The 57,671-nt window shown below is 39.2% G+C and carries 48 protein-coding genes, 1 other RNA gene and 1 pseudogene (2 of these 50 cut by a window edge); 48 read left to right on the top strand and 2 right to left on the bottom strand.

The window, feature by feature from the left end:
- The 3 genes from C4S54_RS00395 to C4S54_RS00405 all read left to right on the top strand — a co-directional run.
- Positions 1–526 carry the 3' end of a glycoside hydrolase family 3 C-terminal domain-containing protein gene (locus C4S54_RS00395; RefSeq protein ID WP_103867780.1) on the top strand. Its footprint begins 2,432 nt before the window's first position, so the window shows 526 of its 2,958 coding nt (coding positions 2,433–2,958); the start codon falls outside the window, past its left edge; it ends in the stop codon at positions 524–526.
- A gap of 69 nt (positions 527–595) precedes the next feature.
- Complete coding sequence (locus C4S54_RS00400; protein ID WP_103867781.1) at positions 596–1,483, top strand: alpha/beta hydrolase family protein; 888 nt, start codon at positions 596–598, stop codon at positions 1,481–1,483.
- A gap of 2 nt (positions 1,484–1,485) precedes the next feature.
- The gene (locus C4S54_RS00405) at positions 1,486–2,580 is read left to right on the top strand and encodes an alpha/beta hydrolase (protein ID WP_160110642.1); all 1,095 of its coding nucleotides are present in this window, start codon (positions 1,486–1,488) and stop codon (positions 2,578–2,580) included.
- Positions 2,581–3,319: 739 nt separating this feature from the next.
- Here C4S54_RS00405 and C4S54_RS16065 read toward each other — a convergent pair.
- Entirely contained in the window at positions 3,320–4,540 is a 1,221-nt protein-coding gene (locus C4S54_RS16065) for a hypothetical protein (RefSeq protein WP_200821025.1), read from the bottom strand.
- Positions 4,541–4,677: 137 nt separating this feature from the next.
- Between C4S54_RS16065 and C4S54_RS00420 the strand changes: the two genes are divergently transcribed.
- The 41 genes and pseudogenes from C4S54_RS00420 to glmS all read left to right on the top strand — a co-directional run bounded on the left by C4S54_RS00420 (position 4,678) and on the right by glmS (position 51,293).
- The gene (locus C4S54_RS00420; RefSeq protein WP_103867784.1) at positions 4,678–6,126 is read left to right on the top strand and encodes a hypothetical protein; all 1,449 of its coding nucleotides are present in this window, start codon (positions 4,678–4,680) and stop codon (positions 6,124–6,126) included.
- A 57-nt stretch (positions 6,127–6,183) separates the two neighbouring features.
- Complete coding sequence (locus C4S54_RS00425; RefSeq protein WP_103867785.1) at positions 6,184–7,254, top strand: hemolysin family protein; 1,071 nt, start codon at positions 6,184–6,186, stop codon at positions 7,252–7,254.
- Positions 7,255–7,279: 25 nt separating this feature from the next.
- Positions 7,280–8,017, top strand: a complete 738-nt coding sequence (locus C4S54_RS00430; RefSeq protein ID WP_022773242.1) for a YebC/PmpR family DNA-binding transcriptional regulator — start codon at positions 7,280–7,282, stop codon at positions 8,015–8,017.
- Positions 8,018–8,057: 40 nt separating this feature from the next.
- Entirely contained in the window at positions 8,058–9,662 is a 1,605-nt protein-coding gene (locus C4S54_RS00435) for a hypothetical protein (RefSeq protein ID WP_103867786.1), read from the top strand.
- A gap of 24 nt (positions 9,663–9,686) precedes the next feature.
- Positions 9,687–12,617 (top strand): insulinase family protein, encoded by a 2,931-nt coding sequence (locus C4S54_RS00440; protein WP_103867787.1) that lies wholly within the window; start codon positions 9,687–9,689, stop codon positions 12,615–12,617.
- A 14-nt stretch (positions 12,618–12,631) separates the two neighbouring features.
- Positions 12,632–13,657: a DUF4349 domain-containing protein gene (locus C4S54_RS00445; protein WP_103867788.1), complete on the top strand. Its 1,026-nt coding sequence runs from the start codon at positions 12,632–12,634 to the stop codon at positions 13,655–13,657.
- Positions 13,641–14,663, top strand: coding sequence for a GTPase Era (era, locus tag C4S54_RS00450; RefSeq protein WP_103867789.1), 1,023 nt, complete (start codon positions 13,641–13,643; stop codon positions 14,661–14,663). Before C4S54_RS00445 ends, era begins: the two co-directional genes overlap by 17 nt.
- A gap of 8 nt (positions 14,664–14,671) precedes the next feature.
- Positions 14,672–15,319: a DNA repair protein RecO gene (gene recO, locus C4S54_RS00455; RefSeq protein WP_103867790.1), complete on the top strand. Its 648-nt coding sequence runs from the start codon at positions 14,672–14,674 to the stop codon at positions 15,317–15,319.
- A 68-nt stretch (positions 15,320–15,387) separates the two neighbouring features.
- Positions 15,388–15,993 (top strand): hypothetical protein, encoded by a 606-nt coding sequence (locus C4S54_RS00460; protein ID WP_103867791.1) that lies wholly within the window; start codon positions 15,388–15,390, stop codon positions 15,991–15,993.
- Between the two features lie 42 nt (positions 15,994–16,035).
- The gene (locus C4S54_RS00465; protein ID WP_022773234.1) at positions 16,036–17,445 is read left to right on the top strand and encodes a glycine--tRNA ligase; all 1,410 of its coding nucleotides are present in this window, start codon (positions 16,036–16,038) and stop codon (positions 17,443–17,445) included.
- Between the two features lie 15 nt (positions 17,446–17,460).
- Entirely contained in the window at positions 17,461–20,115 is a 2,655-nt protein-coding gene (alaS, locus tag C4S54_RS00470; protein WP_103867792.1) for an alanine--tRNA ligase, read from the top strand.
- A gap of 128 nt (positions 20,116–20,243) precedes the next feature.
- Positions 20,244–20,420: a 30S ribosomal protein S21 gene (gene rpsU, locus C4S54_RS00475; RefSeq protein WP_013280615.1), complete on the top strand. Its 177-nt coding sequence runs from the start codon at positions 20,244–20,246 to the stop codon at positions 20,418–20,420.
- A gap of 148 nt (positions 20,421–20,568) precedes the next feature.
- Complete coding sequence (locus C4S54_RS00480; RefSeq protein WP_242973706.1) at positions 20,569–21,444, top strand: metallophosphoesterase; 876 nt, start codon at positions 20,569–20,571, stop codon at positions 21,442–21,444.
- A 36-nt stretch (positions 21,445–21,480) separates the two neighbouring features.
- Positions 21,481–22,230, top strand: a complete 750-nt coding sequence (locus C4S54_RS00485; RefSeq protein WP_022773226.1) for a segregation and condensation protein A — start codon at positions 21,481–21,483, stop codon at positions 22,228–22,230.
- A gap of 4 nt (positions 22,231–22,234) precedes the next feature.
- Positions 22,235–22,804, top strand: coding sequence for an SMC-Scp complex subunit ScpB (gene scpB / locus C4S54_RS00490; protein WP_103867793.1), 570 nt, complete (start codon positions 22,235–22,237; stop codon positions 22,802–22,804).
- Between the two features lie 184 nt (positions 22,805–22,988).
- On the top strand, positions 22,989–24,419 hold the full coding sequence (locus C4S54_RS00495) for an acyl-CoA carboxylase subunit beta (RefSeq protein ID WP_022773223.1): 1,431 nt from the start codon (positions 22,989–22,991) through the stop codon (positions 24,417–24,419).
- Positions 24,420–24,436: 17 nt separating this feature from the next.
- Positions 24,437–25,309 carry an OadG family transporter subunit gene (locus tag C4S54_RS00500; protein ID WP_160110643.1) on the top strand — a complete coding sequence of 291 codons (873 nt, stop codon included), beginning with the start codon at positions 24,437–24,439 and terminating at the stop codon, positions 25,307–25,309.
- A 12-nt stretch (positions 25,310–25,321) separates the two neighbouring features.
- Complete coding sequence (locus C4S54_RS00505) at positions 25,322–25,684, top strand: biotin/lipoyl-containing protein (RefSeq protein WP_022773220.1); 363 nt, start codon at positions 25,322–25,324, stop codon at positions 25,682–25,684.
- 56 nt (positions 25,685–25,740) lie between these two features.
- Positions 25,741–26,883 (top strand): sodium ion-translocating decarboxylase subunit beta, encoded by a 1,143-nt coding sequence (locus tag C4S54_RS00510; protein WP_022773219.1) that lies wholly within the window; start codon positions 25,741–25,743, stop codon positions 26,881–26,883.
- Between the two features lie 36 nt (positions 26,884–26,919).
- Positions 26,920–28,332, top strand: coding sequence for an oxaloacetate decarboxylase subunit alpha (locus tag C4S54_RS00515; protein ID WP_103867795.1), 1,413 nt, complete (start codon positions 26,920–26,922; stop codon positions 28,330–28,332).
- Positions 28,333–28,460: 128 nt separating this feature from the next.
- Positions 28,461–30,638 carry a glycogen debranching protein GlgX gene (gene glgX, locus C4S54_RS00520; protein WP_103867796.1) on the top strand — a complete coding sequence of 726 codons (2,178 nt, stop codon included), beginning with the start codon at positions 28,461–28,463 and terminating at the stop codon, positions 30,636–30,638.
- Positions 30,628–31,227, top strand: coding sequence for a hypothetical protein (locus tag C4S54_RS00525; protein WP_103867797.1), 600 nt, complete (start codon positions 30,628–30,630; stop codon positions 31,225–31,227). The genes glgX and C4S54_RS00525 overlap by 11 nt, the downstream gene beginning before the upstream one ends.
- Before the next feature lie 19 nt (positions 31,228–31,246).
- Positions 31,247–31,924, top strand: coding sequence for a response regulator transcription factor (locus C4S54_RS00530; RefSeq protein ID WP_103867798.1), 678 nt, complete (start codon positions 31,247–31,249; stop codon positions 31,922–31,924).
- Positions 31,911–33,419 carry a HAMP domain-containing sensor histidine kinase gene (locus C4S54_RS00535; RefSeq protein ID WP_242973707.1) on the top strand — a complete coding sequence of 503 codons (1,509 nt, stop codon included), beginning with the start codon at positions 31,911–31,913 and terminating at the stop codon, positions 33,417–33,419. Before C4S54_RS00530 ends, C4S54_RS00535 begins: the two co-directional genes overlap by 14 nt.
- 23 nt (positions 33,420–33,442) lie before the next feature.
- Positions 33,443–34,348 carry a hypothetical protein gene (locus C4S54_RS00540; RefSeq protein WP_103867799.1) on the top strand — a complete coding sequence of 302 codons (906 nt, stop codon included), beginning with the start codon at positions 33,443–33,445 and terminating at the stop codon, positions 34,346–34,348.
- A 102-nt stretch (positions 34,349–34,450) separates the two neighbouring features.
- Positions 34,451–35,998 (top strand): 2,3-bisphosphoglycerate-independent phosphoglycerate mutase, encoded by a 1,548-nt coding sequence (gpmI, locus tag C4S54_RS00545; protein WP_022773208.1) that lies wholly within the window; start codon positions 34,451–34,453, stop codon positions 35,996–35,998.
- A gap of 109 nt (positions 35,999–36,107) precedes the next feature.
- Positions 36,108–36,350: a preprotein translocase subunit SecG gene (gene secG / locus C4S54_RS00550; RefSeq protein ID WP_022773207.1), complete on the top strand. Its 243-nt coding sequence runs from the start codon at positions 36,108–36,110 to the stop codon at positions 36,348–36,350.
- Positions 36,351–36,479: 129 nt separating this feature from the next.
- Positions 36,480–38,423 (top strand): annotated as a pseudogene (gene rnr / locus C4S54_RS00555) (ribonuclease R); the annotation flags it as partial.
- A gap of 434 nt (positions 38,424–38,857) precedes the next feature.
- Positions 38,858–39,328, top strand: coding sequence for an SsrA-binding protein SmpB (gene smpB, locus C4S54_RS00560; protein WP_074883331.1), 471 nt, complete (start codon positions 38,858–38,860; stop codon positions 39,326–39,328).
- Between the two features lie 68 nt (positions 39,329–39,396).
- Positions 39,397–39,753, top strand: a transfer-messenger RNA (tmRNA) gene (gene ssrA, locus C4S54_RS00565).
- A 79-nt stretch (positions 39,754–39,832) separates the two neighbouring features.
- On the top strand, positions 39,833–40,627 hold the full coding sequence (proB, locus tag C4S54_RS00570) for a glutamate 5-kinase (RefSeq protein WP_103867801.1): 795 nt from the start codon (positions 39,833–39,835) through the stop codon (positions 40,625–40,627).
- Positions 40,628–40,750: 123 nt separating this feature from the next.
- On the top strand, positions 40,751–41,836 hold the full coding sequence (locus tag C4S54_RS00575) for an ABC transporter substrate-binding protein (protein ID WP_103867802.1): 1,086 nt from the start codon (positions 40,751–40,753) through the stop codon (positions 41,834–41,836).
- 1 nt (position 41,837) lies between these two features.
- Positions 41,838–42,860: a FecCD family ABC transporter permease gene (locus tag C4S54_RS00580; RefSeq protein WP_103867803.1), complete on the top strand. Its 1,023-nt coding sequence runs from the start codon at positions 41,838–41,840 to the stop codon at positions 42,858–42,860.
- Between the two features lie 3 nt (positions 42,861–42,863).
- Positions 42,864–43,637 (top strand): ABC transporter ATP-binding protein, encoded by a 774-nt coding sequence (locus C4S54_RS00585; protein WP_103867804.1) that lies wholly within the window; start codon positions 42,864–42,866, stop codon positions 43,635–43,637.
- A gap of 9 nt (positions 43,638–43,646) precedes the next feature.
- Positions 43,647–44,714: a pyridoxal phosphate-dependent aminotransferase gene (locus C4S54_RS00590; RefSeq protein ID WP_103867805.1), complete on the top strand. Its 1,068-nt coding sequence runs from the start codon at positions 43,647–43,649 to the stop codon at positions 44,712–44,714.
- Positions 44,715–44,724: 10 nt separating this feature from the next.
- Positions 44,725–45,822 (top strand): nicotinate-nucleotide--dimethylbenzimidazole phosphoribosyltransferase, encoded by a 1,098-nt coding sequence (gene cobT / locus C4S54_RS00595; RefSeq protein WP_242973708.1) that lies wholly within the window; start codon positions 44,725–44,727, stop codon positions 45,820–45,822.
- 2 nt (positions 45,823–45,824) lie between these two features.
- Positions 45,825–46,751, top strand: a complete 927-nt coding sequence (locus tag C4S54_RS00600) for a bifunctional adenosylcobinamide kinase/adenosylcobinamide-phosphate guanylyltransferase (protein ID WP_103867807.1) — start codon at positions 45,825–45,827, stop codon at positions 46,749–46,751.
- On the top strand, positions 46,748–47,527 hold the full coding sequence (locus C4S54_RS00605; RefSeq protein WP_103867808.1) for an adenosylcobinamide-GDP ribazoletransferase: 780 nt from the start codon (positions 46,748–46,750) through the stop codon (positions 47,525–47,527). The genes C4S54_RS00600 and C4S54_RS00605 overlap by 4 nt, the downstream gene beginning before the upstream one ends.
- Before the next feature lie 49 nt (positions 47,528–47,576).
- Positions 47,577–48,551 carry an adenosylcobinamide-phosphate synthase CbiB gene (gene cbiB, locus C4S54_RS00610; protein ID WP_242973709.1) on the top strand — a complete coding sequence of 325 codons (975 nt, stop codon included), beginning with the start codon at positions 47,577–47,579 and terminating at the stop codon, positions 48,549–48,551.
- A gap of 24 nt (positions 48,552–48,575) precedes the next feature.
- Entirely contained in the window at positions 48,576–49,358 is a 783-nt protein-coding gene (locus C4S54_RS00615; protein WP_103867809.1) for an HAD family hydrolase, read from the top strand.
- Between the two features lie 66 nt (positions 49,359–49,424).
- A complete protein-coding gene (gene glmS / locus C4S54_RS00620) occupies positions 49,425–51,293 on the top strand; it encodes a glutamine--fructose-6-phosphate transaminase (isomerizing) (protein ID WP_103867810.1) in 1,869 nt (622 codons plus the stop codon).
- Positions 51,294–51,394: 101 nt separating this feature from the next.
- Here the strand turns inward: glmS and C4S54_RS00625 are convergent, their stop codons facing one another.
- Positions 51,395–51,967: a hypothetical protein gene (locus tag C4S54_RS00625; RefSeq protein ID WP_103867811.1), complete on the bottom strand. Its 573-nt coding sequence runs from the start codon at positions 51,965–51,967 to the stop codon at positions 51,395–51,397.
- Between the two features lie 120 nt (positions 51,968–52,087).
- Here C4S54_RS00625 and C4S54_RS00630 point away from each other — a divergent pair, with 120 nt between their 5' ends.
- The 4 genes in view from C4S54_RS00630 to C4S54_RS00645 are tightly spaced (at most 28 nt apart) and all read left to right on the top strand, a layout consistent with a single transcriptional unit that may run on beyond the window.
- Positions 52,088–54,955, top strand: coding sequence for an FtsK/SpoIIIE family DNA translocase (locus C4S54_RS00630; RefSeq protein ID WP_103867812.1), 2,868 nt, complete (start codon positions 52,088–52,090; stop codon positions 54,953–54,955).
- Between the two features lie 23 nt (positions 54,956–54,978).
- Positions 54,979–56,655 (top strand): formate--tetrahydrofolate ligase, encoded by a 1,677-nt coding sequence (locus C4S54_RS00635; RefSeq protein WP_103867813.1) that lies wholly within the window; start codon positions 54,979–54,981, stop codon positions 56,653–56,655.
- Between the two features lie 28 nt (positions 56,656–56,683).
- Complete coding sequence (folD, locus tag C4S54_RS00640) at positions 56,684–57,547, top strand: bifunctional methylenetetrahydrofolate dehydrogenase/methenyltetrahydrofolate cyclohydrolase FolD (RefSeq protein ID WP_103867814.1); 864 nt, start codon at positions 56,684–56,686, stop codon at positions 57,545–57,547.
- 15 nt (positions 57,548–57,562) lie between these two features.
- Positions 57,563–57,671 carry the start of a chitobiase/beta-hexosaminidase C-terminal domain-containing protein gene (locus C4S54_RS00645; RefSeq protein ID WP_103867815.1) on the top strand. Its footprint extends 1,334 nt past the window's final position, so only the first 109 of its 1,443 coding nucleotides appear in the window; the start codon lies at positions 57,563–57,565; its stop codon lies off the right edge, out of view.

A 57,671-nucleotide genomic window follows, 5' to 3' on the forward strand; every position in this document is an offset into this window, starting at 1 on the left:
CTGTGTATGGACAAATGAGCAGGCGGCCAGAGAACTTTATCTTCAGGCCTTTGAGTACCCTGTAGTTGAAGCATCTGCTTATTGCGTGATGACCGGCTTTAACAGACTTGGTTGCGTTTGGGCAGGTGGAGATTATGGTCTCATTACAGGAATTCTTCGCGGAGAGTGGGGAATGCCCGGATTTGTGCTGACTGACTTCTCAAACAACAACAATTACATGGATGTATTAAATGGTCTTATGGCAGGCGGAGATGGCTGGGATTGCAACGATGGTGCAAAGTGGACGCAGAAGCTTGTTGAATACAAGGATGATCCTACAGTTGTTGCAGCGATGAAGGAAGCTACTAAGCACATCCTTTATACGACAGCCAATTCAAATGCAATGAACGGTGTTTCTGCAAACATGCAGGTTGTAGAAGTTGTCACATGGTGGCAGATACTTATAATCGTTCTCGATGTTGTATTTGGAATCCTTGCAGCATTTAGTATATTCATGCTTGTTCGCAGTATTAAAAAGAATAAATAATATAATATGAATTAAAAGTCTCAAAAATGTAATTTTTGGGACTTTTAGTTTAAATATTGGGGTGAAAACATGAAAAAAGGAAATTGGGTAGTTTTATTTTTAGTTATAGTATTCATTTCGTTTAACAGTATGGCTTGTGGCAGCAAAGCATCACCAGAAAATTCAAAGGCAGCAAAAGCAAATACTCCTTGGTTTACAGAGGGGAGAAGTCTTGAGAAGAATGATGATTTTGAATCTACTGAATATTACTTGGAAAATAGCGTGACAGGACGACATATCTATTCAGTTGAAACGAAACCAACTGGAATTGCTGATGGTGAAAAAGTACCGGTTGTTATATATACACATGGTCAAAGTGGTTATGCTACAAATTTTTATGCCATATATTCAAGACTTGCGAAGGAAAAGATAGCTGCTTTTTCTTTTGAATGTTGTGGTGGAAATAAAAGCGGAGCGAAAAGCGAGGGAAGTAAGCTGTTTCCAGCTCATTACACATCAAGAATGACTGATCTTGAGACTGTACTTGCCAAGGTGAAAACATTGGATTATGTAGACACCGATAGGATTTTTTTATTTGGTGAAAGCTACGGAGGAGTAACATCTTCATTTGTTGCTGCAAGTCATAATGAAATAGCAGGACTTATTCTTTTGTCAACTGGAATAAATGAGCAAATGATGGCGCGAGAAGAGGATGATGAAACATATATTCCCGAAAATGATTCCGATGAACCATTCGAAAAGATAAAAGGATATACCGGGGATGTAATATTATTTAATGGCGAGCAGGACTTTGCATATGAGGGCGGAAAGAATCAGATTGATGCCTATAATAAACGAAGCGAAGGAAGTGCAGTCTTTTATTCTTTGCCTAATTCAGGACACAGCTATTCAGAACTTGATGATGCGGGTAAGGAATTTGTCATTACGACTATGATTGATTTTATTGGGGAGAGATGAATATGAGAAAAGGTATTACTATAGCAATTTGTTTAGCAATGACTATTGTTTCTGTTGTTGGGTGTGGGAAAGAATCAGTCCAGCAAAGCAGTGCACAAGAGATTGATATAACAACATATTATGATAGACATAAATTTCCTGAGGAAAAGTTAAATGAAACTGAGACTCTTATTACTTCGCCGGCGGGGAGTATTCTGAGTACAGATACAAAATTTGTCAAATATGATTTGATGGATTCAAAGTGTGATAAAAAAGGCAGAATTGAAAAAGTTGAATACTCTACTGATGTGTATGAAGATGGGAAAACATATGATAAATATGTGAATGTTTATCTGCCAAGTGATTATGATGAAAACAGGACAGAACCTTATAATGTGCTCTATTTTCAGCACGGAAATAAGCTTTCCAATGATTATTTTTTACAGGAAGAGTATAAAAACCGTTTAGATAATCTTTTTGCATCCGGAAAAGTAGACCCGGTAATTCTGGTATTTACTACTTATTATCTTGAGCCTGATAAGGCAGATGAAATAAGGAAGACTGAGCCGGACGCCCCTGCTGGAGATGGAAACTATACCGGGGTACCTGCTAATTTTTGGAAAGAAGTCGTAGAAGATATAATTCCGACGGTAGAGGCAAAATATAATACATATACAGAAAGCTTTGACCAGGATGGGCTTATTGCGTCAAGAGATCATAGAGGTTTTTCCGGTTATTCACGTGGAAGCTGTTGTACATGGTATATGTTCCATTCAGCTCTTCCGTATTTTAAGTGGTGGGCTCCTATGAGTGCAAGTTGCGTAGCCGGAAAGCAGATAAGCGAAAATCCTACTGATGAGGAGGCTTATCAGTATTTGAAGGAAGCGGTAGATGATAATCCGGATATGGATTTCTTTATATATGTTGGAAGTGGTGGTCCCACAGATGCTGGTTCACTTAGAACACAGATGGCATATTTTGAAAAGCAGCCAATTTTCTCATATGGTGATGATCCAAAGACTAACAATTTGTACTATGTTCTTTCTAATTTTGAGCACGGAGATCTTTATGCACCTTATTATTACTACAATAGCTTGCAGGTGTTTTTTAAAAACTAAACTATACTTTTTTGAGAGTGGCATGCGCCTTGCTTTCTTTCATGAGAGTTTGAAATTTTTTCTGTAAATAGGAATCTTCTATGATAATTTAGATTTATGAGGGGGCAATCAGATTGGTTGCCTCCTTTATTGACTATACAATCAGCATATTTATAAGTCAAATACTAATTGGTTTTTGTAAGAAGATGTTGTAAGACTTTGAATGTGATTTTATTTTCCAGGATAACGCAGGATTATGCGTAAATGGAATGAACGAAATTCTGCCTATATCAAGGAATTTGCGAATGGTGGCAGTTGATTTATTGGGTGGTATTCTGCCTAAATCAAAGGGATAGGGAATAAAGGCAGTTAATTTTATAGCAGTTGTTCTGCCTATATTGTAAAAGAGCGTTAGGGAGGCAGAAAGATATGGCTTAAATTCAATGCCTATATTTATGAAAAGTAAAATATAGGCAGAACCAGACATTTAAAAAGCACTGCCTCTATTTAAGAAAAAAATAATATAGGCAGAACCGGACATCTAAAATACACTGCCTATATTACAAGAAATAGAATAGTAGCAGAACAAAAGCTACAAGAAGGTTATATCCGAATATAACTGAGTATGACTCATATGTATTCCGAAATAACCTCTTTATAACTGTGGTATTATCTAATTTACAGAGATTTTTTCAAACTCTCTCTTTCATGTTTATTCAAAACAGAAAACAAGGCGCATTATTTCATCTTAACTGTCTATTTATGAAAATTTCCGTTTAGCTTTATCGTACTGGACATTTATTTCTTGGAGAGCAGCAGTGTCACCGTCCATGTTATCAGGATGGTAGAGCTTTACGAGAGACTTGTATTTTTTGTCAACGCTTTCTTTTGTAGTACAACCGGCAAAGAAGTCGAATGAACTTGATGTAGCTTGTGTAGCGCTACCATTAGTGTTCTTATTGTATTTTGAATTATTGTATCTTTTGCCATTGCCTGAGTTATTATAGTCATACTCGTCATTATCTATATCATCGTAATTATCATCAGACTCGTCATCGTAGTCTACATCATCTTCTCCATATGTATCACTTTCATCATAGTCTTCATCGTAATCTACATCGTCATCTTCATCATTGTATTCTTCATCGTAGTTCTCGTCATAATCTTCATCGTCGTAGCCTTCGTCATCGTAATCTTCTTCATCATAATCCTCGTATTCGTAGTCCTCATCTTCATAATCATCATCTTCATCTTCATAGAATGAGGCTCTTTTACTGCGGCGATGATCGTGTTCATCCTCGGAATCGGCATAGGATTTGTTCTTGAGCCATTTCTCATAGTCTTTTTCATAATGTCTTTTGCCTGCATCAGGGAAAAGATGGTAATAGCGGTCAAGGGCCTGAGTCACAAAACCTTTACCAATAAAGGCTCTTAAAACGTAAATTGCAGCATCTGCAATGATACAGAAGAAAATAATTCTACTAAATGACATGAATACTGAGATGGAAAGAAGAATTGTTCCAACCGGGATTATCATTATGATGGTAAGTATCAAAAGAAAAATATAAAGAGGAGCACCTTTATATGAGTAAACCGATTCAATCCACCAGGTTTTGATATCGTTGTAAAAGGAAGTAACAACGTAGTTATTTTTTGCAAAACTGCTATTAGCCTCTTTTACCATCTCTTCCGGAATGTTTAGGTCACTGCCCTGTATGTCAAGGGAGTGGGGCGCCTGAATCTGAGGATCAGGGCCGGCTCCTATAGATAATAGCCCGAAGTTTCCTCCAAAGAGCAGAAACACGTTTATACATAGTAATAGAAAAAATGAAATTGATGTAACAGGAAGAATACAGAAAAACAGCTTAAGAAATCTGACATAAGCTTTTATAAACCAGGAAAGCATTGAGAAAAATGCTTTTAATACTGAAACAACAATACTTGAGATGGCATTAACGGCCATCATTAAAAAAGAAACCATAATTACTAAAACTCCTTACCCTAAATCCCCACACAAAGAAAATTTTATATGAAAAACGAAAAGGTGTCGAGAGTCTTGAAGAAGTCTCTTTTAAATGATAAGGTTAAAGGTGGCGTTTAGCCGGAAAAGGTGGGTGTATGAAAATAGTAAAGAAGCTTTTGGAAAAATATCCATGGATAAAATATTTGGCAGGGCTGGTTCCTTTTATTCTTGCATGCATAGGTTATGCACAGTCCGGGGAGATGAATGTATTTCAGGTAATCTATGCTGCTATAGCAATCTATTTTGTAAATCCTGTTTGTGACTATGAAACTCCAATCATTTTGTTTGCTAAAATAGCTGCCGTTGTAGTTACAGCTGGAATTATTTTGAGCTTTGTGAAATATGCTTTTTACAAGATTGAGCATTTCTTTTCAAGGTTTTCAAAGGATGCAACAGTAGTTTACACAGACAATGAACTTGGAAGGGCGCTTGGAAGTACTTTGAAGCATGGTTATGTTGTTGATGGACTTTCAAAGCCTGAGAGAGTAAAGAATCATATTCTTATGCTTTCAGATGATGCAGAGAGCATAAGATTTGTCAGCCAGAATGCTAAGGCTTTATCCAATAAGAATGTATACATGATGATGAACGGTCTTGATTCATCACTTTTAGGGGCTGGCAATCTTATTAATACCCAGATGCATTTCTTTAATGTTAATGACCTTATGGCAAGAGATTTTTGGAAAAAGAATAATCTATATGAACACAGGGATGAAAACTACAAAATTGCTATAGTTGGTTCAGGTGATATAGCTTTTGCCATTTTTAAATATGGCTATCTGAATAATATTTACAGCTTAAAGCATTCATTTGAGTATCATATCTGGGGCATGGAAGGCTCAAGAGCAGACTTTTTGAAGAATCTTTCTACTGAGAATAATGATAAGATCATTGTTCATGAGAATCCATGGGATATGGATATGGACGTCCTTATTGACATGGACAGGCTGATCTATACTGAAAAAGAGGACCAGATTGATTTTATCCAAAAGGTTCTTTATGTTAATCCTCTTGCTGAGATTTATTGCTATTCTGATGAAAAGATAAGTTATACGGATATTTATGGATCAGATAAGATCATGGTATTTGGTGATATGGAGAACATTCTCACTGAGGATAATGTCAAGAGTGAAAAGCTCTATAGACAGGGTAAGCTCTTTAACTATGACTACGCACTTAGATACAGCAACAGGACTGCGCCTTCTGATTATGAAAAAGAAATGGAAGACGAATGGAAGAAACTTGATGGATTTAAGAAGAGTTCAAGCATAGCAAGAGCAGATCATTATTGGATTGAAAAACGCCTAAAAAATGATGGCATTATGGATGAGGACAGTGAGGATGCCTGGAGAATCGAGCATATCAGATGGAGCAGATTCCACCTTGTTAATCATTGGTCTTTTGCTGAAAAAAGGGATAACAGCCGCAGAAAGCACAATCTTCTTATTCCTTATGAAAATCTTCCTTTGTCGGAAAAAGAGAAGGATGGAATTTATGACAGCACAATAAAGGCAGAAATTGACAGGCTTGATAGAGAAAACTAAAATGTGTTATAGTTTAATTTGATATTATGCGTCTTTTTGCAGGTAGGAGGATTGATTATGGACGAAGGCTTGCCTTCTGTCATTTTAATTGTAGTACTTATAGTTCTTTTTATTGATATACTTATTCATTCCATTTTCCGCGCTGTATGGCACTTTAAGGGCGATGAAATGGAAAAAGAAGAGAATATCAGGGTATTTAAGTTTTTTAATGATGATGCCACAAGTATTGAAGGCTTTCTTATCAATGTTTTTTATAAAGCTATACTATATTTGTGCGGAGACAGAGGTGATGCCAGCCTTTCTGATGTGACTGAGGAAGAGATCAAGTCCATGGTTACAGAAGGTCAGGAACACGGTGTTATCCTTGAATCGGAAGCGGATATGATCTCCAATATTTTTGAGCTCTCAGATAAGGAAGCTCAGGATATCATGACAAACAGAAATGCTATGGTGGCTATCGATGCAAACATGACCCTGAAAGAAGCTGTTAACTTCATGATGGAGACCAATAACAGCAGATTCCCTGTATATCTTGATGATATCGACCACATAATTGGCATAATGCATATAAGAGATGCCATGAAAAAGCTCTCAGAGGAAACAGATGAGGAACTTCCTATAAGGAAGATAAAAGGCCTTCTTCGTCAGCCTAAATTTGTACCTGAGACAAGGAATATTGATTCTCTTTTTCATAGCATGCAGTCATCTAAAACTCAGATGGTCATAGTAATTGATGAATATGGCCAGACTGCAGGACTTGTGTCTATGGAGGATATCTTAGAGGAGATAGTAGGAAATATCCTTGATGAATATGATGAGGATGAGAACTATATAAAGCCTACCAAGAACAGAGGCGAATTTATCGTCGATGGTATGACTCCTTTAGAAGTCCTTGAAAAGAAATTTGAGATCTCTTTTGAGGATTCTGAGTTTGAAACAATAAACGGTTATCTTATTTCCAAATTGGACAGGATACCGGAAAGTGACGAAGAATTTGATACTTCAGTTGAAGGCTATAATTTCAAGATTCTCTCTGTACAGAATCATATGATCCAAAGTGTTCTTATGACCAAGCTTCCGGAAGATGAGGCAGGCAGTGAGGAAAAAGAATTAGAAATAGCAAAATAGTTAATTATTATGAAAGGAAGTTTTTATGTCAGGACATTCAAAATTTGCTAACATCAAGCACAAAAAAGAAAAGAATGATGCAGCAAAGGGAAAGATTTTTACTATTATCGGTAGAGAAATTGCCGTTGCAGTAAAGGAAGGCGGACCAGATCCAGCTAACAACTTTAAGCTTGCACAGGTTATTGCAAAGGCTAAGGCAAACAACATGCCTAACGATACAATTGATCGTGGAATCAAGAAGGCATCAGGTGCTGACGGAGCAGTTGATTACAAGAATATTACTTATGAAGGATATGGCCCTGGCGGAACAGCTATCATTGTAGAGGCACTTACAGACAACCAGAACAGAACAGCTTCAAACGTTAAGAGTGCATTCACTAAGGGAAATGGTAACGTTGGAACACCTGGATGTGTATCTTACATGTTCGATAAGAAAGGTCAGATCATTATCGATAAGGAAGAGTGCAAAATGTCTTCTGATGACCTTATGATGCTTGTTCTTGATGCAGGCGCTGATGATTTCAATGAGGAAGAGGATAGCTATGAAATCCTTACTTCTCCTGAGAATTTCCAGCCTGTAGTTGAGGCACTCGGCAGAGAGAATGTTGAGTCTGTTTCAGCAGAAGTAACAATGATTCCTCAGAACTACGTATCTGTAACAGATGCTGATACAGTTAAGTACCTTCAGAGAATCCTTGATCTTCTTGATGAGGACGATGATGTTCAGGCTGTTTACCATAACTGGGAAGAGGCAGACGAATAATTATTATTTTTAATATTTGATAGGCGGGGGGAGTCCTAAAATGAAACTGAAACGTATGTGGCCAGCGTATTGCATCTGGGCTTTGTTTATTATTTTTGATGTGGTGATGGTAGCGAGTTCCAGCTTCTTTTTAGGACTTTTTCCGTCTGATAAAAAAATAATGTATACAGCAGTTCTGACGGTTCTGGGAATTCTTTTGATGTCAGTGCTGATGGTGTTTTTTGGAAAGTTATATGACAGCATTGAAGATGGGGTTGCTTCAAGAGAAAATCTTTTTGACATTCTTTATGGGCTTTTGCTGGGAATCATAGTTGCCAGTGCATTCATTTTAAGGATGAAGGTCTGTGCCAATGGTGCTCTTGAAGTTTCAGGTAAGCTTTCTCTTTATGAAAATGCTGTGATCGGCGGTACAAATGTAACTCCCGAAAATGATCTGTTGTCTATCGTATACACCTTTATTCTCAGAGGTATCCTTTTTCTTACAGGTAATGACATAAACGTTGCGCTGTTCTTTGAGATTGTTTCATTCTGCATTTTTATCCTGTTTTCATCGGCTTCGGTAAAAATGTTATTAGGAAGCCTTCCATCTATTGTTTTTGCTTCCTTTGTTTCATTTATGCCGATATTTGTTGACAGGTTCAGAATACCTTCTCTTGGAACTGACAATCTCTTTTATGCAATGTTCTCTGTAGAACTGTTCTTGATAGCAATGCTTTTGAGAGGAACATACCTTGGACGCTTTGTGTCGAAGGCATGGATCATTTGGTACCTGATTGTTGGTGCTGTAATTGGCTTTATGGGCTATACAGATGCCGGAACGCTCTTTACTGTTGCACCACTTGTTTTTTCCATTCTGTTTATCGCCGGACAGGAGATAAAGAGTGGATTGTTTAAATTAGTATTTGTTTTACTTGGTGGCATATTTAGTTTCTTTGGGATGATCATCCAGGAGCTTGGGCCGGAAAATACGCTTAATACACTAGTGAAATGGGCTACATATTATTTTAAGAATCTTAATACCTTTAGCCTTTTCATGATCTATACGGATTATAAGATAATATATCTTGTTACTGTTATTGCCATGTCTGGTGTTATCATTGGATTTTGGAAAAACAGAAAGATTGACAGAGTTTCTCCATGGCTTTTATCTATGCTTATTATTTATGTGACAGTTCCTTTTATGGGAGCTACACAGATGAATTCTCAGATAATGGTCACTATATTCTACGGCTTCGTACTTGCCTGCGTTGTCAGCCTTATTACAATATCCCCTGAAGATGATGGACTTATTGTGATAGAGGATGAAGAGGATATGGAACAGGAGGAAGAACAGGCAGAGGAAGCTGAAGAAAACGCTGACAATGCTGATGAGGGCAAGGAAGAAATTGAGGATATTGCAAAAGAAATAGTGAATAAAAAAGTTATAACAAAGGAAAAAGAAGTCAAAGAAGAACAACGCTTTGTGCCGGAAGGAATGGTACTTCCTATGGAAACTGAGGCGGATTTAGGTGAAAGAGATGAGGCGCCTAGGATGAAGATGCCTAAATTTGAGGGAACGATCTCCATTGACAGAAAAGAGATCGAACAGGCCCTTAAGGATGATTTTGATATTCCGTTTAAGCCTGGCGATGATTTTGACTTTTAAAATATATTTTTTGAAGGGACAGTTATGAGAATAGAAGATTTGGACGCTTATGAGATAGTTGAAAAGAGAAGAATAGAAGATCTTAACTCTGAAAGCTATCTTCTCAGCCACAAAAAGACAAAGGCAAGAATAGCTCTTTTGTCTAATGATGAAGAGAATAAAGTTTTTTCTATTGGATTTAGGACACCACCAAAGGATTCAACAGGTGTTGCACACATTATAGAGCATACAGTTCTTTGTGGTTCAAAAGAATTCCCTATAAAGGATCCTTTTGTAGAGCTTGTTAAGGGATCACTTAATACATTTTTAAATGCTATGACTTATCCGGATAAGACAGTGTATCCTATTGCCAGCTGCAATGATGCTGACTTTCAGAATCTGATGCACGTTTATCTTGATGCGGTTTTTTATCCCAATATTTATAAGACTGATAAGATCTTTAAGCAGGAAGGCTGGCACTATGAGATGGAGGATGAGTCCTCTGATCTCACAATTAACGGTGTTGTCTATAATGAGATGAAAGGTGCATTTTCTTCTGCAGATGATGTCCTTTCTAGAGAAATTCAGAATTCTCTTTATCCTGACACTACTTATGGTTTTGAGTCAGGTGGAGATCCTGATCACATTTATGAACTCACTTATGAGGATTATCTTGATTTCCACAGGAAATATTATCATCCTTCAAACAGCTATATTTATTTGTATGGAAACATGGATATGGCTGAAAAGCTTGATTATATAGATAAAAACTATCTATCTAAGTTTGATTACCTTAAAGTTGATTCTGAGATTGCTTCGCAGGAAGGATTTTCTGCTCCTAAGGAGGTCAGAAAGCCATATTCAATCCTTGAGTCTGACAGCGAGTCAAAGAATACATATCTTTCTTATAACTGCAGTATAGGTTCAACCTTAGACAGAAAGACATATATTGCGTTTGATATTCTGGATTATGCACTTTGCTCGGCTCCGGGAGCCCCTATAAAGAAGGCTCTTATTGACAAGGGAATCGGACAGGATGTTTACAGTGAGTATGATAATGGAATCAAACAGCCTGTATTTTCAATAATTGCCAAAAATGCTGACAGTTCTCAGAAGGACGAATTTGTAAAAACTATCGTTGAAGTTCTTGAAAAGCAGGTTAAGGATGGAATTGACAAGAAAGCTCTGATGGCTGGACTTAACTATGATGAGTTTAAGTATAGAGAAGCTGATTTTGGAAGATTTCCAAAGGGACTTTTGTATGGCCTTCAGATTTATGACAGCTGGCTCTATGATGATAAGCTGCCATGGATTCACGTTGAAGCAAACAATACCTTTGCTGAACTGAAGAAAGAGGTCGATGGAGACTACTTTGAAAAGCTAATCATAAAGTATCTCCTTGATAATAACCACAAGACAGTTCTGATGCTTGAACCTGAAAAAGGTCTTACTGAGAAAAAAGATGCTGAGCTTTCAAAAAAACTTGCTTCTTACAAGGACTCCTTATCTGCAGATGAGATAAAGAGAATTGTAAAAGAGACTAAAGAGCTCAAGGAATATCAGGAAACACCAGATGATCCTGAGGACCTTAAAAAGATTCCACTTCTTAAGCTTGAAGACCTTAAAAAGGAAGCTGAACAGTTCAAATATGAAGAGCGAGAAATGGATGGTGTTAAGATTCTTTTTCATGACATTTTTACTAATGGAATTGACTATCTGACATTTGTCTTTGATCTTAAAAATATTGATGCAAAGGACCTTCCATATGCTGCGGTGCTAAAAAAAGTGCTTGGTATGATGGATACTCAGCATTATACATATGGAGATCTTTATAATGAGATCAACATACGAACAGGCGGAATCAGCGGATCTATCAGTACTTATACTGATTCTTCTGATGTTAAGAAGTTTGAAACTGCCTTTGAGATCAGCGTGAAGGTGCTTCATGATAATCTTTCATACGCGTTCGAACTGGTAAAAGAAATCCTTACATGTACTAAGTTTGATGATGCAAAGAGATTAAAAGAGATATTTGGTGAGCAGTATGCAAGACTATCATCTGATCTTTCATCTGCAGGTCATCAGACAGCGGCTCTTCGCGCTATGTCTTATGTTTCACCGGCTGCCTTTGTTTCAGATCAGGTAAGTGGTATTGGATACTTCAGAACTCTTGAGGAACTTCTGAAAAAGGTTGAAACAGATGAAGGAGCAAAGGAAATATCTGAGCATCTCTATAGACTTTGCAAGCTTATCTTCAGACCAGAGAACCTTTTTGTTGATATAACCGGAACTGAAAAAGAGTATGAGAATGTTCCAAAGGAGAGCGTTTTGTTCTCTAAATCTCTTTTCACAGAAGAATGCGAGAAGGGCCATTTGGAGATCACAACTAGCAGGAAGAATGAGGCGTTTGTTACTGCAGGACAGGTTCAGTATGTGTGCAGAGCCGGCAATTACGCGAATAAAGGTCTTAAGTACAACGGGGCACTAAGAGTATTGAAGGTAATGATGGGGTATGATTACCTTTGGAAGAATATCAGAGTGCAGGGCGGCGCTTACGGATGCATGAGCAGCTATGCTAAAAACGGCGACAGTGCATTTGTGACTTATAGAGATCCTAATCTCCAGAATAGTATTGATGTATTTGAAAAGGCATCTGATTATCTTAAGAACTTTGAGGCAGATGACAGAGTAATCCTTCAGTATATTATTGGCGCAATCTCTGATCTCGACACACCAAAGACACCTTCAGGCAAGGGGACTTATGGTCTTACTGCTTATATGTGTCACGCTAAAATGGAGAATATTCAGAAAAGTCGTGATGAACTTTTGGGAACGACCAAGGAGACAATCAGAAGTCTTGCTGCGTACGTGGATGCATTTATGGAAGATAACTGCGTTTGCGTTATCGGAACAGCAGATAAGATTGAAGAGAGCAAGAATTTGTTTAATGTTGTGGAGCAGCTTGTAAAGGCTTAAAAGGGGGATTCGTTATGAAAAAGGGTAGCATTAAAGCTTTATTGTTAGGGGTTACAATTGGAGCAACAGTAGGTCTTTGCGCATGCGGAAGCAGCGGATATACAGGCTCTAATTATGCAGAGGAATCTGTAGCCGAGTCTGCGTATGATGCTAAGGGCTACAATGCTTATGAGACAATGGATGCAGAGGCTGTTGAGGCTCCGTGTGAATCTGCTCAGGTTCCGGAAAAGTCAGACAGAAAGCTCATTACAACCGTAAACTTAAGCACTGAAACAGAAGATCTTAATAAGACAATGGCACAGGTCGAGAATAAGACCAAAGAGCTTGGCGGATACATTGAGAATAGCAACATCTATAATGGAAGCACTTATTCCTCATACAAAGAAAGCAGAAGTGCCAGCTACACCATCAGAATTCCTGCTGATAAGCTTGATCTTTTTATAGAATCTGTTGAAGCGGGAACCAACATCACTAATAAGTCAATAAATGTCGATGATGTTACACTTCAGTATGTTGATATAGAAAGCAAGAAAAAAGCATTAAAGACAGAGGAACAAAGACTTTTAGAGATACTTGAAAAAGCTGAGACGGTTGAGGATATCATAAAGGTTGAAGAGAGACTTTCTGATGTAAGGTATGAGCTTGAAAGTATTGAATCACAGCTACGGACCTATGACAACAAGGTCGATTACAGCACAGTTTATATGGATGTCTCAGAAGTTGAGCAGTATACGCCAGCTGAGAAAAAAGGTGTAATCGAGAGAATTGCAGAAGGATTTGTATACAACTTTAAAGAGGTGATCAATGCGCTTGTTGAGCTCTTTATATGGATAGTGATACATATCCCTCAGATAATAATTCTTTTGCTCCTATGCTTTGCAGCTATATTTGGTTGCAGAGCATATGCTTCTTCCAGAAAAAAGAAACGCGAAATGAAAATGAGAGCATATATGCAGGCTCAGGGACAGGTCCAGCCACAGGTTCAGCCTACGGCAGGCCAGGTAAATACGCAAGGAAATGATAATGGAAATAAACAATAGTTTTAAAACAGGCTTTATAACTTTAATTGGTCGCCCAAATGTAGGTAAATCTACACTTATGAACCATCTTATTGGACAAAAGATAGCTATAACATCCAATAAGCCACAGACCACAAGAAACAGGATCATGACTGTTTACACAGACGATGATGCACAGATGATATTTCTTGATACACCTGGCATCAATGAAACCAAGAATGCTCTTGGCGAATATATGTCAAAGGTTGCAAAAAGTGCCATAGAAGAAGTTGATATGGTACTTTGGCTTGTGGAACCAAGTACTTATATCGGTGAAGTTGAGAAATCTATCATTGAAGAACTTAAGACTTTAAAAAAGCCTGTAATTCTTGTTATAAACAAGATTGATACTGTCCCGGCTGAGAAGCTTGAAATCTTTGAAAATGCATATAAAAAAGAAATGGATTTTTCAAAGATAGTACATGTAGCAGCCCTTAAGGGACATAATATTGACGGTGTGATGGATGTCATCAAGGAATTCTTACCTGTGGGACCGCCATTTTATGATGAGGACACAATAACAGATCAGCCTGAACGTGATATTGTAGCTGAAATAATCAGGGAAAAGGCTCTTAGACTTTTAAAGGATGAGGTTCCTCATGGAATAGCAGTTACTATTGAAAGCATGAAGATGCGTGAGAAAAAGGCTGTAGAGGAAAAGAGTAAGAAAAAAAGGCATTATCATCCTCCAAAACAGGCAGCTTTAGACCTTGATGCAATGCTTAAGGATGCAGCTATTGATTCATCGAGCGGAATGATGGATATAGATGCGACCATTATTTGCGAAAAGGATTCTCATAAAGGAATTGTTATTGGTAAAGGTGGAGCAATGCTCAAAAAAATCGGCACTGCAGCCAGAAAAGATATTGAGGATCTTTTGCAGTGTCAGGTCAATCTTCAGATATGGGTTAAAGTCAGAAAAGACTGGAGAGATGACAAGACTCAGATGAAGAGTTTTGGATATGATGTGAATAGCTTTAAAAAGTAAGGATTTTTATGGAAGAACTTGTCTATGTACGTGGAATTATAATAAAGCATTCACCTGTAGGCGATTACGACCTTGTGGCAACTATTTTTACAGCTGAAAGAGGTAAGATAACAGCTTTTGCCAGAAATGCCAGAAAGCCTGGAAACAGGCTTTCCGGTAACGTTGAGCCATTTAGTTTTGGTACATTTAAGCTGTATGAAGGAAGAAATTCCTATACTATTGTTGAGGCAAATATAGAAAACTACTTCGAGGGATTCAGACAGAATTTTGAAAGTGCCTGTTATGGCTCTTATTTTTTGGAAATTGTCAGTTTCTATACGAGAGAAAATAACGAGGATAAAGAACTCCTTAATCTATTGTATGTTTCACTGAAAGCTCTTTTGAAAAACAATATTCCCAACAAGCTTGTAAGATGTGTGTTTGAACTTAGAACATTAAAAACTCAGGGAGAATATCCGGGAATTCCGGAGAATATGAATCTTCTTGATTCCACCAGGTATGCAATGAATTATATTGCGACAAGTAATCTTGAAAAGCTTTATACTTTCACGGTTACGGATGAAGTTCTTTCTGAACTTGAAAGGATATCGAGCCGCTATATCGAAGATAGTATAGACAGACCACTAAAGAGTCTTGAAATGCTTAATATGATATAACAATATGTTCTATTGAAAAAGAAAAACTATTTGGATATAATTACTTTGTTTGTTTTGAGGAAAAATCTATGAACGGGTTTATTATGAAAAGATTTGTCGGAGTTATCAGCGCGTTCATGTTGCTGTCATGTCTGTTTGGATGTGGAAGTGATGAAGGACAGCTTACAACTGTAGCACTAGATAAAAATGGGAAGATCACCAATACAATTTATGAAGACTTTTCAGAAGAGTATTATGATGTCACTGAATTGACTCAGATGACAGAGAATGAGATTTCTACTTTTAATGCAGAAAGACTTACTGAAAAGATCACATTAGATTCAGTTGACAAGATTTCTGATGGTAATGCTGTTAAAATGGTCTTAAAATTTGCAACACCGACAGATTATGCTGAGTTTAATGACACAACTCTTTATTTTGGAACTGTTCAGGATGCGCTGGACAGAGGCTTTACTATATCCCCAGATCTTATTGATGAAAATGGTCTTAAGATAAACTCGGATACTGTAGAAGATAATAAGAACAACCATATTATTATCACAAAAGATAAATCGGTATTTATTACGCCTTACAATATAGTTTATTCCTCAAACGGAGTTTCTTTAAAAGGAAAAAAAGAAGCTGTTTTGTCTTCTTCAACAAGTGAAGAAATACAGCTCATTCTTTCAAAATAATTTTTTTATTAAAATCACTTGCTTGTGATTGATGGGAGGAACATGGAAGCAAAAGCAAAATCAATGGAAAAGATCATAGCACTGGCCAAGGGAAGAGGATTTGTTTACCCTGGTTCTGAGATTTATGGAGGTCTTGCCAATACCTGGGATTACGGTAACCTTGGTGTTGAGCTTAAGAACAACGTAAAAAAGGCATGGTGGCAGAAGTTTGTACAGGAGAACCCTTACAACGTCGGCGTTGATTGTGCGATCTTAATGAATCCTAAGACATGGATTGCATCAGGTCATTTAGGAGGCTTTTCTGATCCTCTTATGGATTGTAAGGAATGCCATGAGAGATTCAGAGCAGACAAGATCATAGAAGATTTTGCTTCTGAGAATGGAATAACTCTTGAGTCTTCAGTTGATGGCTGGAGCCATGAAGAAATGGAAAACTTCATCAAAGAGCACAGCGTTCCATGTCCAACATGTGGCAAGCATAACTTTACAAGCATCAGAGAGTTCAACCTTATGTTCAAGACATTCCAGGGTGTAACAGAAGATGCTAAGGATACAGTTTATCTTCGTCCTGAGACAGCACAGGGTATTTTCGTAAACTTCAAGAATGTTCAGCGTTCTTCACGTAAAAAAGTGCCTTTTGGTATTTGCCAGATCGGTAAGAGTTTCAGAAATGAGATCACACCTGGTAACTTCACTTTCAGAACAAGAGAGTTTGAACAGATGGAGCTTGAGTTCTTCTGCAAGCCTGGTACACAGACAGAATGGTTTGAGTATTGGAGAAAGACATGTTATGAATGGCTTCTTTCTCTTGGTATCGACAAAGAGCACATCAGACTTCGTGACCATGATCCTGAGGAACTTTCATTCTATAGTGATCACACAACTGATATTGAGTATGCATTCCCATTCACAGATTGGGGCGAGCTTTGGGGCATTGCTTCAAGAACAGATTACGACCTTACAAGACATCAGGAGACATCTGGTGAGCCTATGGAATACTTCGATGATGAGACCAATGAGAAGTACATCCCATATGTAGTTGAGCCTTCTCTTGGAGCTGACAGAGTAACACTTGCATTCCTTTGCGAAGCATATGATGAAGAGAATATTGGAACAGAAGAGAAGCCTGATATGCGTACAGTTCTTCACTTCCATCCAGCAATTGCACCTGTTAAGATCGGTGTTCTTCCTCTTTCAAAGAAACTCAATGAGGGTGCTGAGAAGATTTATGCTCAGCTTTCAAAGAAATATAACTGCGAGTTTGATGATCGTGGAAACATCGGTAAGAGATATCGTCGTCAGGATGAGATCGGAACACCATTCTGCATCACATACGATTTTGATTCAGAAGAGGATCACAAGGTTACAGTTAGATTTAGAGACAGCATGGAGCAAGAGCGTATCGCTATCGATGAGCTTGATGCTTACTTCGCTGATAAGTTTACATTTTAAGGAGTTTGTTTGATTATGAAGCAATATACTGCTAACGAGCTTAGAAAAGCTTGGAAAGATTTTTATATTAAAAGAGGCCATGTTGACTGTGGTGCTGTATCTCTTGTTTCTGACGGTTCAACAGGTGTTATGTTCAACGTTGCAGGAATGCAGCCTCTTATGCCTTATCTCTTAGGTAAAAAGCATCCTCTTGGAACAAGACTTTGCAATGTTCAGGGATGTGTTCGTACTAACGATATTGATTCTGTTGGTGATAAGAGCCATGGAACATTCTTTGAGATGATGGGAAGCTGGTCTCTTGGAGACTATTTCAAAAAAGAGCGTTGCCAGTGGAGTTTCGAACTTCTTACTGAGCTCTTTGGCTTTGATGCTGATCATCTTGCAGCTACTGTATTTGCAGGTGATGAGAATGCACCAAGAGATGAAGAAGGTGCTAAATACCGTATTGAGTCAGGTTTCAAGCCTGAGAACATTTATTATCTTCCTGCTGAGGACAACTGGTGGGGACTTGAATATGGTCCATGCGGCCCTGACAGTGAGATGTTCTATGTGAAGGATATTCCTGATTGCGGCCCTAACTGCGGTCCTGGATGTCACTGTGGCAAGTATACTGAGATCGGTAATGATGTTTTCATGCAGTATGAGAAGCACCATGACGGACATCTTACACCACTTGCTCAGAAGAACGTTGATACAGGTTGGGGACTTGAGCGTATTCTTGCTTTCCTTAACGGTACTGATGACGTTTATAAGATCGATCTTCATGCTCCTGTAATTTCTTACATAGAAAAAGAGAGCGGAATTAAATATGACACTGATGAGAAGAGCACAAGATCAATGAGAATCCTCGCTGATCACACACGTACTTCTGTTATGCTCATTGGTGACGAAGCTAAGCTTTTACCTTCTAACACAGGCGCAGGATATATCCTTAGAAGACTTATACGCCGTGCAGTCAGACATGCAAGAGCTCTTGGACTTAAGAAAGATCATATACTTGGAGTAGCTTCAATTTATCTTGATGAGTATTCTGAGAGCTATGAGAATCTTGTAAAGAACCGTAGCTTTGTTCTTCAGGAACTTGGAAGAGAGATCGACCGTTTTGAGTCTACTCTTGAAAACGGTATGAAAGAGTTCAAGAAGATCCTTGATAAGACAGCTTCTGAAGGAAAGAAAGTAATCGAAGGAAAAGATGCATTCTTCCTTTATGATACATTTGGATTTCCTGTAGAGCTTACTGTAGAGCTTGCAGAGGAAGAGGGCTTTACTGTTGATGAAAAGGGCTTTGCCGCTGCAATGGAAGAGCAGAAACAGAAAGCCAGAGACAATCAGAATTTTGCTGCAAACCTTACAACAGGTGCTGGTTTATTCGATGAACTTACAGAGGATGTTAAGTGTGAGTTTGTAGGATATGATTCTCTTTCATGCGAAGGCAGTGTTGTTGCTATGGCTACTGCAGAGGCGCTTACAGACAGCCTTTTGGAGGGACAGCAGGGAACAATCATTACAGATAAGACATCTTTCTATGGCACAATGGGTGGCCAGGTTGGAGATATTGGTGAGATAACAGGAAAAGATGGAGCTAAGTTCAAAGTATCAGAAACTGTTAAAGTTGCTGGTGGAAGAACAGCTCATGTTGGAACTGTTGTAAAGGGAAGCTTTAAGGTATCTGACAAGGTAACTTTGGATGTTGACGCTGAGAACAGAGCTAAAACATGCAGAAACCATTCAGCTACACACCTTCTTCAGAAAGCTCTTCAGGAAGTTCTTGGTGATGGCGTAGAGCAGGCCGGTTCTTACCAGGATCCTGACAAGACAAGATTTGACTTTAGCTATCATCAGGCTATGACTGCTGAAGAAATCAAGAAAGTTGAAGATATAGTAAATGCCAAGATTTTAGAAGCACTTCCTGTTGTTACAAAGGAAATGACTTTGGAAGAAGCCAAGAAGACAGGAGCTATGGCTCTGTTTGGCGAGAAGTATGGCGATACAGTAAGAGTTGTAAATATGGGAGACTTCTCTATTGAACTCTGTGGTGGTACACATGTATCTAATACAAGCCATATCGGTCTTTTCAAGATCGTAGCAGAGAGCGGTGTTGCAGCAGGCGTTCGTCGTATTGAAGCGCTTACTGGAAGCAACGCAAGAGATTACTATCTGAATGTAGAGCAGACACTTAATGCATCAGCTAAGCTTGTTAAGGCAAATGCTTCTGATCTTGCTGAGCATATCAAAAAGCTCCAGGATGAGCTTAAGGCACTTAGAAGTGAGAATGAGTCACTTAAGAGCAAAGAGGCACAGGCTGCACTTGGCGATGTTACAGATCAGGTTAAGGAAGTTGCAGGAGTTAAGCTCCTTGCTACATCTGTTAAGGGTGTAGATATGAACGGACTCCGTGATCTTGGAGATCAGATGAAGACAAAGCTTGGCGAAGGCGTCGTAGTTCTTATTTCTGAAACTGATGGCAAGGTCAACCTTATAACAATGGCTACTGATGAAGCTCTTGCAAAGGGAGCTCATGCAGGCAATCTTATCAAAGCAATTGCTCCAATAGTAGGAGGCGGCGGTGGTGGTCGTCCTAATATGGCTCAGGCAGGTGGTAAGAATCCAGCCGGAATTAATGATGCTCTTGCAGAGGCAGAAAAAGTTCTTGCAGATCAGATAAAATAATTCTTGACGCATATACTTTTTGTGTTATAATTGATAATGTTATGTGAGCTATCATGCTCAGAATAAGCATAATAAATAACCCAATCAGTCATGTACTTGAAGGGACTGAAGGGAGGGTAAGAGTAGAGATGTCAACTGTAGTAGTAAAAGAAAACGAGACTTTGGATAGCGCACTGCGTCGTTTTAAGAGAAGTTGCGCAAAGGCTGGTATCCAGCAGGAGATCCGTAAGAGAGAACACTACGAGAAGCCTAGCGTTAGACGCAAGAAAAAGTCTGAAGCAGCAAGAAAGCGCAAATATAACTAAATCTAATAAAAAGCCTTTGGTTTATGCCAAAGGCTTTTTTGTTGCACAAGGCCGGCAAGCGAATGGATAATATGTTTTTTGACCTTGGGGTTTTATCTATGATAAAATAATCGTCGTATGTCATTTATGCTTAGAAAGAAAAAAGAGTATGGCTATATATTTAGTAATTGCACTTATGGTGCTGATCATAATATGCGTTCTGATTATTTATCATGATACACATAGTTTTGTTGTGAGGAATTATGAGCTAAAGTCTGACAAAGTAAAAGGTAACTTTAAGTTTGTTTTTCTTTCAGACCTTCATGGTTATGTTTTTGGCCAAAATAATGAAAAGCTTATAGCTGCTATAGATGAGATAAATCCTGACGCTGTAATCTGCGGCGGGGATATGTTTACAGCCCATGCCAAAGACGGAAAGATCAAATTCGAGCCCGGATTTGACCTTGTCAAAAATCTTTCCGGCAAGTACAAGGTTTATTATGCAAATGGTAACCACGAATATAAGGTGAAATCTTTTACAAAAGAATTCGGTAATTTCTATGATAGGTATAAGAGCAGACTGAAAAAAGAGGGAGTTGTTTTTTTAGAGAATGACGCTGTTTTGCTGGAAGATAAAAATATCAGGATCACAGGTCTTGACCTGAATCTTGAGTACTTTAGAAAAGTAGTAAAAAGAAAAATGGATCCTTCGCTGATGGTAAGGCTTGTTGGCAATGTTAATGACAAGGAAAAAGAGAAATTCAACCTTTTGATTGCCCATAATCCTCAGTATTTTGAAAATTATGCTTCCTGGGGTGCCGATCTTACAATGTCAGGCCATGTTCATGGCGGAATTGTGAGACTTCCGATACTTGGCGGTGTAATTTCTCCGTCGATAGCTCTTTTTCCAAAGTATGATGGAGGCTTGTATAGAAAGAGCGATAAGACAATGATCCTTGGCAGAGGACTTGGAACTCATACTATACATGTGAGATTTTTTAACCCCGGGGAAGTTTGTGTAGTGAATATAAAAGGCGGGATTTGAGATATTCGGTATGAATTGTTTTTGTGAGGAGATTTTATGTCACTAGAGATTAAGCTTCAGGTCTTTGAGGGGCCAATGGACCTCTTGATGCACCTGATAGATAAAAACCAGATAGATATTTATGATATTCCAATCGTAACCATTACGGAACAGTACATGGAATACATCAATGCGATGCAGAAAGAGGATATGGAAGTTACCAGTGAATTTTTGGTTATGGCTGCAACTCTCATAGATATCAAGTGCAAGATGCTTCTCCCTAAAGAGGTCAATGAGGACGGAGAGGAAGAGGATCCAAGAGCTGAACTTGTTGAAAAGCTTCTTGAGTATAAAATGTACAAATATATGGCCTATGAGCTTAAAGACAGGCAGATGGATGCGGGCTTGTCCTGGTTCAGACATAAGGATATTCCCAAAGAGGTAAAAGAATACGAGGCGCCAATAGACTTTAGCGGCCTTATTGGTGATGCAACGCTCACAAAGCTCAACGAGATTTTCCAGGAACTGCTAAAGAGGCAGGAAGATAAGGTGGATCCGATACGTAGTAAGTTTGGAAATATTGAGAAAGAAACTGTGGATATGGATGCCAAGACACTTTATATCAAGGCATATATCAGAGAGCATAAGAGCTTTAGCTTTAGACAACTCTTGGAAAAACAGCACAGTAAGACAGAGGTTATTGTTACGTTCCTTATAGTTCTTGAGGAAATGAAGCTTGGAGAAATAGAGATACAGCAGGACGGGACCTTTGCAGATATAATAATTACTTCCAGAAAGGCAAGCTGATATTATGACAAAAGAAGAAGGTGCAGGAATAGTAGAAGCTATTCTTTTTACAATGGGTGATTCAGTTGAGATAAATGCTTTGGCTAAGGCTATGGAGACTGAATCAAAAGAGATAAAGAAATATATTGAGTATTTAAAAGAAAAATATGAGAAAAAAGACAGCGGTATAGGTATCATAGAACTTGAGAACGCTGTTCAGCTTTGTACCAAGAAAGAAATGTATGAATATTTGGTCAAAATTGCGAAAACTCCAAAGAAGGCAGTTTTGACTGATTCTCTCATGGAAACACTTTCTATAATCGCATACAAGCAGCCGATTACAAGGCTTGAGGTAGAAAAGATAAGAGGCGTAAACAGTGACCACGCAGTTAACAGACTGGTAGAGTTTGGCCTTGTTCAGGAGCTGGGCAGACTGGATGCACCAGGAAGACCACTACTTTTTGGAACAACAGAAGAGTTCCTGAGAAGCTTCGGTGTAAGAAGTCTTGAAGAGCTTCCGACGATAGGTCCTGTGCAGGTTGAAGAGTTCAAGGCACAGGCTGAAGAAGAAGTAAATGTAAAATTGGATATCTAATTTATTAAAAGATAGGGAAAATACTGAATTTTTATGTATTTTCTCTTTTTTTTGGCTTTTTTTATGATATACTATATTCTGACTTAAGTTGCGGGTTTATGCGATTTGAGATTGTGAAAAAATGCACAATAATCAAATAACATAGTTGCACACATTCACATAAAATTTATTGGAGGTTAAACACATGAGTAGTTCTTCACAAGCGAGTCAAAGAATAAATGCTTTGCTCGACGAAAACAGTTTCGTTGAAATTGGCGGCCTTGTGACAGCCAGAAACACAGATTTCAATCTGAAACAGGAAGAAACACCATCTGATGGAGTAGTTACCGGATATGGTGTTATCGACGGCAATCTTGTATATGTATATAGTCAGGATGCGTCAGTACTTGGCGGATCTATTGGTGAGATGCATGCAAAGAAGATTGTTCGCCTGTATGAGCTGGCAATCAAGACAGGTTCACCTGTGATCGGTCTTATCGATTCAGCTGGACTTCGTCTTCAGGAGGCAACAGATGCACTTAATGCATTTGGAGAAATTTATCTTAAGCAGGTGGAGGCTTCTGGAGTTGTTCCACAGATAACAGCTATCTTCGGCACATGTGGTGGAGGACTTGCACTTATTCCTTCAATCACTGACTTTACATTCATGGAAGCTGATAAGGCTAAACTTTTCGTTAATTCTCCTAACGTACTTGCAGGAAATTACAAAGAGAAATGCGATACATCAGCTGCTAAATGGCAGGCTTCAGAGGTAGGTAATGTTGATGTTGTAACAGATGAGGCATCTATCTACACTCAGATCAGAGAGCTTGTTTCTATCCTTCCTTCAAATAATGAGGACAGCGATTCATATCAGGAATGCACAGATGATCTTAACAGAGCATGCGAGAACCTTGACGGCGCAGCTGCAGATCCTGCACTTGTTGCTGCACAGGTTTCTGATAATGGTCTTTTCTTTGAGACAAAGAGAGATTATGCAAAAGAGATGGTTACTGGATTTATCAGACTTAATGGCGCAACAGTAGGTCTTGTTGGTAACCGTACAGCTATTTTTGATGAAAATGGCAAAGAGGCAGAGAAGTTTGAAGATAAGCTTACTGCACATGCTTGTGAGAAGGCTGCAGATTTTGTTAATTTCTGCGATGCTTTCGATATCCCTGTTCTTACACTTACAAATGCAACAGGCTTTGGCTCATCAAAGTGTGATGAGAGACATGTAGCTAAGGCTGCAGGAAAGCTTGTTTATGCACTTGCAAACGCTACAGTTCCTAAGGTTAACCTTGTAACTGGTAAGGCTTTTGGTAGTGCTTACGTTATCATGAACTCTAAGGCAATCGGTGCAGATGTAACTATCAGCTGGCCTGATACACAGATCGGTACAATGGATGCAAATCTTGCTGCCAAGATCATGTGCGATGGAAAAGATGCTGAGACAGTAGCAAAGGCTGCATCTGATTATGCACAGCTTCAGAACAATGTTAAGAGTGCTGCAGCAAGAGGCTATGTTGATGAGATCATCGAGCCTGCTGATACAAGAAAGTATGTTATTGGCGCATTCGAGATGCTTTTTACAAAGAGAGATGAGCGTCCTGCTAAGAAACACGGCACAGTTTAATGAAGGGAGCACTCAAAATGAAGAGTAAATTTTTGGTTTTGGGAGTTGTTCTTAGCTGCCTTTTGAGTCTGAGTGCTTGTGGACAGGAAACAAAGACAAAGACAATCGATAGCAGCAAGTACCCGGCTGAAATGTTCAACGAGTCTTCTATTGTTTCTTACATGAATAACTTAGAGGATCAGAATTTCGAAGCATGGTACGCGGACGGAATTACTCCTGACAATTTCGAAGAAAAACTTTATGTTGCACTTGCCATGAAGTTTAGAACTGAAACTTCAAATGGAATGGAGAGAACTGTACTTGATGGCGTTGATGAAGATTTTTACAATGCTATAAAGTCTGGTTACACAAGCTGGTATAAAGCCCTCGATGAGATCGGATATACCAGTGATGCAACACTTGCTGATGAGCTTTATATCTCAGATGTTAATTACTACACTAACGATGATGAGCAGCTTGTAATTGATGCTACACTTCAGGGCACAAAACATTCTGCATTGTTCCAGGTATATATGAACAATGAGACAATGGCTACTGACATGGGTATCACAGTTAATAAGTCAAGCGCTGAGAAACTTGAAAATGCCGGTCTTAATACGCTTCTTGGTATGGGAATGGCTTTCACTGTTCTTATAATCATTTCACTTATTATTTCTCTGTTCCCTATCTTTATTGGTGGAACCAAGAAAAAGAAAGTAAATGATAAAGAACTTGCAAAAGAAGCAATGGACAACACAATCAGCCAGATCGAAGAGAAAGAAGATCTTGTTGGTGATGCTGAGCTTGTTGCAGTTATAGCAGCTGCTATTGCAGCTTATGAAGGAAGTGCAAGCACAGATGGCTTCCAGGTTAGATCAATCAGAAAAGTAAATAAAAATTGGAAAAGATAAGGAGTATACACAATGAAGAACTATACAATAACCGTTAACGGAAACGTATATGATGTAACAGTAGAAGAAGGCGCAGGTTCAGGAGCAGCTCCTGTAGCAGCTGCAGCTCCTGCAGTTAAGGCTCCAGCAGCTCCTGCAAAGAAGGCAAGTGCTGGCGCAGGTTCAATCAAGGTTGAAGCTGGTGCAGCAGGAAAAGTACTTAAGATCAATGCAAGCGTTGGCCAGGCTGTAAAGAAGGGTGACACAGTTGTTACTATCGAGTCTATGAAGATGGAGATCCCTATGGTTGCTCCTGCAGATGGAACTGTAGCAAGCGTTGATGTTGCTGCTGGCGATTCTGTTGAGGCTGGAACTGTTCTTGCAACTCTTAACTAATTAAATTGTCAGAGAATATTATTGTTGTTTTATAAAAACAGAAATGAGGATAAAAAATGGATTACGTTGTTAATACATTATCTAATCTCTGGCAGCAAACTGCATTTACAACCATGACTCCTGGTAACTATATCATGGTAGTTGTTGCTCTTGTATTTATGTATCTTGCTATAGCTAAGGGATTTGAGCCTTTACTTTTGGTACCAATTTCATTTGGTATGCTTCTTGTTAATATCTATCCGGATATTATGGCAGAACCTGTAGGCGGAGCAGCCGGCGGACTTTTACATTATTTCTATATCCTGGATGAATATGCAATTCTTCCTTCACTGATATTCCTTGGTGTTGGAGCGATGACAGACTTTGGACCACTTATTGCAAACCCTATCAGCTTCCTTATGGGAGCAGGTGCTCAGTTTGGTATTTTCTCTGCTTATTTCATGGCTATTTTCTTTGGCTTTAATGATCAGCAGGCTGCAGCAGTATCTATTATCGGTGGTGCAGATGGCCCTACTTCAATCTTCCTTGCAAGTAAGCTTCATCAGACTTCAATCTTAGGACCTATTGCCGTTGCTGCTTATTCATACATGGCTTTGGTTCCTATGATCCAGCCACCTATCATGAAGGCTCTTACTACAGATAAAGAGAGAAAGATCAGAATGTCTCAGCTTCGTGAAGTATCTAAGCTTGAGAAGATTCTTTTCCCTATTATCGTTACTATCGTAGTAAGCATGATTCTTCCTACAACAGCACCTCTTATTGGTATGTTGATGCTGGGAAATCTCTTTAGAGAGTCAGGAGTTGTTCGTCAGCTTCAGGAAACAGCTTCTAATGCACTTATGTATATCGTAGTTATCCTTCTTGGTACATCAGTAGGTGCTACAACAAGTGCTGAGGCCTTCCTTAACACAACAACTCTTATCATAGTAGTACTTGGACTTATAGCATTCGCATTTGGTACAGCAGCCGGATGTCTTTTAGGAAAGCTCCTTTGCTTTATTACAAAGGGCAAGATCAATCCTCTTATCGGTTCAGCGGGTGTATCTGCTGTTCCTATGGCTGCACGTGTATCACAGAAGGTTGGTGCAGAGTATGATCCATCAAACTTCCTGCTCATGCATGCTATGGGACCTAACGTAGCCGGTGTTATTGGTACAGCCGTTGTTGCTGGAACATTCATGGCTGTCTTCGGTGTATAAAAAGACTTTTTATAACTTAGAAAGGATGTAATAGATATGGCAGAATTAGAGAGAAAACCAGTTCGTATCAATGAGACTGTTCTGCGTGATGCTCATCAGTCACTTATTGCAACAAGAATGCCTACAGAGGTTATGTTGCCTATCATTGATACAATGGATAAGGTTGGATATAACGCAGTAGAGTGCTGGGGCGGTGCTACATTTGACGCTTGCATGAGATTCCTTAAGGAAGACCCATGGGAGAGACTTAGAAAACTCCGTGAAGGCTTTAAGAACACAAAACTTCAGATGCTTTTAAGAGGACAGAATATCCTTGGTTACAAGCATTATCCAGATGACGTAGTAGAGTATTTCGTACAGAAGTCTATTGCAAACGGTATTGATATCATCAGAATCTTTGACTGTCTTAACGACCTTAGAAACCTTGAGGCTTCAGTTAAGGCTTGTAAGAAAGAGGGCGGTCATGCTCAGATAGCTCTTGCTTACACACTTGGTGATGCTTATACAGAAGAGTACTGGATGAACATTGCAAAAGATATCGAAGCTATGGGTGCAGATTCTATCTGTATCAAGGATATGGCAGGACTTCTTCTTCCTTACGAGGCAGAGAAGCTTGTTAAGGCACTTAAGAGTGCTACAAAACTTCCTATTGACCTTCACACACATTACACTTCAGGTGTTGCCAGCATGACTTACATGAAGGCTGCTGAGGCAGGTGTAGATATTATCGACTGTGCTATTTCTCCATTTGCACTTGGAACATCACAGCCAGCTACAGAAGTTATGGTAGAAGCTTTCAAGGGACAGCCTTTCGAGACTGGTCTTGATCAGAAACTTCTTGCTAAGATTGCAGATCACTTCAGACCATACAGAGAAGAGTGCCTTGCTAGCGGACTTATGGATCCTAAGGTTCTTGGTGTTAATATCAAGACTCTTATGTATCAGGTTCCTGGTGGAATGCTTTCAAACATGGTTTCACAGCTTAAAGAGCAGAACGCAAGCGATAAGTATGATACAGTTCTTGAGGAAATCCCACGTGTTCGTAAGGACTTTGGTGAGCCACCTCTTGTTACACCATCATCACAGATCGTTGGTACTCAGGCCGTTATGAACGTACTTATGGGCGAGAGATACAAGGTTGCTACTGACCAGACTAAGGATCTCCTTGCTGGTGAGTATGGTAAGACTATTAAGCCATTCAACCCAGAAGTTCAGAAGAAGATCATTGGCGACAGAGAGGTTATCACATGCAGACCTGCAGATAAGCTCGAGCCAGGACTTCAGAAGTTTGAGAAAGAAGTTGCACAGTGGAAACAGCAGGATGAGGATACTCTTTCTTATGCATTGTTCCCACAGGTTGCTACAGACTTCTTCAAGTATCGTCTTGCACAGCAGGAAAAAGTTGATGTTACAGCTGCTGATACAAAGAATGGTGCATACCCAGTGTGATCAATCACATATTTTAAAGGGATAAATGAATAAAAAAGATGGAATTTTGTTATATTTACATACAAAATTCCATCTTTTTTAATTTTTTTACATGATTCATTTGAACAAGCATATGTTAAAATATTAGTATGAATGAGTATAGACGTCATAGACAAAATAGAAAACTGGTCGAAATAGGCGAGCGTCAGGTAAGAGAACTTAGAAAAACAGATCTCAACCGACAGATGCTGGCCTTAGATGAATGCAATGGATTCAGGATCAGACCGGGATTTTATAATATGAATGGTGCGACCATGTTGGCAGACGGTGTAAACTTTACTGCTTATTCAAAGGGCGCAACTTCTATTACACTTCTTTTGTATAACCGAGGGGAGGCAACTCCTTTTGCACATATTCCTTTCCCTGAGAGCTACAGGATAGGAAATGTGTATTCGATGATAGTGTTTGGCCTTGATATTGAGAATATAGAGTACTGTTATAGCGTTGATGGTCCCTGGGACCCAGAAAAAGGCCTTTTATTCAATAAAAACCATCTTCTTTTGGATCCTTATGCCAAGGCAGTTTCAGGTCAAAGAATTTGGGGACAGAACCCCAATAAGGATGGCGCTTACAGAGCAAGGATCGTAAGAGATAATTTTGAATGGAATGATACAAATAGTCTTTGTACACCGATGAATGACACCGTTATTTACGAGATGCATGTTCGTGGATTTACCATGGATCCTTCATCAGGTGTAAAGTGCAGAGGCACATTTGAAGGCATAAAAGAAAAGGCTGAATATCTCAGGAAACTTGGAATTTCAGCTGTTGAGCTTATGCCTATTTTTGAATTTGATGAAACAAGGGATAAACGAATTGTAAATGGTAAGACTCTCCTTGATTACTGGGGATATAATACCATCAGCTTTTTTGCCCCAAATACAAGCTATGCTTCTGAGAGTGAGTACAATAAAGAGGGTGTAGAGTTAAAACGTATGATAAAAGCTCTTAAGGATAACGGAATTGAAGTTATCCTTGATGTTGTGTTCAATCACACGGCTGAAGGTAATGAAAACGGACCATTTATATCATTTAAAGGTTTTGATAATAATATCTATTATCTGCTGACACCTTATGGACAATATTACAATTTCAGTGGTTGCGGAAATACCATGAACTGTAATCATCCCATGGTACAGGAGCTGATAGTAGAGTGCCTTAGATACTGGGCTATTGAATACAGAGTGGATGGATTCAGATTTGACCTTGCAAGTATTCTTGGAAGAGACCAGGATGGTTCTCCAATGGAAAGACCACCTCTTATCCAGAGACTTGCCTATGACCCCATTCTTGGAAATGTAAAGCTTATCGCTGAGGCATGGGATGCCGGCGGAATGTATCAGGTTGGTAATTTCCCTGCATGGAAAAGATGGGCTGAATGGAATGGAAAATACCGAGATGATATCAGATCTTATCTAAAGGGCGATATATGGGCTGCTCCTGAAGCTGTAAAGCGTATTACAGGGTCGATGGATATGTATGGCGGCTCATATCTTGGATATGATTCATCAGTTAATTTTATTACCTGTCATGACGGATTTACTCTTTATGATTTGTATTCTTACAATGGTAAGCACAATGAAGATAATGGCTGGAATAATACAGATGGAGCCAATGATAACAGAAGCTGGAACTGCGGAGCTGAAGGAGAGACGACAGATAAAAATATCCTGGACCTCAGGTTCAGAATGATGAGAAACGCCATAACGGTTCTTATGTGCAGTCGTGGAACTCCGATGGTCTATGCGGGAGATGAATTTGGAAATACTCAGTTTGGCAATAATAATGCTTATTGCCAGGACAATGAGATATCTTGGCTTAACTGGGATCTTTTAAAGAAGAATAAAAACTATTTTGACTTCTACAGAAATATGATCCAGTTCAGAAGAAAACATCCGGCTATAAGAAAGGATTTACTGCCTTCGCATTGCGGTTACCCGCATATTAGTATTCACACAGAAAATCCTGATAATGGGAACATTACAAAGGATTCAAAGGTAATCTGTGTAAGATACGCTGGATTTATTGAAAAAAAGAATCATGATGATATAGTTTATGTTGCGATCAATGCATACTGGGAGGATATTCAGATCATGCTTCCGAATCCTCCGGAAGGCGCGTATTGGTCACTTTGTGTGGATACAGGTGATGAGAGTGGCAAGCATTTTTATAACAGGCCAAAGCCTCTTACCTGGAGAAACAGGACATTGAAAGCCAGAAGTGTAAACGTATTTATTGTTTCTTTTGGAGCGGAGTATGGCGTCTAATAAAGAAAATAAAGACAAGTTTATAGTCGGTGGCTACGAGTTTTTAACTGAAACAGATGCTGAAAAGGGTACACTTGATCTTTCAAAGATAAAAGTTCTGGAGACCAAGGTTAAGGTCAGCAGACCTGATGATATGCTGGCGGTTTACGAAAAGGCAATACAAAACAGAATTTTTAAAACACCTCTTGGCTGGAGATATCTGACTGACCTTAGAGAAAAACTTCTTGCAAGCGGTTTTGAAGAGCAGGACCTGATTCCTATACCACTGGAGATTCCTATGACCAGGCAGTCTTCACTTGATAAGCTTTCCTCGAAAAAGAAGGAGAGTCCATCAGGAGAAAAAGTACATTTTGGAAGAATTTTATCTATTGTTCTTAACGTAGCGCTTATTATTGTGGTAATCTTAATGTTTGTAATTGCTTCTACCAGCGAAAATGATAATATCATTAATTACAAAAGAAATATCACAAACCGCTACTCTGCTTGGGATGAAGAACTAAAAGAGAGAGAAAAAGCTGTGCGGGAAGCAGAAAAAAGGCTTGGCATCACTGACTCTAAAGGGTATGATGAGGGAGATGTAAGTTACTGATTTTAGGAGGACATAATTAATGGATGATCTTAAGATACTTGTTGTTGATGACGAGAGCAGAATGAGAAAACTCGTCAAAGACTTTTTGATAAAAGATGGATATATAGTTCTTGAAGCGGGCGATGGACAGCAGGCACTTGATATGTTTTATGAGGATAAGGATATTGCTCTTATCATTTTGGACGTTATGATGCCAAAGCGTGACGGATGGGAAGTCTGCAGAGAAATCAGAACTAATTCCAAAGTGCCGATCATAATGCTTACAGCTAAATCTGAGGAACGAGATGAGCTCCTTGGATTTGAACTTGGAGTAGATGAATACATTTCTAAACCATTTAGCCCAAAGATTCTTGCTGCAAGAGTTTCAGCCATACTTAGACGAACTAATCAGACCGCAAATAACCAGGTCATGGAACTTGGCGGTATTGTTGTAAACAAGGTTGCACATAGCGTATTTGTTGATGGAAAAGAGATTGAACTTAGTTATAAGGAGTTCGAGCTTTTGTCATTCTTCTTTGAAAATAAGGGAGTTGCTCTTTCTAGAGAAAAGATCCTTAACAACGTTTGGAATTATGACTATTTTGGAGATGCCCGTACTATCGATACCCATGTTAAAAAGCTTCGTGGCAAACTGGGATCTAAGGGCGATATGATCAAGACAATTTGGGGAATGGGGTATAAATTTGAAGAAAACTGATGCTCCTATAGAAAAAACCAAAACTCATTCCATAAGATTTGAAATCAGTTCAGCATTTATTTTTACTTTGATAATGGCGTTTGGTTTTTGCCTGGTAATAAATCTTTTCTTCATGGAACAGTTTTATGTTCAAAACAAGAGAGAAGCAATCATTCAGGCTTATAGAAGCATTGCACAGGCCATAAGCGACGGTGACATTACCTCAGAGGAATTCGATGTTGAGATCACCCACATCTGTGAGCGATACAATATTGAGATGATAGTTCTTGATGCTGACTCTTTAACTATAAAATCTTCTGCCAATAATGCTGAGCAGCTGACCAAGATATTATGGGATAATATCCTTGATTCAGGTAATTACAATGATAAGGAGATCATTGATATTGGGGAGGGCTATACTCTTCAAATCGAGAAAGACCGCGCTACCGGGCGAAAATATCTGGAAATGTGGGGAGTTGTAGGAGCAGGAAACCTTATTCTTGTCCGCTCGACAATGGAAAGTATCAAGGATAGTGTATCGATATCAAACACCTTCATGGCATATGTAGGTGTTATTGCTATTGTTGTAGGTTCTGTGGTTATTCTCTATATATCCAAGAAGATAACTGATCCTATAAAGCGTCTTTATCTTATTTCTGATAAGATGAAGAACCTGAACTTTGAAGCCAAGTATGAAAATACAGAGAACTATAACAACGAGATTGATATTCTTGGCCATAACATGAACGAACTTTCTGAGACTCTTGAGCAGACTATCAAAGAACTCAAAAATGCGAATATAACCTTGAAGCAGGATATTGCTCAGAAGGAAGAAATTGATGAAATGAGAAAAGAATTTCTTTCTAACGTATCCCATGAGCTTAAGACACCAATTGCTCTGATACAAGGTTATGCAGAGGGACTCAGGGAAGGAATAAATGACGATCCTGAGAGCAGGGATTTTTATTGTGATGTCATCATGGACGAAGCGTCCAAGATGAATATAATGGTAAAAAAGCTTCTTACCTTGAATCAGCTTGAATTTGGTAATGAGAAAGCCAATATGGACAGATTTGATATTGTCGAAATGGTCCGTAACTATATCAAATCTGCAGAACTTTTGGCGAGACAAAAAGAAGTTACAATACAATTTGATGTTGAGGAGCCTATATTTGTCTGGGGTGATGAATTCAAGGTAGAGGAGGTCTTGCAGAATTATTACAGTAACGCTCTTAACCACATTGACGGCGAAAAGATCATAGAGATAAAAGTGGTCAAACTTGATAATCATGCAAGAGTTTCAGTATTTAACACAGGAAAACCTATTCCCAAGGAAAGTATTGGACATATTTGGGAGAAATTTTATAAGGTTGATAAGGCCAGGACCAGAGAGTACGGGGGAAGTGGTGTAGGCCTGTCAATCGTAAAGGCTATAATGGAGAGTATGAATCAGGCTTACGGCGTGATCAACTATGACAACGGTGTTGAGTTTTACTTTGAACTGGAGACAGAATAAAGTAATGATATGAGGGTACTTTTATGAGGGTTAAAAGAGCTGTATTACTTTCACTTACTGTTATGATCGTCTTATCACTTTCAGGCTGCGGAGAAAAATTTCCGGAGCTTACTGAAGATGAGTATAAACAGACTGTCGAATTTGCTGTAGGTCTTTTGATGAAGTATTCAAATAACGATAAAGAAAAACTGACTTACGTTGATGCAAAAGAAGTTCAAAAAGAGCGCGAAAAAGAAGCTAGAAAAGCAGCTAAAGATGAACAGAAAAAACAGGAAAGTACGCCAGCTACTATGCAGCCGACCACTCCTGTCAGAGTAGAAGAGGTTGTACCAACAACAGATTCAAGCGAAGAACTTCCTGAAGAACCTGATAAAACAGATGATGTTGCGTCAGCAATCGGTTCATCTGAGACAGATACTGAAGTGGGAGCTGCAGCTACAACTGTATCTACAGCTGCCCAGGAAACTGATGAGGAAGAAAAACCAACTGAAGTAAGCAGCAATGCAATTGTGCTTTCGTCAGATCAGACTCAGGAAATAGAAAGCGACATATTCCTTTCTTACCAGGGATATTCTGTTTCAAGTACATATCCTGAAAGCTCGAAGAGCTATGTTGTAAATGCTGATAAGGGCAAAAAACTTCTGGTTTTGAGATTTGACCTTTATAATGCATCAGGTTCTACCAAAAAGATTAATATGATAAATCAAAAGCTTCTTTTCCAGATACTTCTAAATGGCAAGAATTTGGGCTATTCGGCTGTTACTTTTTTACCTAATGATCTGTCGTCATATATTGGTGAGATTGAGTCAAAGGCCCATGAGAGCCTTGTCATACTTACTCAGATAAGCGAAGATGATTCCACATCTATCAAGTCACTTGGAATGATAGTCAGCATGAATGGCACGCAGCAGGAAGTTGCCCTTAAGTAAATGGCTTGTCAAAATGCTAACAATTGATATATACTATGCAAGGAATTACAAAGCTTTTTAATTGCTTTTAACGTATTACACGTGAAATGGAGGATATATATAATGAGAGGTTCTAAACCAACAGTTCTTTTGATCCTTGATGGATACGGACTTAATGATAATCCAGAAGGAAATGCTATTGCAATGGCTAAGACTCCTGTAATGGATGGTCTTATGAAGGATTATCCTTTTGTAAAGGGATATGCTTCAGGTCTTGCTGTAGGTCTACCTGATGGACAGATGGGTAACTCAGAGGTTGGACATATGAATATGGGTGCCGGCCGTATTGTTTACCAGGAACTTACAAGAATCACAAAATCTATTGAAGACGGTGATTTCTTCACAAACGAAGGCCTTTTGGCAGCTATCAATAACTGCAAAGAGAAAAATTCAGCTCTTCATTTATATGGTCTTGTTTCTGATGGTGGTGTACACAGCCACATTACACATATCTACGGACTTTTAGAGCTTGCAAAAAAGAACGGACTTGATAAGGTATTTGTTCACTGCTTCCTTGATGGTAGAGATACTCCACCTGAAAGCGGAATTGATTTTGTAGCACAGCTTGAGAACAAGATGAAAGAGCTTGGCGTTGGCCAGATTGCTTCTATCTCAGGCCGTTACTATGCAATGGACAGAGATAACAACTATGACCGTGTTGAGGTTGCTTATAACGCTATCACAAAGGGCGAAGGCAACAAGGCAAACAGCGCACATGAGTGCATGGAACAGTCATACAAGGATGGCAAGACAGATGAGTTTGTTATCCCTACAGTTATCATGAAGAATGGTGCTCCTGTAGCAACAGTTAAGGATGGAGATTCAATTATTTTCTATAACTTCCGTCCTGATAGAGCAAGAGAGATCACACATTGCTTCTGCGACGATGAATTTGATAAGTTCAACAGAGGACAGCGCCTTGATGTTACATACGTATGCTTCACGGATTATGATCCTCTTATCCCTAATAAGGAAGTTGCATTTAAGAAGGTTCTTCTTAACAACACATTTGGCGAGTGGCTTGCTGCTAAGGGAATGAAGCAGGCACGTATCGCAGAGACTGAGAAGTATGCTCATGTTACATTCTTCTTTAACGGTGGTGTTGAGCAGCCAAACGAGGGCGAGGACAGAGTACTTGTTAACAGCCCTAAGGATGTTCCAACTTACGACCTTAAGCCTCAGATGAGCGCACCTGAAGTTTGTGAGAAGATTCTTGATGCAATAAATTCTCAGAAATATGATGTTATCATTGCTAACTTTGCTAACCCTGATATGGTTGGTCATACAGGTGTTATTCCAGCTGCTGTAAAGGCTATTGAAACAGTTGATGAGTGTGTTGGCAAGATTGTTGATGCTGTAAAGGCAACAAACGGAACAATGTTTATCTGCGCTGACCACGGTAACGCTGATATGATGATCGATTATGAGACAGGTGAGCCTTGGACAGCTCATACAACAAATCCTGTTCCATTTATCCTTGTTAATTATGATGAGGCTTATACTCTTAGAGAGAATGGATGCCTTGCAGATATCATTCCTACACTTATAGAGTGTATGGGCGAGGAACAGCCAAAAGAGATGACTGGTAAGTCACTTCTTATCAAGAAATAAGACTGAATTGTTTGACGATATTGCATAAATATGATAAAGTAATACGTGCTTGTGACTTTAAAAAATTAGCAAGACTATTTTTATACAGGTACTGGGAGGGAAGTTTTTCGTGAGTGCTTTAGATTATGTTTTCGGAGTAGTATTTATTATAGTATGTGCCGCATTGGTTGTTCTTGTACTTGCACAGGAAGGCAAGAATCAGGGACTTGGAGCAATTCAGGGAACAGTAGAGAATACATACTGGAGCAAAAACAAAGGCCGTTCAAGAGAGGGTGTTCTTAAGAGAGCTACATTTGTTTTATCAGTTTTGTTTATCGTATTTAGCGTAATTCTCAACATGAATATGTTCTAAAAATTTTATTTTTGTTATGTGAGGCACTCTAGAAATAGGGTGCCTTTTAAAATTTTATGGGCACTTGCTGAGGTATATATGAGTAAGGGAAAGAAATTAAAAAGAGTAGAAGAAAGTTCTTTTGGAACTTCAAAGAAGCATAAAAACTATATAGTAGGACAGTTCGTAGCAAACCCAAGAGGTTTTGGTTTTGTTGAAGTAGAAGGGATGGATGAAGATATCTTTATCCCTGAAGAGTATGTTCATGGCGCCTTTCATTCAGATACGGTAGAAGTTGAGGTCTTGCCTGAGTCGACAGGTAAGAGACAGGAAGGCCGTATCAGGAATATTCTTGTAAGAGGGATGGAAGAGCTTGTGGGAACATACCAGGGTGAAAAGAACTTTGGTTTTGTTATTCCTGATAATTCAAAAGTCCTTCAGGATATCTTTATACCAATTGAACATCATGGCAGCGCTGTTACCGGTGATAAAGTAGTTGTAACGATCACAGATTATGGTAATCAAGCGCTTCATAGAAAGCCTGAGGGCAAGGTTAAAGAGGTTATCGGCAATATAAATGACCCCGGCGTTGATATTTTATCAATTGTAAAGAACTATGATATTCCTTATGAATTTCCAGAAAAGGTTATAAATCAGGCCAACAGATGCCCTGATCAGATAAGCGAAGCTGACATGTACGGCAGAGAAGACCTTCGTGATGTAATGATGGTAACAATCGACGGTGAGGACGCAAAAGATCTTGATGATGCAGTCAGCCTTACTATAGATGATAAGGGCCTTTACCATTTAGGAGTTCATATCGCTGATGTAACAAATTATGTGCAGGAGAGTTCTGCGCTTGATAGGGAAGCCCTTAAAAGAGGAACGAGTGTCTATCTAGTGGACAGAGTAATCCCCATGCTTCCACACAGACTTTCAAATGGTATCTGTTCTTTAAATCACGGCGAGGACAGGCTTGCACTTAGCTGTCTTATGACAATAGACAAGAGTGGTAAAGTTATAGACCATGATATTGTTGAGTCTGTTATCAATGTCAACGAGAGAATGTCATATACGAGCGTTGCCAAGATTCTTGAGGATAAAGATGAAGAGGAAATCGCGAAGTATAAAGAGCTTGTTCCCATGTTTGAGGAAATGGCAGAGCTTTCAAGTATCCTTAGAAAGAAAAGAGAATCCAAGGGTGCGATTGATTTTGACTTTCCTGAGACTAAGATCATTTTGGATGAAGCAGGAAATCCGATTGATATAGTTCCTCATGAGAGGAATACTGCAACCAAGCTTATTGAGGACTTTATGCTTGCTGCAAACCAGACGGTTGCAGAGCATTTCTTTTATCTTCAGAGCCCTTTTGTATATCGTATCCATGAGCAGCCGGATCCTGAGAAAATCAGTTCTCTTGCTGCATTTGTAAATAATCTTGGGTATCATATAAGAACCAGAAAGGATGAAGGTGTAAGGCCAAAAGAGCTTCAGAAACTCCTAAAGGGAATAGAGGGCACAAAAGAAGAGGCTGTTATTAGCAGAATGACCTTAAGGAGCATGATGCAGGCCAAGTACAGCACAGAGTGTACAGGGCATTTTGGTCTTGCTTTTGACTATTATTGCCACTTTACTTCTCCTATAAGGCGATATCCTGACCTTCAGATACATAGAATAATAAAGGACCATCTGCGAGGAAGAATGACAGCGGCTAAGTCATCTCATTATGAAGAAATACTTGATGAGGTTGCAAAGCACTCCTCAGAAACTGAAAGAAGAGCTGAGGAAGCTGAACGAGAGACTGACAAATTAAAGAAAGCTCAGTATATGGAGAACCATATCGGAGAGTGCTTTGAAGGAATTGTTTCTGGAGTTACAGCCTGGGGATTATTTGTTGAGCTTGAGAATTCCTGTGAGGGTATGGTCAGAGCTGCAGCTATGAGTGATGACTTTTACGTATATGATGAAGGGAACATGAAGCTTGTAGGCGAGAGGACTCATAAGGAGTATACTCTTGGACAACGCGTAATGATCAGAGTAGCAGGTGCTGACAGACTTACAAAATCTATTGATTTTAAACTTGTTTTATCTGATGATGAAGATGATGAGTTTGACTATGATGGATTTGAAGATATTCCAAAGGCTAAAAAGATAGCGCAGGACAGAGCGAGAAAGGTCAGAAAGCTAGGCGAGATAGCGCAGGAAGAAAGAAGCAGCGAGGATAATGGTGGCGACGAAATCATTGATGCAGCCCACTCTGAAGGACGCCTTGTAGAATATAACGGCAAACTTATAGACCTTAGCGAGTATGAACCCGACGCATTAACCGGTGAGTTCAGGAAAAAGCGCAAATCAGGAGGCGATAAAGGACAAGGCAGGAAAAAGACCTCATCCAAAAAGGGAGAAGCTAAGTCTTCACGTAAAGTCTATAAGGTACATAAATATAAAAAGTCTGCAACCAGTAAAGCTGCAAGAAGCTCGCAGCAAAAAGGCAGAAAAAAGAAACGATAAAGCAAAAAAGGTGTATTATGGCGGAAGATAATAAGGCAAGAAAATTAGTTGCAAATAATAAAAAGGCATATCATGACTACTTTATAGAAGAGAAGTATGAGGCAGGAATAGAGCTTTTTGGAACAGAAGTTAAATCCATAAGACAGGGAAAATGCAGTATCAAGGAAGCATGGATCAGTATTGATAAGGGAGAGGCTTTTATTATGGGAATGAACATAAGCCCATATGAAAAAGGCAATATCTTTAACAAAGATCCTCTTCGTGTAAAGAGACTTCTTTTACATAAAGCTGAAATAAGAAAGCTGGATCAGCAGAAAATGGTTCAGGGATACACGCTTGTTCCTCTTGAAGTTTATTTTAAAAACGGCAGAGTGAAAGTTGAAGTGGGCCTTGCAAAAGGTAAAAAGCTTTATGATAAACGAGCAGATATGGCCAAAAAGGATCAGCAGAGAGAGGCTGAAAAAGAATTTAAGGTCAAATTTAAATAAAAACTAAACTGCTGGTGTATTGATTTTATCTGTGCTTACCGATATAATGGGTAAGCACAATTAAATAAGGGTTAGTAAAGGTTTCGACAGGGATTTTGAAGCTGGAGAAGCTATCCGCAGGATGGTCGCGTTAAACCTCAAATTAAAATTAAACGCTAACGATAATTTAGCACTCGCTGCCTAAGCGCAGCCCGTCAGCCCGGGTGCACCTACACACTCGGTAACTGGCGTCAAACTTTGTAGGAAACGACATAGCCTAAGCTTTGCGGCTATGGTCGTATCATGAAGCTACCGATTATTTGCAGTTGCTTGTTACCGCAGGTAAGAGGGAACAGAGATGCAGAATCTCAGAATAATAAGCTATGATAGTAGAAGTACAGGGGATGAATTTTTGGACAGGGGTTCGACTCCCCTCTAATCCACTTTTTTAGGACTACCATTGATTTATGGTAGTTCTTTTTATATAGTATTAACATATGATTTAGCAAGGTAAAGGGGAAAACTATGAGCGTCAGTAAGAAGAGAATAGTTGTAAAAGTAGGTACTTCCACAATAACAAATAGTGATGGAAATGTTGATATAAGGGCACTTGACCATCTCTGCAGAGCTTTGGCAGGTGTTGAGAATCTTGGATACGATCTTGTACTTGTTTCATCAGGAGCTATTGCTGTTGGAGCAGGTAAGATGAGACTTGCTCAAAAGCCAAAGGAGATCAGGATGAAGCAGGCTGCAGCTGCCGTTGGACAGACAGAACTTATGCATCTTTATGACAAGTTCTTTAGCGAATACGGAAGAATGGTAGGTCAGATACTTCTTGATAATGAGGATATTGCAGACCCTGTCAGAAGTAAAAACCTGAAAAATACATTCGATGCTTTGCTGGAGAACCACATTATCCCTATAGTTAATGAGAATGACTCAGTCAGCCATGCGGAGATTGAGTCAGAGAAGAAGCTCTTTTCTGATAATGATATGCTGTCAGCATTTGTTGCAGCTTTTTGTAATGCAAGTAAACTTATTATTTTCTCAGATATTGATGGCCTTTATGATGGTAATCCAAGCACTAATCCTGATGCAAAGCTCATCAGCAGGGTTGAAGATATTACAGATGAATTAAAGTCAATTGCATCAGGCTCGGGTTCAAATCGTGGAACAGGCGGAATGATCACAAAACTTGATGCGGCAGAATATGCTACAGAACACGGGATAGATGTTATCATTACAAATGGCAAAAATCCTGAAAAACTCTATGATGTAATTGAGAAAAAGATTGTGGGAACATTATTTGTGGCTAAGTAAGAGGCTTTCGCAAGTGCTCTGACATTGACAAGCAGGGCGTTTGATGATATTTTTTTCAATGCAAATGGTGCCCCAAGGGAGATTCTCCGGGGCACTTAATAGGTAATAAAGTGAGGGAAAATTATGAAAAAGAAAATTCTATCTTTTGTCATGGCTATTGCCATGATGTCTACTTTTGCTGTTGGATGCGGAAATACCGCAGCAGAAACAGTTTCAGAGACAGTAGCTGAGGAAAGTGTTACAGCTACCAGCGAAGCATCTACTCTTCAGACAGAATCCACTGAAAATACAGATGTATCAGCAAAACCAACCACTGACAGAAGTGGTAATGAAGTTACAATTCCTGAAGAAGTAAATTCAATTGTATCTATGGCTCCTTCAACAACACAGATCCTTATAGATCTTGGACTTGGAGAGAAGATTGTGGCATGTGACACATATTCATGTGCAAGCTATTCTGATTCACTTAAGGCTGATATTCCACAGTTTGACATGATGACTCCTGATCAGGAACAGATAATTGCTCTTGGAGCAGATGTTGTTTTCACAACTGGTATGAGTGCCAGCCATGGAGATGATGTTTTTGCAGCTGTAAAAGAAGCAGGTGTATGTGTCCTTGATATTCCAAGCAGCGCAAGCCTCCAGGATATTTCAGATGACATCAGATTTATAGGAGCTGCTACATCAACAAGTGATGCTGCAGAGGCAATTGTTAAAGAGATGGAAGCTACTATTGAAGAAATTTCCAAAATAGCAGCTACTATCCCTGAAGAAGAGAAAAAGACAGTTCTTTTCGAACTCTTTACTCCATCTGCTGATGCACCAACAATTTATACATGTGGTTCAAATACATATATCAATGAGATGATAAGTCTTATCGGTGCTACAAATGTTGCAGGAGAGGAAGCCGACCAGTGGCCTGCTCTTACAGAAGAAGCAGCTGTAGCTATGGATCCACAGGTAATTCTTACTGCTGACATGTACACAGATGATGTTATAAATGTTATTCTTAAAATGAGCGGATGGGAGAACGTATCTGCTATTAAGGACAAGGCTGTATATCAGATTGATAATGATACAGTTAACAGACCTAATCATCATGTTGTAAGCGCCATGATCGAGATGGCTAAGGATATTTATCCTGATTACTATGAGTCATTTGTTGACCCATTTGGCACAGAAGATAGCAAGGAGCAGCCTGCTGCATAATATGAAAAAAGAGAAAGAGCTTAAGATAGTAATTTTAGTATTGATTTCCATATTAGTGCTGATGCTTAGTATAGGACTGGGAAGCGTATATATCCCTGCGTCAGATATAGTATCAGTACTGTTAAATAAGCTCTTTAACCTGCCTTTAACTCAGAGTATTGAAGGGTCTTACATCTCAATACTCTGGGATATAAGGATGCCCAGGGCATTCACTGCTTTCTTTGTTGGGGCAGCACTTTCAGTAAGTGGGGCTGTGATCCAGTCTCTTTTGCAAAACCCCCTTGCATCATCCTATACTCTTGGCGTTTCTGCCGGTGCATCTTTAGGAGCTGCAATCGTTATTACCTCCGGAATAACAAGTTCATTTCTTGGCTTTTTCCTTTTGCCTGCTGCAGGTTTTTTGGCAGGCCTGTTTACAGTGTTTTTTGTTATAGCTGTGTCCGGGAGACTGGACCATAATATGAGCAATCATACGATCATTCTTTTCGGAATGGTCTTTTCACTTTTTGTAAATGCAATTTTGACTCTTATAAGTGCTTTGAACAGTGAACATATGCAGAGACTTATTTTATGGCAGATGGGTTCATTTTCCGGAAGAAGATGGATACATGTGGCTGTTTTGAGTGTGTGTGCAGTGTTGGGAACGCTTATTATATGTTTCTTTGTCAGGGAGCTTGATATTATGACCTTTGGAGAGGAAGAGGCCATGAGTATCGGAGTTGAGACAAAGAAAGTAAAAGTTTTTCTTTTGGCTCTTGCAACGTTTTTGACAGGAGCAGCAGTCTGTTTTTCGGGTATTATTGGCTTTGTTGATCTTACGATTCCTCATATCGTAAGACGTTTATTTGGATCAAAGCATAAGTATGTGATTCCTATGTCTTTTGTTTTAGGCGGGGCTTTTATGGCTTTTGCAGATATGTTGTCGAGAACTGTACTTGCTCCTCAGGAGATACCTGTTGGTGCCATTACAGCTCTGGTTGGAGCACCGTTTTTTGCATATATATATTTTAGAGGTAAGAGATAATAAATGCTGCTCGAGTGTAAGAACCTGATTTGCGGATATGGAAAAAGACCTGGCGAGAACCCGGTTATAAAGAATATCTCTTTTAACGTAAATGAAGGAGAAAGCATTGCTGTTTTGGGTGCAAATGGATGCGGTAAAACTACGCTGATAAAGACTCTTGCAGGCATGCTTTCATATGACGGAAGTATCCTTCTTGGCGATAAAGAAGTACGTAGTCTTAAGAGAAAAGACATAGCAAAAAAGATTTCTGTAATGATGCAGTTTTCTGATATCTATTTTTCATATTCTGTAGAGGAAACGGTCATGCTTGGACGGTATCTTTATTCTGACAATGTTTTTGGAATTGCAAATAGACGTGACCGGGAGATTGTAGACAAATGTCTTAAAGAATATGGCCTTGAAGATATTAGAGATAGGCAGATTAGTCAGCTATCCGGAGGACAGCTTCAAAGGGTCTTTCTTGCAAGAACTATGGCTCAAGGCACTGATATTATTATTTTGGATGAGCCTACCAATCATTTGGATCTTAAATATCAGTCTGAATTTCTGAATTTTCTTTCTGATTGGAAAAAAGAGAGTAAAAAACATACACTCATAGGTGTTTTTCATGATATCAATATTGCCCTGGAAGCCGCAGATAAGCTCATTTTGCTTAAAGATGGGAATATTCTTGCAGATGGAAGTAAAGAGGAGCTTATAAAAAGCAAATACCTTACTGATACATTTGATATTGATGTAAAGCAGTATATGAAAAAGCAGTATTCACATTGGATATAAGGTTTATATATGAAAGAAAACAAAGATTATTATCACGGTGGCGAAATTAAGAGGGATTTACTGATCGATTTTAGTGTAAATACCAATCCGTTTGCGGAAGCGCTGGACTTTACCAGGGAAGAAATTCGAAAGGCAATCAGCTTGTACCCTGACAGGAAGAGTAATGACCTTTTGATGGCGGTAGCTGAAAAAAATAGTATTTCACCGGATCACATAATTGTAGGAAATGGAGCGTCTCAGATCATCTCGCTCTTGCCATTTTGCCTTGATATAACAAGTGCACTTATTTTAGAGCCGACTTTCTCCGGATATGAGAGAGCTTTGCAGGCGAAGGGGACTAGAGTAAGCTACCTCTTTCTTAATGAGGAAGATGACTTTTTGTTTGGCGAGAGCCAGATCAAAGAAATAGAAAGTTTTGCTAAAACGGCCGGACAAGAGGGGATAAGTGCTGTTTATATCTGCAATCCCAATAATCCTACAGGGAAAACTATAAAAAAAGAGACCTTAAAGGAAGTGCTTGATATATGTAATGCTTATGGAGCATTTCTTGTAGTTGACGAGTCTTTTATTGATTTTACGGATGATAAAAGGGATAAGAGCCTCATGAGTTTCATTGGGAATCATAAGAATCTTTTTATCATCAGGTCTTTTACCAAAATATATTCTATACCGGGTATCAGGCTTGGATATGGCATGTGCAGTGATGAAAAGATTATTGAAAAGATGAGGCTGATGCAGCCTGAGTGGAGTATTTCAGGACTTGCTCAGCTTGCGGGATTAAAGCTTTTAGACAGAGATAACAATATACAAAAAGGCCTCATGGCCATTAAAAATGAGAGAGAGTATCTTGAAAGGGAGCTTGAAGGGCTTGGAATAAAAGTGTTTCCTTCAGATGTTAATTTCATTTTGATCAAGGTAAATAAAGATGGCAGATTGTTTGAGAAACTTTTAAGTGACGGTATTTACCTGCGAAAAAGCGCTAATTTCCCTGGGCTGACAGATGAATATTACAGAATTGCCATAAGAGGGCATGAAGACAATAAAAAACTCATAGAGGTCTTAAGAAAACTGATTTGAGGTGCAAACATTGGATTTGGAATTAGAACTTAAGGAAAAGATAGCAGAGATAGAGAACGTCTATTCTGATAAAAAGATTGAAGCATCAGAATATATTGATAGCCTTATAAAACCACCAAAAAGTCTTGGAAAGCTGGAAAAGATAGCAATTTCCCTTGCTGGTATTACAGGGAAGATCAAAAATAGGCTTGAGAAAAAACGTATAATTGTGCTGTGTGCAGATAATGGCGTTACTTGCGAGGGCGTTTCTTCGGCTCCTGTTTCTGTAACTGCAAGTCAGGCTGTTAATATGACAAAGGGCATAACAGGTATGTCTTCTATGGCAAGGCACTTTGGCATTGAGACGGAGATAGTCGACGTTGGCATTTCAACAGATTATGACTGCAGACAGATTCTTGACAGGAAAATAAGAAAAGGCACTGGAAATATCGCCATAGAACCTGCTCTTACAAGAGAAGAGGTTTTAAGAGCAATCCTTGTTGGAATGGAGTGTGCTGACAGGGCCGCTTTGGAAAAAGTTGATGCTTTGGGCGTTGGAGAGATGGGTATTGGCAATACAACCACAAGCGCGGCGGTTTTAGCTGCTATTTCTGGGGCTATGGCTGAAGACGTAGTAGGAAGAGGCGGCGGACTTACTGATGATGCTTTTCAAAAAAAGATAAGTGTTGTTGAAAAAGCTCTAAACAGGTTTTTGAGTAGCGGCTCAGATAAAGGAGATATAATTAATATCCTCTCTGAACTTGGAGGACTTGATATTGCGGCTATGTGTGGAGTCTTTTTGGGCGCTGCCAAAAACAGGATTCCAGTGGTGATTGATGGTTACATATCTGTAGTTGCAGCCCTTTGTGCCTGCAAATTAAATGAAAGGGCTTCGGGATATCTTTTTCCATCCCATGAGTCAAAAGAAAAGGGCTATAGAATTGCGATATCAATACTTGATCTGAAACCCTGGTTTAATCTTGATATGGGCCTTGGAGAGGGAAGCGGTTGTGTTATTGCTTTTCAGATAATGGAAGCAGCCTGTGCATTTGTGTGTAATATGGCGACTTTTGAAGGCGGTGGTATCTGCGATGATTATCTGGAAGACATCAGAAAACAGGAGAAATAAGGGTGCTTGTACTAATTACGGGTGGCTGCAAAAATGGAAAGTCATCAAAGGCTGAAATTAAGGCTTTTGAGCTTTCTGGAGGAGAAAACCTCTACTATCTTGCAACCATGATTGCCTCTGACAATGAGGATAAAGAGCGCATACAAAAACATATAGACAGCAGGAAAGATATGCCTTTCACCACGATAGAAAAAGGCAGAGATATCGATACTGTTATCGAGAGGATTCCGGAGAATGCGACAGTCCTTTTGGACAGTCTCACAGCTCTTTTGTCTAATGAAATGTTCAAAACATCTGATGCCGGAGAGTATATCTTTTGCAAGGATGCTGCAGGGAAGGTGTTAAAGGATATTGAAGCTTTGAATGAGAGGGTTTCAAATCTTGTCATAGTCAGCGACTATATTCAAAGTGACGCTGCCATGTATGATGAATATACGCAGCATTATAGAAATGGGCTTGCATTTCTGGAAGAAAGGCTTTGCAGTTTATCTGATGAAGCTATTGAGATCGCTGCAGGAAAAGAGATGCTTATAAAGAATAGAACAGTTAATGAAGTAAAAACAGAAAAAAGAAATATTCTTGTTTTAGGTGGTGCTTTTCAGGGAAAAAAAGATTTTGTTATGGAGAGTTTTGAAATTTCCCCGGAAGATATATACACCTTTGTGGAGGATGACACAGAGATCCCTTCGGGATACAGATGCTATGAGCATATTGAAAGGTATGTCTATGCCTGTATAAAGAAGGGAAAAGAGCCTGTTGACAGTTTTCCTGAAAAATCTGTTATTATAATAGACGATATTTTTTGCGGTGTAGTGCCTATGGATGAGCTTATAAGGCGCTATCGCGAAGAGGCTGGAAGATTTATGCAAAAAATTGCTGCTCATTCAGATGTTTACAGGGTATTTTGCAAAAGAGGGATAAAGCTATGAATGTTTTAAAATCTATCGCAATTGCTTTTTCCATGTATTCAAGGATACCTATGCCTGTATTTGAATGGAAGAAAGAAAATATGAAATATAGTATATGCTTTTTTCCATTAGTAGGACTTGTTATTTCTTTTGCTGTATCCTTGTTATATTATCTTTTTGAAGTGTATTTTTCGATGGTACCTGATGCTGCCAAAACGATTTTTATTTTGGCAGTACCAATCATTATTTCCGGAGGAATCCATTTAGACGGATATATGGATACCAGCGATGCACTTAGTTCATACAGGGACAGGGAAAAGAGGCTTGAAATCCTAAAAGATCCCCATATTGGTGCATTTGCTGTTATACGACTCCTTTTGTACAGCACTGTTTTCTTTGCTACAGTGCTGACAATTATCAGTGTTCATGCAGGGGTATATTTGTTATTTGCATGGGGGCTTATTTTTTTCTATTCCCGTATTCTTTCTGCAGTAGCAGTGGTTAGTTTTAAATGTGCTAAAAGTAATGGGACTTTGTACACTTTTGCTGAAGGGGCAGAAAAAACAAGGTGTAGAGTCCTGTTGATTATCGAAGCTATAATATGCACTTTTTTTATGATTTATTTTGGAAAAAATGCTGGAGTATTGGAAACTGTTGCTTCATTATTAGTTTTCATATATTATCATCGTATGGCTGATGACAAATTTGGGGGAATAACAGGAGACCTTGCAGGTTTCTTTGTCTGCGTTTGTGAATTGATTTCCTCATTTGTCTTTATGCTCTGGCTTTTAATGTAGGGGATTTGTTGTGTTAATGGGGGCTTTTTGATGCTTTGAGGAGTTTATTGTGGCTTTATTTTACAGGGATTTTTTGGTTTCTTTTTTGATAGGGATTACGCTTGATATGTGTTTTGGGGATCCAAAGTGGCTCTATCATCCTGTGCAGGCAATTGGTGCTCTTATATCATTTTTGGAAAAGAAACTTCTTAGAGAAGAGGATTCTGATAAGAAAAAAAGAGCAATGGGAGCACTTTTGGTAATAATAGTTCTTGCTGTTACAGGAATAGTCACAGGGGTCATTGTATTTGTTTCAGTTAAGATAAACCGTGTATTCGGTATCCTGGTGATGAGCGTGCTATCATCTTTTACAATTGCAGGAAAAAGCTTAAGAGATGCAGCAATGGATGTTTACAAGCCCCTTGCAGGACTTCCGAAAGATATAGGAAGTGCAAGAAAAGCTCTTTCAATGATCGTTGGGAGAGATACACAGAGTCTTGACGAAGCGGGGATACTTCGCGCGACAGTTGAAACTGTTTCCGAGAACACCAATGACGGAGTAATATGTCCGATGTTTTATCTTATTATTGGCGGGCCTGTACTTGCTTTTTTATATAAGGCAGTCAGTACAATGGATTCTATGATCGGATATAAGAATGACAGATACAGATGTTTTGGCACTGTTGCAGCAAGACTGGATGATATTCTTGCTTTCATTCCTGCAAGAATAAGTGCTATATATATGATCTTTTCAGCTCTGATATTAGGTTTCGATCCTTTTGGAGCTTTTAGGATATGGCGAAGGGACAGATATAATCATGAAAGTCCCAATTCAGCCCAGTGCGAGAGTGCATGCGCAGGAGCCCTTGGCCTTAGGCTAGCAGGTCCTGCTTCATATTTTGGCAAGATTAAGGATAAACCTTTTATCGGTGATGATATAAAAATGATAGATAAAGAAGATATATTAAGAAGTATCAACTTAATGCATGTCACAGAAGCGTTGTTTGCACTTGTTTGTCTTTTTATCTATCTGGGAATCAGATGATATTTAACAGGAGTTTTTATTCAGATGGTTTTATTTTTTGACATTGATGGCACTTTGTGGGATTACAACAACAACATAAGGGAAAAGACAAGACTTGCGATTAAAACAGCCAGGGAGAATGGACATAAGTGCTTTATAAACACAGGAAGGGCAAGAGGTTTTGTCACAAATAAGGAACTCTTATCTATAGGTTTTGACGGAATAGTCTCTGCCTGTGGGACCATGATTGAATATAATGGTGAAGTTATTTTTAATAGGATAATTCCGAAGGATGATGCAATAAGAACAGTAGAAACTGTCAGGAAATATGGATTTCGTCCTATTTTGGAAGGTCCCCAATACCTGTACATGGACAAATCTGACTTTGCCGGCGATATGTATGGCGAAAAGGTCATGCAGGAGATGGGGGAACATTTAAGAGGAATCGAGGAAAACTGGGGTAACTGGGAAATGAATAAGCTCTCGTGTGCGACAGATGTTTCCAAAGAGGAAAGAAATGCCTGCTACAAAGAGATGCTTGATCTCTATAGCTATATTATTCACAGTGATACTGTAGTTGAGATGGTTCCCAAGGGCTTTGATAAAGGCACGGGAATTAAGAAAGTCTGTGAGCTTTTAGGAGAGGATATTAAAAACACCTTTTCTTTTGGCGACAGCATAAACGATAAAGAAATGCTTATAGCAGCGGGAATGGGCGTGGCAATGGGTGGCACCTATCATGATCTGTCAGATTATGCGGACTATATTACTTTGCCTCTTGATGAAGATGGTATTTATCATGCCATGAAGCATTTTGAACTCATCTAAAGTTTGCTATTTTAGAGCAAATCGTTTATTATATTGAGGATATCCTCATAAGAAAGGGAAAAAAGTATGTGCGGAATAGTAGGATTTATCGGAAAGCATCAGGCAGCACCTATATTGCTTGAAGGACTTTCAAAACTGGAGTATAGAGGTTACGATTCAGCAGGAATCGCTGTTCGTGATGGAAATAATAAGGCAGAGGTTGTTAAGGCAGTAGGAAGACTTAAAAATCTCGAAGAGAAGACAGATAACGGAATGAGCGTTGTTGGATGTTGCGGTATAGGACACACCAGATGGGCAACACACGGTGGCCCTTCACAGATCAATGCGCATCCTCATGTATCGGGCAACTGCACCGGATCTGCTTCCGGAACTGTAGAATCTGAAGTTGTAGGTGTTCACAACGGTATCATCGAAAACTATCAGGAATTAAAAGAAAAGCTTTTAAAGAATGGTTATGAGTTTTATAGTGACACAGATACTGAGGTTGCTATCAAGCTCGTTGATTATTACTACAAAAAATATAAAGTTGGACCTATAGATGCTCTTGCTAAGACTATGGTGAGAGTTCGTGGTTCTTACGCTTTGGAAGTAATGTTCGCTGATTATCCTGATGAGATTTACGTTGCCAGAAAAGACAGCCCAATGATCATCGGAATTGCAGGTGATGAGACATTTGTTGCATCAGACGTTCCTGCAATCCTTAATCACACAAAGAATGTTTACTATATTGGCAACAATGAGATGGCAAGACTTCTTCCTGGAAAGGCAGAGTTCTACGACCTTAATGGCGATCTTATTGAAAAAGAGCTCGTAGAGATCAAGTTCTCAGCTGAAGCTGCTGAGAGAGGCGGCTTTGAGCATTTCATGATGAAGGAGATCCATGAGCAGCCAACAGCTATAAAGAATACAATAAATTCACTTGTAACTAACGGAAAAGTTGACCTTTCCAAGTTTGAAATGGATGAAGAGGCAATAAAATCTATCTCAGCAATTACAATTGTTGCCTGCGGAAGTGCATGGCACGTTGGAATGGCAGCTCAGTACGTAATAGAAGATATTGCAGGTATACCAGTAAGAGTTGAGCTTGCATCTGAGTTTAGATACAGAGGACCTCTTCTTACAGATAATCATCTTGTTGTGGTTATCTCACAGTCTGGTGAGACAGCAGATACTTTAGCTGCTCTTCGTGAGGCTAAGGAAAGAGGCGTTAAGACACTTGCTATCGTTAATGTAGTAGGTTCTTCAATTGCAAGAGAAGCTGATTATGTAATTTATACTGTAGCAGGTCCTGAAATTTCAGTTGCTACTACTAAGGCATATAGCTGTCAGCTTGTTGTTACATACTTACTTGCGCTTGAATTTGCAGCTGTACGTGGAAAAATCGAAAAAGATATTTATGATAAATACCTTGCAGAAATTTCAAGAATACCTGAATGCATTCAGAAGATTCTTGATGACAAGGAAAGACTTCAGTGGTTTGCAGCTAAGATTGCTAACTCAAAAGACATCTTCTTTATCGGAAGAGGTATCGATTATGCAATCGGACTTGAGGGCAGCCTTAAGATGAAGGAAATTTCCTACATTCACTCAGAGGCTTATGCTGCAGGTGAGCTTAAGCATGGTACTATCAGTCTTATTGAGGATGGTACTTTGGTAATTGGCCTTCTTTGCCAGGATAATCTCTATGAGAAGACAATTTCCAACATGGTAGAGTGTAAGAGCAGAGGCGCTTACCTTATGGGACTTGCACCATATGGAAGATATGAGATCGAGGATACAGCAGATTTCGTTACTTATGTTCCTAAGATGGATAAGCATTTTGTTGGATCACTTGAAGTTGTTCCACTTCAGCTTTTAGGTTATTACGTATCAGTTGCAAGAGGTCTTGATGTTGATAAGCCAAGAAACCTTGCTAAGTCTGTTACAGTAGAATAAGAATAAAAAAGCAGGAACTGAAATTTTAATCAGTTCCTGTTTTGCATATAGGTGAGGAATAAAAACGCTGCCAGATTTAAAACCTGACAGCGTTTCTTTTATCAATCGATGTTTTCGTGGTACTTGTCATATATCTCTGTGAGATAAGTCTTTACGATCTGGATGTTTGCCATCTTACGAAGTCCTGCATTTCCCATCATTACAGATATTTCATCTGCAAGAAGAAGCATGTTGTAAATAGCAAGCTTAAATTCATCTCTTGTAAGTTCATCTATGTTAATGCTCATAAGAGTTGAGCCAAGCTTCATTGTAATGTTCTCATCGGCGATTCCTGTAGCCATTTTATGTGTGTCAGGATCGAAGCTTACATAGAGAATAAGATTTTCTTTTTCGTGTTTTTTAAGTGATTCAGGAGTCTGGTGTGAAGTCTCCAGCCATTCATAAAGATCAGCCTCATCAGGATTCATAAGATATTTTGTGAGGTCTTCTTTATGCTTTTCTACATACTGCATATATTTGCTGGCGTTAGGGCCTGTATAAGCGAGTTCAACCTTAACTCCGTTATCTGTTTTAACTAATCTGCACTTTGTTGCAACTTCTTTGATCTTTAAAGTTGTATCAGTGTTGCTGACAATTTTAAATGTGCCAGTTTCAACTTCCTGTTTAAATTCCATTTTTTTCTCCTATTCATTATTGAATGCGTTTCAAATGCATATTAAATCAGTTGTTAGTATAGCATAAACCTGCTAAAAATGATATACTATTAAGAGTTTTGTATGGAATAAGGGGATCATATGACACAGTCTGGTAAGGGGAGAAAACAGTCTAGAAAAACAACTACAAGAAGTTCATCGAAAGCCAGAAGCACTCGTGCGCCCAAAAGGCAGGAAGAGGAATTTGATTATTCTCTTAAAAGTGAACTTGTTGTGATTCTTGTTATAGCTCTGACTATTTTCCTTTTTTTATGTAATTTTGGAATATGTGGAGATTTTGGCAACGTCGTAAGTTCTATTCTTTTTGGACTTTTTGGAATTACGGCCTATGTTGCTCCTTTGGTCATGCTTGGAGCAGTTGCTATTGGAATAGCTAATTTTGGATCAAGTGCTTCAGTCAGGAAAATTGTATCCGGGATAGTTATATTCTTTGTGATCGGAATAATTGCGGATCTGATCACCGGAAGACCACAGTCATTAACTAAATACGATATTGCTTTTATTTATAGTCAATCCAGCGCCGGAAGGAACGGCGGTGGATTCTTTGCAGGATCTTTTGCATATATTATCTACAAATATCTTTCATTTGCAGGAACAGCGCTGCTTCTGCTTGTTATAGGGATAGCCAGCATAGTTGTATTTACCGAACAGTCTTTTGTCGGTGGACTTAAAAAAGGCGGAAGAAAGATAATCGAGCGCACCAGGGAAGATGCTGCCAATTATAGGGATTATGCTGAGCGCCGCAGAGAAAAGATGGAACAGAGACGTGCTGAAATAGAAGAGGAAAGACGTCTTGCCATCGAGCAAAAAGAGGATGAAAAGATTCTCAGAATGGAAAAGAATGTCCGAGGGGTTATGCTTGAAACTGACCTCAAAGATGAAGAGGACGAGGAAGAAAACCCTTCAGAGATTCATATTAATGATGAGAATAATCCTCCTGCAAAGAATATCTTTATTCCTGATGAGGAGGATTTCCATGATGACATTCATGAGATCGTTCTGAATCATAATGAGGTTAGAACTGAGGTTGAGCCTGATGGTCAGCGTGTTCTTATAACTGATCCTGTTATTCATGGAATGGGATTTGACGATGAAGCTTCTGATAATTATGAGGAATCAGATGTCAGAGAGATTTACTCAGAACCGGCTACCGAGCATGCGATCAGGCCGGTGGCACCTGCAATAGAAGAGCCTGAATATGAACCTGAAATTTCTCAGGCCCATGGCAAACTTGTGGCAGCGACTTCCAATCCGGTAGAAGAAGAGGATATTTTGCCGGATGTTCCTATTCATGCAGAGGATATAGGTAATGGCATGAACGGAGAGTATTCTATCCATGCCCAGGATCACATTTCCATGAGCAAAAATGCTTCTACAAGAATAGACTCATCGACACCTTCATCTTCACATTCTGTAATTAATGCATCAGGTCCTGTTACTACAAGTCCCGGAATGGAAAAGGAGATTGAGGCTCATAAAAAAGCCATTCCAAAGAAATATGTATTTCCACCGGTATCTCTTTTGGAAAAGGGAACAAAGAACAAGAATGCTGATTCTGCAAGACAGCTTAAAGAAACAGCTCTTAAATTGCAGGAGACGCTTAAGACCTTTGGCGTCAATGTAACTGTCACAGACATTAGTCAGGGACCTGCTGTTACAAGGTTTGAGCTTCAGCCTGAGGCTGGTGTTCGTGTAAATAAGATCGTCGGACTTGCTGATGATATCAAGATGAACCTTGCCGCCAAGGATATCCGTATTGAGGCGCCTATTCCTGGAAAAGCGGCTGTGGGCATAGAGGTTCCCAATAAGGAGAATCAGGCCGTTGCCTTCAGAGACCTTATTGAGTCCAAGGAATACAAGGAATTCTCTTCAAAGCTTGCATTTGCTGTTGGTAAGGATATTGCAGGTAAAACTGTTGTTACAGATATCGCCAAGATGCCTCACCTTCTTATTGCAGGTGCTACAGGCTCCGGTAAGTCGGTATGTATCAATACTATTATCATGAGCCTTATTTATAAGGCTAAGCCTGAAGAAGTTCAGATGATCATGATCGATCCTAAGATTGTTGAGCTTAGCGTATATAATGGTATTCCACATCTTATGATACCTGTTGTCACTGATCCTAAAAAGGCTGCAGCTGCTCTGAACTGGGCTGTTGCGGAGATGACAAACAGATATAAAAAGTTTGCGGATTCCGGCGTCAGGGACCTTAAAGGATATAATAAGATTGCAGAGAGCTGCACTGACGGAAGTATGTCAGTAATGCCTCAGATTGTTGTTATTGTTGATGAGCTTGCAGACCTTATGATGGTATCTGCCAATGAGGTTGAGGATGCTATATGCAGACTTACTCAGCTTGCAAGAGCTGCAGGTATCCATTTGATCATTGCAACACAGAGACCATCTGTTGACGTTATTACCGGCCTTATCAAGGCCAATATGCCAAGCCGAGTTGCTTTTGCTGTTTCAAGTGGTGTTGATTCCAGAACCATTCTTGATATCAATGGTGCTGAAAAGCTTCTTGGTAAGGGTGATATGTTGTTCTACCCTCAGGGGTATACAAAACCTGCCAGAGTGCAGGGCGCATTTGTATCTGATAAAGAGGTACAGGCTGTTACTGATTTCCTTCGAAATCAAGGAATTGAAACTGGATATGGAGAAGAAATTGAGATGCAGATAAACAGCATCCAGAGTCAGGGTGGCTCATCAAATGGAGCATCCGGTGACCCCTTCTCCGATAGGGATGAGTACTTCGCTGCGGCAGGCGAGATCATTATAGAAAAAGAAAAGGCATCAATTGGAATGCTCCAAAGAGTATTCAAGATTGGTTTTAACAGGGCAGCAAGGATCATGGATCAGCTCTGTGAAGCCGGTGTTGTTGGTGACGAAGAAGGAACCAAGCCAAGGAAAGTACTTATGACAAAGGAACAGTTTGAAGAAATACTTTGAAAGAGCTAGGAGGAGAGTTATTAATGGCTGTAAAAAGTGATATCGAAATCGCTCAGGAAGCAAAGATGCTTCACATTAGGGAAGTGGCTGAGAAATTAGGCATTTCAGAGGATGACCTCGAGTACTATGGCAAGTATAAGGCTAAGTTGTCTGAGGATTACTTAAAGAGAGCTAAGGCAAACAAAAAAGGAAAACTTATTCTTGTAACTGCTATTAATCCTACTCCTGCAGGAGAAGGCAAGACAACCACAAGCGTTGGACTTGGCGATGCCTTAAGCAGATTAGGATACAAAACAGTAATAGCACTTAGAGAACCTTCACTTGGACCATGTTTTGGAATCAAGGGTGGTGCAGCCGGTGGCGGATATGCGCAGGTTGTTCCAATGGAGGATTTAAATCTGCACTTTACCGGTGATTTCCATGCTATCACTTCTGCCAATAACCTTCTGGCAGCTCTTTTGGATAATCACATTCAGCAGGGAAATGAACTTGGAATCGATACAAGACAGATAATATGGAAAAGAGCTGAGGATATGAATGACAGAGCTCTCAGAAATATTGTTGTAGGTCTTGGTGCTAAGGCTGACGGAGTACCCAGAGAGGATCACTTTGTTATCACGGTTGCTTCTGAGATCATGGCAATTTTGTGCCTTGCAAGTGATATGGATGATCTTAAAAAGAGATTATCCAAAATAATAGTTGCATATAATTATAATGGAGAACCTGTTACTGCAGGTGATCTTAAGGCTGTTGGTTCTATGGCAGCTCTTTTAAAGGATGCTATTAAGCCTAACCTTGTTCAGACGCTTGAGCATACACCTGTAATTGTTCACGGTGGCCCATTTGCCAATATTGCACATGGATGTAATTCTGTAAGAGCTACTCAGACAGCTCTTGGAATTTCTGATATTACAGTTACGGAAGCCGGATTTGGCGCAGATCTTGGCGCTGAGAAATTCCTTGATATCAAGTGCCGCATAGCAGGCTTGAAGCCTGATGCAGTTGTTCTTGTAGCTACTATCAGAGCTCTCAAGTATAATGGTGGCGTTCCAAAGGCTGAACTTGGAGCTGAGAATCTTGAAGCACTTAAAAAGGGAATAGTAAATCTTGAGAAACATATAGAGAATATACAGCAGTATGGAGTACCTGTTGTTGTAACGCTCAATTCATTTATCACAGATACTGATGCTGAGACTGAGTTCGTTAAGAAGTTCTGCGAGGAGAGAGGCTGTAAATTTGCTCTTTCTGAAGTCTGGGCAAAAGGTGGCGAAGGCGGAGAGGCTCTTGCAAAAGAGGTTCTCGATACTATAAATACAAAGCCTTCAAATTATGCTCCAATTTATGCGGATGATCTTTCTCTCAAAGAAAAAATAGAGACTGTTGCAACCAAGATTTATGGAGCAGACGGTGTAAACTTTACTCCTGCCGCATCAAGACAGCTTTCTAAGATTGAGGATATGGGCTTTAAGAATCTCCCTGTCTGCATGGCTAAGACACAGTATTCATTGTCTGATGATCCATCACTTTTAGGAAGACCATCAAATTATAAGATCACTGTCAGAGAAGCATATGTTTCTGCAGGCGCAGGCTTTGTTGTAGCCCTTACAGGATCAATTGTTACTATGCCCGGACTTCCTAAACATCCGGCGGCATTTGATATTGATGTTGATGCTGATGGAAAAATAACAGGATTGTTCTAAAGCGGATACAAGCACGAAAGGAATTTATATGGCAGCACAGATTATTGATGGTAAGCTTATTTCTGCCCAGATCAAAGATGAATTAAAAGAAAAGACAGCTCTTTTAAAAGAAAAGGGAATAGAGGTAACTCTTGCTGTAATATTAGTAGGAGAGGATCCTGCTTCACAGGTATATGTAAGAAATAAGAAAAAAGCATGTGAATACATTGGCTTTAGATCTTTATCTTATGAACTTCCTGATAAGACTACACAGGATGAATTATTAAAACTTATTGATGAGCTTAATGGAAGAAAGGATGTAGACGGCATACTTGTTCAGATGCCTCTTCCAAAGCATATTGACGAGAAAACTGTCATTAACGCGATTTCACCTTCAAAAGATGTAGACGGTTTTCATCCTATGAATGTTGGTGCACTTTGCATTGGAGAGAAGGGATTTGTATCCTGTACTCCTGCTGGTGTAATACAGCTTTTAAAAAGAGGCTGTGATGGTAAAATTGATATAGCAGGAAAAGAGTGCGTAATTGTCGGAAGATCAAATATCGTAGGCAAACCAATGTCTCTTTTAATGCTGAGAGAAAATGCCACTGTTACCATTGCTCATTCAAAGACCAGGAACCTTGAAGAAGTCTGCAAAAGAGCGGATATTCTTATTGCAGCTGTTGGAAAAGCCGGCATGATCACCAAGGATCATGTAAAGGAAGGTGCAGTTGTAATAGATGTAGGTATTAATAGAGGTGAAGATGGCAAGCTTTGCGGAGATGTGAAATTTGATGAAGTATCTGAAATAGCTTCTGCTATCACTCCTGTACCCGGTGGTGTAGGACCAATGACTATAGCAATGCTTATGAATAACTGTTATGAAGCAGCTTTGATGCATATGGAATCATAACGAGAAAGAGAGCCTATGATCTGTCCTAATTGCGGCAAAGAAATTCCAGAAGGGCATATGTACTGTGATGATTGTGGTACGGAAATTAACTTTGTCCCTGATTTTGAGCCGGAAGTAGAAAATA

The organism is Butyrivibrio sp. Su6 (assembly GCF_900108105.1).
GTDB lineage: Bacteria > Bacillota > Clostridia > Lachnospirales > Lachnospiraceae > Butyrivibrio.

Bases quoted from the DNA above. Each gene is read 5' to 3' on its own strand.
- C4S54_RS00500 (WP_160110643.1), top strand. From the start codon at position 24,437: ATGAAGAGTAAATTTTTGGTTTTGGGAGTTGTTCTTAGCTGCCTTTTG.
- folD (WP_103867814.1), top strand. From the start codon at position 56,684: ATGGCAGCACAGATTATTGATGGTAAGCTTATTTCTGCCCAGATCAAA.
- C4S54_RS00400 (WP_103867781.1), top strand. From the start codon at position 596: ATGAAAAAAGGAAATTGGGTAGTTTTATTTTTAGTTATAGTATTCATT.
- C4S54_RS00605 (WP_103867808.1), top strand. From the start codon at position 46,748: ATGAATGTTTTAAAATCTATCGCAATTGCTTTTTCCATGTATTCAAGG.
- C4S54_RS00440 (WP_103867787.1), top strand. From the start codon at position 9,687: ATGAGAATAGAAGATTTGGACGCTTATGAGATAGTTGAAAAGAGAAGA.
- C4S54_RS00630 (WP_103867812.1), top strand. From the start codon at position 52,088: ATGACACAGTCTGGTAAGGGGAGAAAACAGTCTAGAAAAACAACTACA.
- C4S54_RS00495 (WP_022773223.1), top strand. From the start codon at position 22,989: ATGAGTAGTTCTTCACAAGCGAGTCAAAGAATAAATGCTTTGCTCGAC.
- C4S54_RS00625 (WP_103867811.1), bottom strand. From the start codon at position 51,967: ATGGAATTTAAACAGGAAGTTGAAACTGGCACATTTAAAATTGTCAGC.
- glmS (WP_103867810.1), top strand. From the start codon at position 49,425: ATGTGCGGAATAGTAGGATTTATCGGAAAGCATCAGGCAGCACCTATA.
- C4S54_RS00480 (WP_242973706.1), top strand. From the start codon at position 20,569: ATGGCTATATATTTAGTAATTGCACTTATGGTGCTGATCATAATATGC.
- C4S54_RS00530 (WP_103867798.1), top strand. From the start codon at position 31,247: ATGGATGATCTTAAGATACTTGTTGTTGATGACGAGAGCAGAATGAGA.
- C4S54_RS00420 (WP_103867784.1), top strand. From the start codon at position 4,678: ATGAAAATAGTAAAGAAGCTTTTGGAAAAATATCCATGGATAAAATAT.
- C4S54_RS00435 (WP_103867786.1), top strand. From the start codon at position 8,058: ATGAAACTGAAACGTATGTGGCCAGCGTATTGCATCTGGGCTTTGTTT.
- rpsU (WP_013280615.1), top strand. From the start codon at position 20,244: ATGTCAACTGTAGTAGTAAAAGAAAACGAGACTTTGGATAGCGCACTG.
- C4S54_RS00575 (WP_103867802.1), top strand. From the start codon at position 40,751: ATGAAAAAGAAAATTCTATCTTTTGTCATGGCTATTGCCATGATGTCT.
- C4S54_RS00585 (WP_103867804.1), top strand. From the start codon at position 42,864: ATGCTGCTCGAGTGTAAGAACCTGATTTGCGGATATGGAAAAAGACCT.
- recO (WP_103867790.1), top strand. From the start codon at position 14,672: ATGGAAGAACTTGTCTATGTACGTGGAATTATAATAAAGCATTCACCT.
- C4S54_RS00460 (WP_103867791.1), top strand. From the start codon at position 15,388: ATGAACGGGTTTATTATGAAAAGATTTGTCGGAGTTATCAGCGCGTTC.
- C4S54_RS00445 (WP_103867788.1), top strand. From the start codon at position 12,632: ATGAAAAAGGGTAGCATTAAAGCTTTATTGTTAGGGGTTACAATTGGA.
- smpB (WP_074883331.1), top strand. From the start codon at position 38,858: ATGGCGGAAGATAATAAGGCAAGAAAATTAGTTGCAAATAATAAAAAG.
- scpB (WP_103867793.1), top strand. From the start codon at position 22,235: ATGACAAAAGAAGAAGGTGCAGGAATAGTAGAAGCTATTCTTTTTACA.
- C4S54_RS00405 (WP_160110642.1), top strand. From the start codon at position 1,486: ATGAGAAAAGGTATTACTATAGCAATTTGTTTAGCAATGACTATTGTT.
- proB (WP_103867801.1), top strand. From the start codon at position 39,833: ATGAGCGTCAGTAAGAAGAGAATAGTTGTAAAAGTAGGTACTTCCACA.
- C4S54_RS00465 (WP_022773234.1), top strand. From the start codon at position 16,036: ATGGAAGCAAAAGCAAAATCAATGGAAAAGATCATAGCACTGGCCAAG.
- C4S54_RS00590 (WP_103867805.1), top strand. From the start codon at position 43,647: ATGAAAGAAAACAAAGATTATTATCACGGTGGCGAAATTAAGAGGGAT.
- C4S54_RS00425 (WP_103867785.1), top strand. From the start codon at position 6,184: ATGGACGAAGGCTTGCCTTCTGTCATTTTAATTGTAGTACTTATAGTT.
- C4S54_RS00615 (WP_103867809.1), top strand. From the start codon at position 48,576: ATGGTTTTATTTTTTGACATTGATGGCACTTTGTGGGATTACAACAAC.
- C4S54_RS00515 (WP_103867795.1), top strand. From the start codon at position 26,920: ATGGCAGAATTAGAGAGAAAACCAGTTCGTATCAATGAGACTGTTCTG.
- C4S54_RS00485 (WP_022773226.1), top strand. From the start codon at position 21,481: ATGTCACTAGAGATTAAGCTTCAGGTCTTTGAGGGGCCAATGGACCTC.
- C4S54_RS00635 (WP_103867813.1), top strand. From the start codon at position 54,979: ATGGCTGTAAAAAGTGATATCGAAATCGCTCAGGAAGCAAAGATGCTT.
- C4S54_RS00540 (WP_103867799.1), top strand. From the start codon at position 33,443: ATGAGGGTTAAAAGAGCTGTATTACTTTCACTTACTGTTATGATCGTC.
- era (WP_103867789.1), top strand. From the start codon at position 13,641: ATGGAAATAAACAATAGTTTTAAAACAGGCTTTATAACTTTAATTGGT.
- gpmI (WP_022773208.1), top strand. From the start codon at position 34,451: ATGAGAGGTTCTAAACCAACAGTTCTTTTGATCCTTGATGGATACGGA.
- C4S54_RS00525 (WP_103867797.1), top strand. From the start codon at position 30,628: ATGGCGTCTAATAAAGAAAATAAAGACAAGTTTATAGTCGGTGGCTAC.
- C4S54_RS00580 (WP_103867803.1), top strand. From the start codon at position 41,838: ATGAAAAAAGAGAAAGAGCTTAAGATAGTAATTTTAGTATTGATTTCC.
- C4S54_RS00505 (WP_022773220.1), top strand. From the start codon at position 25,322: ATGAAGAACTATACAATAACCGTTAACGGAAACGTATATGATGTAACA.
- C4S54_RS00510 (WP_022773219.1), top strand. From the start codon at position 25,741: ATGGATTACGTTGTTAATACATTATCTAATCTCTGGCAGCAAACTGCA.
- alaS (WP_103867792.1), top strand. From the start codon at position 17,461: ATGAAGCAATATACTGCTAACGAGCTTAGAAAAGCTTGGAAAGATTTT.
- C4S54_RS16065 (WP_200821025.1), bottom strand. From the start codon at position 4,540: ATGGTTTCTTTTTTAATGATGGCCGTTAATGCCATCTCAAGTATTGTT.
- C4S54_RS00430 (WP_022773242.1), top strand. From the start codon at position 7,280: ATGTCAGGACATTCAAAATTTGCTAACATCAAGCACAAAAAAGAAAAG.
- glgX (WP_103867796.1), top strand. From the start codon at position 28,461: ATGAATGAGTATAGACGTCATAGACAAAATAGAAAACTGGTCGAAATA.